Source organism: Rhodococcus sp. 05-2256-B1 (genome assembly GCF_002258465.1).
In the GTDB taxonomy this organism is placed as follows: domain Bacteria; phylum Actinomycetota; class Actinomycetes; order Mycobacteriales; family Mycobacteriaceae; genus Rhodococcoides; species Rhodococcoides fascians.
This window is the reverse complement of record NZ_NOZA01000034.1, coordinates 1-56519: the sequence shown is the minus strand read 5'-3', so window position 1 is coordinate 56519 and position 56519 is coordinate 1. Positions and strand designations below refer to the sequence as shown.

56 protein-coding genes, 1 pseudogene and 1 riboswitch (1 of these 58 running past the window's edge) are annotated in these 56519 nt (G+C 64.5%); of the genes and pseudogenes, 27 read left to right on the top strand and 30 right to left on the bottom strand.

Annotated features, from left to right (window positions below):
- Together CH285_RS23580 and upp are read right to left on the bottom strand one after the other, a co-directional pair.
- Window positions 1–691 carry the 5' portion of a DUF2797 domain-containing protein gene (locus tag CH285_RS23580; RefSeq protein WP_230591189.1) on the bottom strand. The gene continues 200 nt to the left of window position 1, outside the view, so 691 of the gene's 891 nt are visible here — the first part of the coding sequence; the start codon lies at window positions 689–691; its stop codon lies off the left edge, out of view.
- Window positions 692–723: 32 nt separating this feature from the next.
- Entirely contained in the window at window positions 724–1347 is a 624-nt protein-coding gene (gene upp, locus CH285_RS23575) for a uracil phosphoribosyltransferase (RefSeq protein WP_032370667.1), read from the bottom strand.
- A 177-nt stretch (window positions 1348–1524) separates the two neighbouring features.
- Here upp and CH285_RS23570 point away from each other — a divergent pair, with 177 nt between their 5' ends.
- The 5 genes from CH285_RS23570 to CH285_RS23555 are packed head-to-tail and all read left to right on the top strand — an operon-like array spanning window position 1525 to window position 4973.
- Window positions 1525–1857 carry a type VII secretion target gene (locus CH285_RS23570; RefSeq protein ID WP_032370666.1) on the top strand — a complete coding sequence of 111 codons (333 nt, stop codon included), beginning with the start codon at window positions 1525–1527 and terminating at the stop codon, window positions 1855–1857.
- Window positions 1858–1863: 6 nt separating this feature from the next.
- Window positions 1864–2985 carry a C40 family peptidase gene (locus CH285_RS23565; RefSeq protein WP_094642958.1) on the top strand — a complete coding sequence of 374 codons (1122 nt, stop codon included), beginning with the start codon at window positions 1864–1866 and terminating at the stop codon, window positions 2983–2985.
- A 42-nt stretch (window positions 2986–3027) separates the two neighbouring features.
- Window positions 3028–3366 carry a hypothetical protein gene (locus CH285_RS23560; RefSeq protein ID WP_032371007.1) on the top strand — a complete coding sequence of 113 codons (339 nt, stop codon included), beginning with the start codon at window positions 3028–3030 and terminating at the stop codon, window positions 3364–3366.
- Window positions 3363–3677: a YbaB/EbfC family nucleoid-associated protein gene (locus CH285_RS28075; protein ID WP_052057205.1), complete on the top strand. Its 315-nt coding sequence runs from the start codon at window positions 3363–3365 to the stop codon at window positions 3675–3677. Before CH285_RS23560 ends, CH285_RS28075 begins: the two co-directional genes overlap by 4 nt.
- A gap of 15 nt (window positions 3678–3692) precedes the next feature.
- On the top strand, window positions 3693–4973 hold the full coding sequence (locus tag CH285_RS23555) for a hypothetical protein (RefSeq protein WP_032371008.1): 1281 nt from the start codon (window positions 3693–3695) through the stop codon (window positions 4971–4973).
- A 30-nt stretch (window positions 4974–5003) separates the two neighbouring features.
- Here the strand turns inward: CH285_RS23555 and CH285_RS23550 are convergent, their stop codons facing one another.
- A complete protein-coding gene (locus tag CH285_RS23550; protein ID WP_094642957.1) occupies window positions 5004–6128 on the bottom strand; it encodes an adenosine deaminase in 1125 nt (374 codons plus the stop codon).
- A gap of 244 nt (window positions 6129–6372) precedes the next feature.
- Between CH285_RS23550 and CH285_RS23545 the strand changes: the two genes are divergently transcribed.
- Window positions 6373–7875 (top strand): APC family permease, encoded by a 1503-nt coding sequence (locus tag CH285_RS23545; RefSeq protein WP_032371009.1) that lies wholly within the window; start codon window positions 6373–6375, stop codon window positions 7873–7875.
- A gap of 19 nt (window positions 7876–7894) precedes the next feature.
- A complete protein-coding gene (locus CH285_RS23540) occupies window positions 7895–8749 on the top strand; it encodes a universal stress protein (protein WP_032387041.1) in 855 nt (284 codons plus the stop codon).
- 72 nt (window positions 8750–8821) lie between these two features.
- Here CH285_RS23540 and CH285_RS23535 read toward each other — a convergent pair whose 3' ends face one another.
- Together CH285_RS23535 and CH285_RS23530 are read right to left on the bottom strand one after the other, a co-directional pair.
- Complete coding sequence (locus tag CH285_RS23535) at window positions 8822–10243, bottom strand: NAD(P)/FAD-dependent oxidoreductase (RefSeq protein ID WP_094642956.1); 1422 nt, start codon at window positions 10241–10243, stop codon at window positions 8822–8824.
- Complete coding sequence (locus CH285_RS23530; RefSeq protein WP_032366673.1) at window positions 10240–11742, bottom strand: gamma-aminobutyraldehyde dehydrogenase; 1503 nt, start codon at window positions 11740–11742, stop codon at window positions 10240–10242. The genes CH285_RS23535 and CH285_RS23530 overlap by 4 nt, the downstream gene beginning before the upstream one ends.
- 142 nt (window positions 11743–11884) lie before the next feature.
- Between CH285_RS23530 and CH285_RS23525 the strand changes: the two genes are divergently transcribed.
- Window positions 11885–12349 carry an Lrp/AsnC family transcriptional regulator gene (locus CH285_RS23525; protein WP_032366674.1) on the top strand — a complete coding sequence of 155 codons (465 nt, stop codon included), beginning with the start codon at window positions 11885–11887 and terminating at the stop codon, window positions 12347–12349.
- Window positions 12346–13713, top strand: coding sequence for an aspartate aminotransferase family protein (locus CH285_RS23520; protein WP_027496423.1), 1368 nt, complete (start codon window positions 12346–12348; stop codon window positions 13711–13713). Before CH285_RS23525 ends, CH285_RS23520 begins: the two co-directional genes overlap by 4 nt.
- 9 nt (window positions 13714–13722) lie before the next feature.
- Here the strand turns inward: CH285_RS23520 and CH285_RS23515 are convergent, their stop codons facing one another.
- Together CH285_RS23515 and CH285_RS23510 are read right to left on the bottom strand one after the other, a co-directional pair.
- Window positions 13723–15006: a thymidine phosphorylase gene (locus CH285_RS23515; protein WP_032408072.1), complete on the bottom strand. Its 1284-nt coding sequence runs from the start codon at window positions 15004–15006 to the stop codon at window positions 13723–13725.
- The gene (locus tag CH285_RS23510) at window positions 14999–15412 is read right to left on the bottom strand and encodes a cytidine deaminase (protein WP_027496421.1); all 414 of its coding nucleotides are present in this window, start codon (window positions 15410–15412) and stop codon (window positions 14999–15001) included. Before CH285_RS23510 ends, CH285_RS23515 begins: the two co-directional genes overlap by 8 nt.
- A 334-nt stretch (window positions 15413–15746) precedes the next feature.
- Between CH285_RS23510 and sdhC the strand changes: the two genes are divergently transcribed.
- Genes sdhC through CH285_RS23490 form a run of 4 tightly spaced genes read left to right on the top strand, consistent with a single transcriptional unit; the run spans window position 15747 to window position 19092 of the window.
- A complete protein-coding gene (sdhC, locus tag CH285_RS23505) occupies window positions 15747–16088 on the top strand; it encodes a succinate dehydrogenase, cytochrome b556 subunit (RefSeq protein WP_027496420.1) in 342 nt (113 codons plus the stop codon).
- Window positions 16088–16540 (top strand): succinate dehydrogenase hydrophobic membrane anchor subunit, encoded by a 453-nt coding sequence (locus CH285_RS23500; protein ID WP_027496419.1) that lies wholly within the window; start codon window positions 16088–16090, stop codon window positions 16538–16540. Before sdhC ends, CH285_RS23500 begins: the two co-directional genes overlap by 1 nt.
- Before the next feature lie 16 nt (window positions 16541–16556).
- Window positions 16557–18308 carry a succinate dehydrogenase flavoprotein subunit gene (gene sdhA, locus CH285_RS23495; protein WP_027496418.1) on the top strand — a complete coding sequence of 584 codons (1752 nt, stop codon included), beginning with the start codon at window positions 16557–16559 and terminating at the stop codon, window positions 18306–18308.
- Window position 18309: 1 nt separating this feature from the next.
- Window positions 18310–19092: a succinate dehydrogenase iron-sulfur subunit gene (locus CH285_RS23490; RefSeq protein ID WP_027496417.1), complete on the top strand. Its 783-nt coding sequence runs from the start codon at window positions 18310–18312 to the stop codon at window positions 19090–19092.
- 61 nt (window positions 19093–19153) lie between these two features.
- On the opposite strand, the gene CH285_RS23485 is transcribed toward CH285_RS23490, so the two are convergent.
- From CH285_RS23485 to CH285_RS23470, 4 genes are all read right to left on the bottom strand, one after another.
- The gene (locus CH285_RS23485) at window positions 19154–20359 is read right to left on the bottom strand and encodes an acyl-CoA dehydrogenase family protein (RefSeq protein ID WP_094642955.1); all 1206 of its coding nucleotides are present in this window, start codon (window positions 20357–20359) and stop codon (window positions 19154–19156) included.
- A gap of 85 nt (window positions 20360–20444) precedes the next feature.
- Window positions 20445–21248, bottom strand: coding sequence for an ATP-binding cassette domain-containing protein (locus CH285_RS23480; RefSeq protein ID WP_032371015.1), 804 nt, complete (start codon window positions 21246–21248; stop codon window positions 20445–20447).
- Between the two features lie 2 nt (window positions 21249–21250).
- Entirely contained in the window at window positions 21251–22309 is a 1059-nt protein-coding gene (locus CH285_RS23475) for an ABC transporter permease (protein WP_032366677.1), read from the bottom strand.
- A 27-nt stretch (window positions 22310–22336) separates the two neighbouring features.
- Window positions 22337–23287 carry a substrate-binding domain-containing protein gene (locus CH285_RS23470; protein ID WP_032367238.1) on the bottom strand — a complete coding sequence of 317 codons (951 nt, stop codon included), beginning with the start codon at window positions 23285–23287 and terminating at the stop codon, window positions 22337–22339.
- 260 nt (window positions 23288–23547) lie between these two features.
- On the opposite strand from CH285_RS23470, the gene CH285_RS23465 reads away from it, so the two are divergent.
- Entirely contained in the window at window positions 23548–24864 is a 1317-nt protein-coding gene (locus tag CH285_RS23465; protein WP_094642954.1) for a D-alanyl-D-alanine carboxypeptidase family protein, read from the top strand.
- Between the two features lie 43 nt (window positions 24865–24907).
- On the opposite strand, the gene yhjD is transcribed toward CH285_RS23465, so the two are convergent.
- The 9 genes from yhjD to CH285_RS23420 form a co-directional block, all read right to left on the bottom strand.
- Window positions 24908–25927, bottom strand: a complete 1020-nt coding sequence (gene yhjD, locus CH285_RS23460; protein ID WP_032383966.1) for an inner membrane protein YhjD — start codon at window positions 25925–25927, stop codon at window positions 24908–24910.
- Window positions 25928–26013: 86 nt separating this feature from the next.
- Complete coding sequence (gene trpS / locus CH285_RS23455) at window positions 26014–27054, bottom strand: tryptophan--tRNA ligase (protein ID WP_032383967.1); 1041 nt, start codon at window positions 27052–27054, stop codon at window positions 26014–26016.
- A 139-nt stretch (window positions 27055–27193) separates the two neighbouring features.
- Window positions 27194–28000: an exodeoxyribonuclease III gene (locus tag CH285_RS23450; protein WP_027496409.1), complete on the bottom strand. Its 807-nt coding sequence runs from the start codon at window positions 27998–28000 to the stop codon at window positions 27194–27196.
- Between the two features lie 52 nt (window positions 28001–28052).
- Window positions 28053–28955: a membrane protein insertase YidC gene (gene yidC / locus CH285_RS23445; protein WP_094642952.1), complete on the bottom strand. Its 903-nt coding sequence runs from the start codon at window positions 28953–28955 to the stop codon at window positions 28053–28055.
- Window positions 28956–29018: 63 nt separating this feature from the next.
- A complete protein-coding gene (locus CH285_RS23440; protein WP_052053778.1) occupies window positions 29019–29408 on the bottom strand; it encodes a DUF6412 domain-containing protein in 390 nt (129 codons plus the stop codon).
- Window positions 29409–29469: 61 nt separating this feature from the next.
- Window positions 29470–29754: a DUF6412 domain-containing protein gene (locus CH285_RS23435; protein ID WP_032371020.1), complete on the bottom strand. Its 285-nt coding sequence runs from the start codon at window positions 29752–29754 to the stop codon at window positions 29470–29472.
- 42 nt (window positions 29755–29796) lie between these two features.
- Window positions 29797–31152 carry a DUF4153 domain-containing protein gene (locus CH285_RS23430; protein ID WP_255032434.1) on the bottom strand — a complete coding sequence of 452 codons (1356 nt, stop codon included), beginning with the start codon at window positions 31150–31152 and terminating at the stop codon, window positions 29797–29799.
- Between the two features lie 173 nt (window positions 31153–31325).
- Window positions 31326–32300: a HAMP domain-containing sensor histidine kinase gene (locus CH285_RS23425; protein ID WP_032371021.1), complete on the bottom strand. Its 975-nt coding sequence runs from the start codon at window positions 32298–32300 to the stop codon at window positions 31326–31328.
- Window positions 32297–32971 (bottom strand): response regulator transcription factor, encoded by a 675-nt coding sequence (locus tag CH285_RS23420; RefSeq protein WP_032371022.1) that lies wholly within the window; start codon window positions 32969–32971, stop codon window positions 32297–32299. The genes CH285_RS23425 and CH285_RS23420 overlap by 4 nt, the downstream gene beginning before the upstream one ends.
- 135 nt (window positions 32972–33106) lie before the next feature.
- Between CH285_RS23420 and CH285_RS23415 the strand changes: the two genes are divergently transcribed.
- A complete protein-coding gene (locus CH285_RS23415; RefSeq protein ID WP_032371023.1) occupies window positions 33107–34162 on the top strand; it encodes an ABC transporter substrate-binding protein in 1056 nt (351 codons plus the stop codon).
- 3 nt (window positions 34163–34165) lie between these two features.
- Here CH285_RS23415 and CH285_RS23410 read toward each other — a convergent pair whose 3' ends face one another.
- Window positions 34166–35305, bottom strand: a complete 1140-nt coding sequence (locus CH285_RS23410) for an MFS transporter (protein WP_032367243.1) — start codon at window positions 35303–35305, stop codon at window positions 34166–34168.
- 371 nt (window positions 35306–35676) lie between these two features.
- A riboswitch (SAM riboswitch) is annotated at window positions 35677–35799 on the top strand.
- Window positions 35800–35953: 154 nt separating this feature from the next.
- Here CH285_RS23410 and CH285_RS23405 point away from each other — a divergent pair.
- Both CH285_RS23405 and metX read left to right on the top strand, forming a co-directional pair.
- Complete coding sequence (locus CH285_RS23405; RefSeq protein WP_080729313.1) at window positions 35954–37303, top strand: bifunctional o-acetylhomoserine/o-acetylserine sulfhydrylase; 1350 nt, start codon at window positions 35954–35956, stop codon at window positions 37301–37303.
- 8 nt (window positions 37304–37311) lie between these two features.
- Window positions 37312–38445, top strand: coding sequence for a homoserine O-acetyltransferase MetX (metX, locus tag CH285_RS23400; protein ID WP_027496400.1), 1134 nt, complete (start codon window positions 37312–37314; stop codon window positions 38443–38445).
- Window positions 38446–38465: 20 nt separating this feature from the next.
- Here the strand turns inward: metX and CH285_RS23395 are convergent, their stop codons facing one another.
- The 3 genes from CH285_RS23395 to CH285_RS23385 form a co-directional block, all read right to left on the bottom strand.
- Complete coding sequence (locus tag CH285_RS23395) at window positions 38466–38711, bottom strand: DUF3017 domain-containing protein (protein WP_045842095.1); 246 nt, start codon at window positions 38709–38711, stop codon at window positions 38466–38468.
- Between the two features lie 82 nt (window positions 38712–38793).
- Window positions 38794–39651 (bottom strand): bifunctional methylenetetrahydrofolate dehydrogenase/methenyltetrahydrofolate cyclohydrolase, encoded by an 858-nt coding sequence (locus CH285_RS23390; RefSeq protein ID WP_032400121.1) that lies wholly within the window; start codon window positions 39649–39651, stop codon window positions 38794–38796.
- A 56-nt stretch (window positions 39652–39707) separates the two neighbouring features.
- Window positions 39708–40316, bottom strand: coding sequence for a pentapeptide repeat-containing protein (locus CH285_RS23385; protein WP_032366683.1), 609 nt, complete (start codon window positions 40314–40316; stop codon window positions 39708–39710).
- 33 nt (window positions 40317–40349) lie between these two features.
- On the opposite strand from CH285_RS23385, the gene CH285_RS23380 reads away from it, so the two are divergent.
- The 4 genes from CH285_RS23380 to CH285_RS23365 all read left to right on the top strand — a co-directional run bounded on the left by CH285_RS23380 (window position 40350) and on the right by CH285_RS23365 (window position 43270).
- The gene (locus CH285_RS23380) at window positions 40350–40814 is read left to right on the top strand and encodes a tRNA (cytidine(34)-2'-O)-methyltransferase (protein ID WP_179271319.1); all 465 of its coding nucleotides are present in this window, start codon (window positions 40350–40352) and stop codon (window positions 40812–40814) included.
- A gap of 43 nt (window positions 40815–40857) precedes the next feature.
- Window positions 40858–41730, top strand: coding sequence for an SDR family oxidoreductase (locus tag CH285_RS23375; RefSeq protein ID WP_057474257.1), 873 nt, complete (start codon window positions 40858–40860; stop codon window positions 41728–41730).
- A gap of 28 nt (window positions 41731–41758) precedes the next feature.
- Window positions 41759–42226: a MerR family transcriptional regulator gene (locus tag CH285_RS23370; protein ID WP_032390007.1), complete on the top strand. Its 468-nt coding sequence runs from the start codon at window positions 41759–41761 to the stop codon at window positions 42224–42226.
- A gap of 489 nt (window positions 42227–42715) precedes the next feature.
- Window positions 42716–43270 (top strand): DUF6764 family protein, encoded by a 555-nt coding sequence (locus CH285_RS23365; RefSeq protein WP_176458500.1) that lies wholly within the window; start codon window positions 42716–42718, stop codon window positions 43268–43270.
- A gap of 26 nt (window positions 43271–43296) precedes the next feature.
- On the opposite strand, the gene CH285_RS23360 is transcribed toward CH285_RS23365, so the two are convergent.
- Entirely contained in the window at window positions 43297–44055 is a 759-nt protein-coding gene (locus tag CH285_RS23360; protein WP_094642950.1) for an SDR family oxidoreductase, read from the bottom strand.
- A gap of 71 nt (window positions 44056–44126) precedes the next feature.
- Between CH285_RS23360 and CH285_RS23355 the strand changes: the two genes are divergently transcribed.
- The 4 genes from CH285_RS23355 to CH285_RS23340 all read left to right on the top strand — a co-directional run bounded on the left by CH285_RS23355 (window position 44127) and on the right by CH285_RS23340 (window position 47610).
- Entirely contained in the window at window positions 44127–44450 is a 324-nt protein-coding gene (locus tag CH285_RS23355) for a winged helix-turn-helix transcriptional regulator (protein WP_032393319.1), read from the top strand.
- Between the two features lie 114 nt (window positions 44451–44564).
- Entirely contained in the window at window positions 44565–44816 is a 252-nt protein-coding gene (locus CH285_RS23350; RefSeq protein WP_094642949.1) for a hypothetical protein, read from the top strand.
- A 159-nt stretch (window positions 44817–44975) separates the two neighbouring features.
- Window positions 44976–46580, top strand: a complete 1605-nt coding sequence (locus CH285_RS28495; protein WP_141214956.1) for an HNH endonuclease signature motif containing protein — start codon at window positions 44976–44978, stop codon at window positions 46578–46580.
- A 76-nt stretch (window positions 46581–46656) separates the two neighbouring features.
- The gene (locus CH285_RS23340; RefSeq protein ID WP_032365671.1) at window positions 46657–47610 is read left to right on the top strand and encodes a methyl-accepting chemotaxis protein; all 954 of its coding nucleotides are present in this window, start codon (window positions 46657–46659) and stop codon (window positions 47608–47610) included.
- Window positions 47611–47645: 35 nt separating this feature from the next.
- Here CH285_RS23340 and CH285_RS23335 read toward each other — a convergent pair whose 3' ends face one another.
- Both CH285_RS23335 and CH285_RS23330 read right to left on the bottom strand, forming a co-directional pair.
- The gene (locus tag CH285_RS23335; RefSeq protein WP_094642947.1) at window positions 47646–48575 is read right to left on the bottom strand and encodes an SDR family oxidoreductase; all 930 of its coding nucleotides are present in this window, start codon (window positions 48573–48575) and stop codon (window positions 47646–47648) included.
- Window positions 48576–48686: 111 nt separating this feature from the next.
- Window positions 48687–49526 (bottom strand): helix-turn-helix transcriptional regulator, encoded by an 840-nt coding sequence (locus tag CH285_RS23330; RefSeq protein ID WP_032384021.1) that lies wholly within the window; start codon window positions 49524–49526, stop codon window positions 48687–48689.
- A 65-nt stretch (window positions 49527–49591) separates the two neighbouring features.
- Here CH285_RS23330 and CH285_RS23325 point away from each other — a divergent pair, with 65 nt between their 5' ends.
- On the top strand, window positions 49592–50317 hold the full coding sequence (locus tag CH285_RS23325; protein ID WP_094642946.1) for an SDR family NAD(P)-dependent oxidoreductase: 726 nt from the start codon (window positions 49592–49594) through the stop codon (window positions 50315–50317).
- A gap of 19 nt (window positions 50318–50336) precedes the next feature.
- On the opposite strand, the gene CH285_RS23320 is transcribed toward CH285_RS23325, so the two are convergent.
- Window positions 50337–50837, bottom strand: coding sequence for a metallophosphoesterase family protein (locus CH285_RS23320; RefSeq protein ID WP_032374686.1), 501 nt, complete (start codon window positions 50835–50837; stop codon window positions 50337–50339).
- A gap of 54 nt (window positions 50838–50891) precedes the next feature.
- Entirely contained in the window at window positions 50892–54167 is a 3276-nt protein-coding gene (locus tag CH285_RS23315; RefSeq protein ID WP_094642975.1) for an error-prone DNA polymerase, read from the bottom strand.
- 127 nt (window positions 54168–54294) lie between these two features.
- On the opposite strand from CH285_RS23315, the gene CH285_RS23310 reads away from it, so the two are divergent.
- Window positions 54295–56424, top strand: a complete 2130-nt coding sequence (locus CH285_RS23310; protein WP_032387027.1) for an MMPL family transporter — start codon at window positions 54295–54297, stop codon at window positions 56422–56424.
- On the opposite strand, the pseudogene CH285_RS23305 reads toward CH285_RS23310, so the two are convergent.
- Window positions 56421–56519 (bottom strand): annotated as a pseudogene (locus CH285_RS23305) (IS481 family transposase); the annotation flags it as partial. The gene CH285_RS23310 and the pseudogene CH285_RS23305 sit on opposite strands and share 4 nt — an antisense overlap.

Here is a 56519-nt window from a genome sequence, read left to right as displayed (position 1 = left end):
TTTCGCTCAATGTTTCCCGCCCCGCAGGCGGAGTCCACCGCTCCGCGATCGGCCGACATCCGCCGATCGCGGCGTCTGTCAACAGCTGACGGACCAGCTCCGCACGCGCGGCAGTGCCTGCCTCCAACCGGTCGAGATCGAGTGGCACGCACAGCGATGCTGCCTTCGTCGCCGACCGTACGGCCTGCCGTAGTCCGAGCCTTTCGGTCACCAGGTCCTCGGCGACACGCACGGCCTTGCCGTCGTCCGCGTATGCGACGTACTGCGCACAGATAGCCCCCTGCTCGGCCAGCCGACCCCATTTGCGAGTCTGCGCGGCCGTCCCGATCTTGAAAGTGCCGTTGGCAAACGCCGCCAGGTAGAGCCAATGCGGTGCCATGACATGCTTTTCCAAATCGCGGGAGACGAATCCGCTGCGGTGCACGGTATGAACGAAACGAAACACGTCCTTTTCCGAGCACCGTGCGCACTGGCTCGACCCGACGGCCGGCTCTCGGCCCGGGCACGGAACGTACCGCGGCGGCCCGTCCGCAGTGAATGCCGTTCGGCCCGTGCAGTATCGGTCTGCTGCACCGCCGAGAGCGCGGTAGCTCAGTGTGTTACCCACCAGCTCCTGGAACTCGACCTGCTCGGTCTCGATGTCGAGCAGTCGCAACCGCGGGGTGTCAGGACCGGCGGAGGGCCAGGACACCCCGAGCGCGAGCAGGGTTGCACCGGAGCGAATCAGCGGGGTCCGAACTGACGGTCGCCCGCGTCGCCGAGGCCCGGGACGATGAAGGCATTCTCGTTGAGTCCGTCGTCGATGCTCGCGGCAACGAGTCGCACCGGGAGTCCCGATGCTTCGAGCGCTGCAACGCCTTCGGGGGCGGCCACGACGCAGATGGCAGTGACATCGGTTGCGCCGCGTCCGACGAGCAGCTCGATCGTGTGCACCATCGATCCGCCGGTCGCCAGCATGGGGTCGAGCACGTAGACCGGAGTCTGGGACAGGTCGTCGGGCAGGGACTCCATGTAGGGCACCGGCTGATGCGTCTGCTCGTCCCTGGCCATCCCGACGAACCCGACGCGAGACTGTGGAATCAGACCGCTCGCCTTCTCCACCATGCCGAGACCGGCACGCAGTACGGGCACGAGCAGCGGCGGACGAGCCAACCGGGTGCCCTGGGTGACTGCGACGGGAGTACGTACCTCGAACGTGTCGATGTCGGCGTCCCTGGTGGCCTCGTACACCAGCATGTGGGTGAGCTGGCGGAGCGCAGTTCGGAACGTGGCGTTGTCGCTCCGCTCGTCCCGCATGGTGGTGAGCAGGGCGGCGGCCAGTGGGTGGTCGACCACGTGTGTATCCATGTCTCACAGGATAAGGCCCAGCACCATGAGGCCCCACACGATGAGCCCCACCGGAGGAGATCGCCGAGACGCACGGCGAACGGCAAGTCGTGGGAACCGATGTGCCCGCACTCGCGTCGAACCAGTTGGGCGTCGCATTCGGCGACTGCGCGAACGCACGCGATTTCAGGGGGACTCATGGACGAACTCGTCGTCGAGACCGAGGGGGTGCTCGCCTACGGTGCGGCGGCGTCGACCATGGCCGAGCAGATCGCGGCGGCCGGTGCTGCCGCCGCTGCCTGCGGGCCCGCAGTGTTGGCACCGGTGTTCGGCCTGATCGGGCAGGAATTTCTGGCCACCGTGACCGGAACCCATCTGGCGCATACCGATGCGGTCGTTCGCCTGGCGGGAGCTGTGGCGAGCCTCGGTTCTGCGGCCACCGATGCTGCGGTGTCGTATGCCCGCACCGACGACGCAACCGGGGCGGCCGTCACGGCCCACTCTGCCGGTCGCGCGTCGGACGCTCGGTAAGCGGCGATGATCGATCTACTCTCTCGCCCCATCGTCGAGCTGCTCGGTGCCTTCGGCGGCGGTACCGTTCCCTCCGGAGGCCCGGCCGACGTGTTGCGACTGTCGTCGGCTGCGATCGAGGCCGCCCAAGGAATCGGCCGGATCGCGATCACCGAACTTGCTTCGAACTGGAACGGCGAGGCCGCGGACGCAGCACTTCGGTACGCCGAGAACGCTCATGCGAGTGCCCTGGCCCTTGCCGATCACGCGGCCGACATCGCCGCCGTCGTCGATCGGGCATGTCGGGATACCGAGCAGGGTTTCGTCGAACTACAAGCAGTAGTGCAGTCGTTCGTGGGCATCGCCCTCTCCGCAGGACCGATCATTGCCACCCCGATGGGGCAGACGATGCTGATCTCGGCCGCGATCGAGCACCTCGAGCGCGCCCTGGCGGTGGTTGCGCGCGTGCGCGCCGAACTGGCCGTGCACGCTGCGACAGCCGGCGAGATGGCCTCCCCACCCGCGGTCCCCGCACCCATCGACTCCGGCCCGGCAGCGGTGCCGGGCTCGCCCTCGAACCTGATGACCTCACCTGCAACGGCTCAGGTGATCGAGGCCGGCGAGAAGCTGGCGAAGACGTTCGCGCAGTCGCTCTCACCGGCCGGCGGCACGCCGGAGGCCCCCGGAGCCGGTGGAGCACAGCATTTCTTGGGCAATTCGGCGATGGATTCACCCCGCGCCGGGGACGCCGGCCGAGGAGTAGAGGTGCGATTGCCCGACGGGAGCACCGTCACTGCCCCCAACGCCGAAGCCGCAGGTGCCGTTCGCAGCGCGCTGACGCAGCAGGGCGTCCCCTACGCCTGGGGCGGTACGACGCCGGGCACCGGACTGGACTGCAGTGGGTTGACGCAATGGGCGTACGCACAGCAGGGCGTCGACATCCCCCGGCTGGCGCAGGAACAGGACATCGGCACATCGGTGGCGGCCGGTGACGTGCAGCCCGGCGATCTCGCGGTGTGGGACGGCCACGTAGCGATGGTCATCGGCAACGGCCAGCTCGTCGAGGCGGGAGACCCGGTGCAGGTAGGACCGATCAGAACGACCAACAGCGACATGGCATTCAAGGGCTTCTACCGCCCGACCCAGTAACGGTCGGACCGAACGAGAGGCAGACCGAATGAGAGGAAGTCGATGACGGACGCGAACACCACCGTCGTCAGCGCGGTATCGGCAACTCGATCCGGCTCGGTATCCGTTCGCGCCACCGAGCATGGAGTGCCGATCGCAATCGCTGTCGACCCACGCGAATTACGCTACGGAGGAACAGCATTGGCGTCGACGATCCTGGATCGATGCACGCGGGCGACCACAGCCGCTCGGGCACAGCGCCGAATCCGGTTGGCCGAGGACGGGGTTCCCGCCGACATCCTCGATCGCCTGGGTCTGCCGACCCACGCCCGAGTGGCCGCCGACGCGAACGACGATCTGGCCCAGGAACCGGCACCCACGAGTTGGTTGCGACCGGTATGACCCATTCTCACCCCACCGATCTCGACACCGTGATCGACAAAGCCCGACACCGGCTCGATGGATTGCGTGAGACACAGGAGCGCGTCGACCACATCAGGATTCGAGTGGCCTCGCGCAACGGGCTCGTGACCGTCGTCGCGGACGGTACCGGGGCCATGGTCGGGCTCGATCTCGCGGAAGATCTCGGATCGGTGACTGCCCGCGAACTCGCGTCGACCATCGTTCTCACAGCCGCCGAGGCGGCGTCCGCAGCGTTGGACCAGCGCGAGACCATCCTGCAAAGTCTGCAGGCTTCGTTCACAGACTCCTGAGATAGGCTTCGCGCCATGGCTGGAGACATCATCCCGATCGAACTCGGTCTGACCGCCGGTGACTTCTCGACACTGTGGGCACCGGAGTGGCGAGAAGGCGACGACGAATGGGAGGCATTCCTCGGACACGAGGAAGATCTCTACGGATTCGCCACGGTTGCCGAGCTCGCCGCATTCGTCCGATCCGACGACGACAACGACCTCGTCGACCACCCGTCGTGGCCGGTGGTGTCCGCTCTCGCGGCCTACGAACTCGAGCCCGACGAGCTGCATCGGTTCGACCTCGTCGCAGTGCCCGAGTTGGTGGCTGCAGACCCCGAAGCCGACGTTCTCGCCGAACTGCAGGCCACCTTCGACATTGTCTCGTCCATCGGTGATGTCTGCGAACTACGGCCTGTCACAAGCTTTTTCGGAACAAATCCGTTCGTCGGAGCGGTGGCCGGTGGCGTCGAGAACTTTCTCGGCCGTGAAGGTGCCGAGCTGTGGGACCGCATCGGCGCAGCAGTGGCGAAGCATTGGGACGAAGTCCTCGACGCAGTCGATTCCATCGTGACCTCCCCCGACGTCGACAGCGCCGCCGTTGCCGTCGCCGACGCGGAGATCACCGCGGCTGCGGAGAACGCCGTCGATGCAGACGACGCAACGGACGACATCGACGACGACACCGAGGACGAAGAGTCCGACGACGACGCAGAGAGCGACGAGGACGACGCCGACCGAGATCCCATCGCCGCTGCCGCGGCGGAGGAGACGTTCTGGACCACCGTCGGTATCGATCCCATTCGCATCATCACGTCCGACGACACGCTGTACACCCTGCGGTGCTACCTCGGCGACAAGCCCGTCTTCCTCGGCCGCGGTGGCGCCATCAGCGTGTTCGGGTCCGAGCGGTCGCTGGCTCGCTATCTCGCCGACGATCACGATCACGATCTGGCGCAGGTCAGCACCTACTCCGATGTTCAGACCGCCGCGATCGACGGCTCACTGGACATCACGATCACCGACGACAACGTCTACGTCTTGCCCGGACTCGCCGACGACCTTGCCGACGGGCCCACCGCGGTGGACGTCGATCAGCTCGATCTTGCCGTCGAATTGTTCACCGATGCAGCCGATTTCGCCGGCGACAGCTCGGTGGACGAGGCCCTCGCCACGTCCACACCGTTGGGCTGGTACGTCTCGTACACCCTCGAGCCCAGTCCCGATCGGCTGGCCCCGAGCGCACCGTTCGACGTCGAGGCCGAGGCCTGGCGCGCCCTCGAGCGAGAGTTCGAGAGCCGTCTCCGCAAGAAGTAGGGCGTTCTCGCCCGGCCGCGCGCTCGCTCCTCAGCCGATCAGCACCGCGTAGCCGGGCTTGATGACGTCGTCGATCAACGCCAATCGCTCGTCGAACGGCAGGAATGCGGACTTCATCGCATTGATGGTGAATCGCTCGAGGTCACTCCACCCGTAGCCGAACGTATCCACCAGTTTGACCATCTCTCGGCTCATCGAGGTGTCGCTCATCAATCGGTTGTCGGTGTTCACGGTGACGCGAAACCGCAGTCGTGCGAGCAGATCGAAGGGGTGCGTCGCCAACGATTCGACGGCACCGGTCTGCACGTTGGAACTGGGGCACAACTCCAGGGGCATCCTGGTGTCGCGGACGTACGCGGCCAACAGACCGAGTGACGGCGCGCCGTCGGAGTTCGTGGTGATGTCGTCGGTGATGCGCACGCCGTGTCCGAGCCGGTCGGTTCCGCAGAACGCCACCGCTTCCTGGATGGACGGCAGACCGAAGGCCTCGCCCGCGTGAATGGTGAAGTGCGCGTTGCTGGCTCGCATGTATTCGAAGGCATCGAGATGGCGGCTGGGAGGGAAGCCCGCCTCGGCCCCGGCGATGTCGAAGCCCACCACTCCGCGGTCACGGAAACGCACCGTCAGTTCCGCGATCTCTCGTGAACGTGCGGCGTGCCGCATGGCCGTCAGCAGGGTGCCTATGGTGATGTTCTTGCCCCGCACCTTGGCTGCGGAGATGCCCGCCTCGAAACCGGCGAGGGTGTGGGTGACGACCTCGTCGAGGGTCAGCCCGCGTTCGAGGTGCTGTTCCGGCGCGAAGCGCACCTCGGCGTACACGACGCCGTCGTCGGCCAGATCCTCGGCGCATTCGCGCGCCACCCTGAACAACCCCTCGGGGGTTTGCATGACGGCCACGGTGTGCGCGAAGGTCTCGAGGTAGCGCTCGAGCGATCCACTGTCCGCTGCGTCGCGGAACCACTCCCCCAGAGCGGCACCGTCGGTCGCGGGTAACCCGTCGTATCCGCATTCGTCGGCCAGTTCGAGCACGGTCTGCGGTCGGAGTCCGCCGTCGAGATGATCGTGGAGCAACGCCTTCGGAGCCGACCTGATGGACGCGAGATCGAGTGGCGCACTGCCACCGATCGGGGACTGAGTGTTCTCCGCGGTGCTCATGTGTCGACGGTAGCGCGCGTCGTGCGCGGACGCGCGCCTGTCATCGCCACTCGGCGAGTCCGCGGATTCCCCCGACGTCCGCCACTTCCGCGACCTATTTCGTTGCATTGTTACTCCGATGAAAACTATTCCGTCGATACACAGCGAATCGGCGACGGAAATCGTAGTGTTCATCCATCACACGCGACCGATTCTGTCGGGTCCCCTTCCGACGCCTCGGTCGACTCGAACCTCGGAGAGACCTATGTCGATTGCGGAACCGCCCAACACCATTCCGGGCAAGGGACTCAACACCGGCGCGCTCGGGTTGGTCGGCAACATCGTCATCGGACTGTCGGCGGTGGCCCCGGCCTACAGTCTCGCCGCCACCCTCGGCTACGTCGTTCTGGCCGTCGGCGACAAAGCACCGTCGATGTTTCTCATCGCCTTCGTTCCGATGCTGCTCACCGCCTTCGCCTACCGCGAGCTCGGGCGCGACACACCGGACTGCGGTACGTCGTTCACCTGGGGCACCAAGGCCTTCGGGCCCTGGGTCGGTTGGATGGCCGGGTGGGGGCTGGCCGTCTCGGCGATCATCGTGCTGGCCAATGTTGCCGAGATCGCAGCCATCTACCTGTTCGAGTTCCTCGGCCTGTCGGACTTGGCGGAGTCCACCGCGGCCAAGGTCGCCCTCGGTTCGTTCTTCATCGTCGCGATGACCTACGTGAGTTTTCGCGGCATCCTCATCAGCGAACGCATGCAGAACGTGTTGCTGGTCGTCCAGTTCGGCGTACTCATCGGAGTGTCGGTGACGGCACTGGTCAAGGTGGGGACGGGTACGGCCGGTCCGCAGGCCATCACGCCGCAATGGAGCTGGTTGGTGCCCACCGGGGTGACGATGTCCGACGCGGCCCAGGCCATCATCCTGTGCATCTTCATCTACTGGGGATGGGATGCCTGCCTTGCCGTCGGCGAGGAAACGAAGGACTCGGAGAAGACGCCGGGACGAGCCGCAGTGATCACCACGCTGATTCTCGTCGCGACCTACGTGCTCGTCGGATACGCCGTGCAGTCGTTCGCCGGGTTCGGAGACACGGGTATCGGTCTGAACAACCCGGACAACGTCGACGATGTGCTCACCATTCTCGGCGATCCGGTCGCCGGCTCGATCGTCGCGTCGCTGCTGCTGTTGACGGTGTCCATCTCGGCGCTGTCCTCTACACAGACGACCATCCTGCCCACGGCCCGCGGAACACTGTCGATGGCTGTGTACGAGGCAATCCCCAAGCGGTTCGCCAGTGTGCACCCCAAGTACATGACGCCCGGCTTCGGCACGCTCGTCATGGGTGCCGCAGCCCTGATGTTCTACCTTGTGCTCACCTTCGTCAGCGCCAACGCGCTGCAGGATTCGGTGGCATCGCTCGGGCTCGCGGTCGCGTTCTACTACGGCATCACCGCCTACGCGTGCACCTGGTACTTCCGTCGGACACTGTTCTCGTCCGCCCGAAACCTGTTCATGCGCGGCATCTTTCCACTTCTCGGCGGGCTGTCCATGACGTGGGCGTTCGTACAGAGCGCAGTCGACATGATCAAGCCCGACTACGGTTACACCGTCTACGGTCCGATCGGCGGAGTGTTCGTCCTCGGTGTCGGCATGCTGGTACTCGGAATCCCACTGATGCTGCTCTGCTTCGTGGGTAACAAGGATTTCTTCCAGGGCAAGACACTCACCGCGTCCACCGAAGTCAAGGTTCCGGACACTTACTAGAAGAGAAGGACCGAAACTCATGAAGATCACCGTCGGCTACCTCGCCACCCCCAGCGGCGACGACGGCGTAGCCCTGGCCACCGCCCTCGCCCGCGCCCTCGACGCGTCCATCGACATCGTGCTGGTCATGGCCGTCGACGAACCTGTCATGGAAGGCAGCGGACCGTATCGAAAGATCCTCGAGGCCAAGGCGAAGGGCTGGGTGGACGACGCGGCCGCCCAGGTCCCGTCGGGTATCGAGGTGACCACGCACGTGCTCAGCCACGAGTCGTTCGCCCGCGCCCTGATCGACTTCGCCGTGAACTCCGATGCCGACATGATCGTTGTCGGCGGTGCCAGTGACGGCCTGCTGAACCGACATTCGATCGGCTCGGTCGCCGGTCAGCTTCTGCACGCCTCGGAAGTTCCGTTGGCACTTGCCCCTCGGGGTTACCGGCTCTCCAGCGCACCGATCACCGATCTCACCGTCGCCGTCCCAACCCGGTCATCCGCCCCGAACCCGTTGCCGTTCGCTTTCACTCTCGCCAGCGCTGCGCACGTGCCTCTTCGATTGGTCTCGCTGGTCTCTCTGGAATCGACCGGAACCCCGCGCGACGAGACTTCACTGGACACGCGTCGACGGCAAGTCGCTGCCGCACAGGAGAATCTGGAACTCGCGGCCCGCACTCTCCCCGGCATCGAGGGCCTCGAATCCGTGGTGGCCGACGGGTCGACACTGGACGAGGCCGTGGGCAACCTCGAATGGAAGCCGGGCGATGTGTTGTTGCTCGGCTCGAGTCGGCTGGCGACCCCCAAGCGAGTGTTCCTGGGCTCGAGTGCCGCCAAGATTCTGCGTGCTGCCCCGGTGCCGGTGGTCGTCGTTCCGCACGAGTAGAGCGGCTTCGCCGCATGTGAGTGGAAATGCGTAGCGGAGCCCGAGTTTCCACTCACGTGCGGCGCAGCCGCTCTAACTGTCGAAGCCCAGACCCAACGCGTCCATTCCCTTCAGCCACAATCCCCGCCGCCCCTCGTTGCGGTCTGCACGAGCGAATTGCGCACGAGTGATGTTGATCCCGATCGACTTGAGGGGCTCGGGTGGAAACGGCAACGGCTTGGTACGCACCATCTTCAGGCGCGTTCGTTCGGTATCGCGTCCGTCGAGCAGATCCAGTGCCGTTCGGGCCCCGAAGTGCGACGCGCCGACGCCGAGGCCGGTGAACCCGGCCACCGACGCCACTCGCCCGTTCATACCCAGATCCCAGAAGGCGCTGAACCGCGAGCACGTGTCGATCGATCCGCCCCACGCGTGGGTCGCACGGATTCCCTCGAGGGCTGGGAACATCTGCAGCAGATGTTCGGCGAGCAACGCGAACTCGTCTGGATGTTGGGTTCGGCGTGGGTCGGTGTCGCTACCGTAGAAGTAGTGCGCGTCCCACCCACCGAACAGGATGCGATCGTCCGCCGTCAACCGGAAGTAGTGGAATCGATTGCCGGAGTCGGCCAATCCTTCGCGGCCGGACCAGCCGATTGCGGCGAGCTGCGCAGACGTCAGCGGTTCGGTCATGATCACGTAGTCCCACACCGGGACTATCCAGTGACGGAGCTTGCGGCGCAACGATTTCGATGCCGAGGTGGCCAGCAGAACTTTGGCGGCCTCGATGGTGCCGTAGCCCGTCTTCACCCGAATACCGTTGCCGGACTTGTCGATCGACAAGGCCCGAGTGTTCTCGTGGATGCGTACGCCAAGCGACTCCACCGCGTCGGCCAGGCCCCAGGCCAATTTGGCAGGATCGATCATCGCGACGTCGGGGTCGAACAGGGCACCGCGCGCCATCGGTGAGGTGATTCTGGCTCTCACTGCAGCGGCGTCGAAGTATTCCATCGGTTGCGACAGTCGTCTCCCCTCGTCGCCGAGCTCACGGAGGTCGTCGACCTGCCAGTCGAAATTGGCGATGTCGAGCTCGCCCGTGCGTTCGATGTCGGCGTCGATTCCGTACTTCTTCGCAGTCGCGCAGATCGCGTCGAGCGTCTCGGTTCCCATTCGCAGCAACTCGGGTAGTTCGTCGGCATACCGGTCGAGTCCGTTGCCCAGTCCGTGCGTCAGGCTGGCCGCGCAGAAGCCGCCGTTGCGTCCGGTGGCACCCTCGGCAATGCGGTCGCCTTCGAGCAAGACAATCGATCGGTGCGGGTTCTCCTCTGCCGCGTGCAGAGCCGCCCACAATCCGGTGAACCCGCCGCCGACGATCACCAGATCCGCAGACGTCGAACCGGAGTGCCGCGGCCTGGGCGTCGGTCGTTCCGGTCGGTCGAGCCAGAAGGGCTGCGGCGCTGCTCCGAGAACCATCGCCACGCCGCGATCGGTGGGTTCGGTAGCCCAGGATGCGCTCATCGTCGTAGCTCCTGATCCTCGGGTCCTGCGCTAGCGAAAACGGTGCGATGCCAGGACTTTCGGGCCACACCGGTGATGTCGGTCATCACGTGTTTGACGGTGAGGTACTCGTCGAGCGAGTAGCTCGACATGTCCTTGCCGAACCCCGAGGCTCCGAATCCGCCGTGCGGCATCTCGCTGATGATCGGGATGTGGTCGTTGATCCACACACAACCGGCCGCAATCTCCCGCGACGCTCGGCCCGCGCGGTACACGTCGCGGGTCCACGCCGAGGCCGCCAGTCCGAACGCGGTGTCGTTGGCCCGCCGAATCGCATCGTCGTCGCCGTAGTGCCGCGACACCGTGAGCACCGGTCCGAACACCTCGTCGCGGTAGATCTCGTCCTGCTCACCCACATCGGCGATCAACGTCGGCGGGTAGAAAGCACCCCTACCGTCCGGGACACGGCCTCCGGTGACGATCCTCGCTCCGGTATCGCGAGCCCGATCCACCATGGCCGCAACCCGATCCCGATGCGCGATCGAGATCAGCGATCCCATGTCGGTCGCCGGATCCGTCGGATCTCCCATGACGACGCGTTCCATCACCTCGGCAACTCCGGCGACGAAATCGTCGTACAGCGAGTCCGCGACGATGGCGCGGGTTGCTGCCGTGCAGTCTTGTCCGCCGTTGATCAACGAACCGGCGACGGCACCGTGAATCGCAGCCTCGAGGTCGGCATCGTCGAACACCACGAAGGGGGCCTTGCCGCCGAGTTCGAGCTGCACCCGGGTGCCGTGCACGGCTGCCTGCGACATCACCTGCCTCCCGACGGGAGTGGAACCGGTGAAAGTCATCAGGTCCAGGCCCGCATGCGAGGACAACGCGACTCCGGCCTCCGCTCCGGTTCCGGTGACCACGTTGAACACCCCGTCGGGCAGGCCGGCCTCCGAGGCGAGACGCGCCAGACGCAGCGTGGTCAGAGGCGTGAGTTCACTGGGCTTGAGCACGATGGAACACCCGGCCGCCAACGCCGGGATCGCCTTCCAGACGGCCATCTGCAGCGGATAGTTCCACGGCGTGATCGATCCGACCACGCCGACCGGGTCCCGTCGGATGGCCGAGGTGTGTTCGCCCGAGTACTCGGCCGCTGCCTTGCCGTCCAGATGTCGGGCAGCTCCGGCGAAGAACTCGATGTTGTCGACGCTGCCCGGAACGTCGAACTCCGTTGCCAGACGCACGCTTTTGCCGGTCTGGGCCACCTCTTCGGTGGCGAATTCGGCGTCGGCCGCCACCGATCGCGCCAACTCGGCAAGCACCGCGCCGCGCTGGGCCGGAGTTGCGGTGGCCCACTGCGGTAGCGCCGAGCGCGCTCGAACGAGAGCCGCTTCGACGTCCGCTGCCGTGGCGAGACCGAACTCGGACACCACGGTTCCGGTCGCCGGGTTCTCGACGCCGCAGCGGTCGCCGCTGCCGTCCACTGCGCGTCCGTCGATCCAACAACCAGGAATGTTCGCCATGACTGCACGATACCGACCGATCCACGGATTCGCCCGATTTCCGATCCCGCAACAACCGATTCTGTCGTCGAAACAGGTATTTATTGCGAATTTCATCGCCTATCGCTTGTGTCGGCGGCGGTGTCGGTGACAAGATCGACCGATGCCGGATCAGTCACCCATCGCACTCGACGACGTCTCCAAGGCGATCATCGAACAACTTCAGGAGGACGGGCGACGCTCCTACGCCGCGATCGGCAAAGCCGTCGGGTTGTCGGAAGCTGCCGTGCGGCAACGTGTTCAACGCTTGACGGACTCCGGTGTCATGCAGATCGTCGCCGTCACCGATCCGGTACAGGTCGGATTCAAGCGGCAGGCCATGATCGGCATCAAGTGCACCGGAGACAGTCATGCACTGGCCGAGCAACTCTCGGCGATCGACGCGATCGACTACGTGGTCCTCACGGCAGGCTCCTTCGACATCGTTGTCGAAGTGGTGTGCGAGGACGACGAACAACTACTACGGATTCTCAACAAGCAGATCCGCAGCCTCGACTCGGTCACCAGTACCGAAACCCTGGTCTATCTGAAACTCGTCAAGCAGCAATACAATTGGGGAACACGATGACGCGAACCACATCCGAGCTCGACGCCTCCGCGGCAAAGCATCTGTGGGGCCACTTCACCCGTCACGGCGGCGGGGTCACTCCCCCGATCATCACCCGCGGCGAGGGTTCGACCATCTGGGACTCGAACGGCAAGAGCTACATCGACGGTCTGTCGGGCCTGTTCGTGGTTCAGGTGGGGCACGGCCGCGAAGAACTGGCCGAGGCCGCGGCCAAGCAGGCCAAGGAATTGGCGTTCTTCCCACTGTGGTCGTATGCCACCGAGCCTGCCATCGAACTCGCCGAACGGCTCGCCGGATACGCCCCTGGGGACCTCAATCGAGTTTTCTTCACCACCGGCGGTGGCGAAGCAGTCGAGAGCGCGTGGAAGCTGGCCAAGCAGTATTTCAAGAAGGTCGGCAAACCAGGTAAGCACAAGGTGATCTCGCGTGCCATCGCGTACCACGGCACCCCGCAGGGCGCTCTGGCCATCACCGGTATCCCGGCACTCAAGGAACCGTTCGAACCGTTGACCCCGGGCGCATTTCGGGTGCCGAACACCAATATCTATCGGGCTGCGGCCCCCATGGACACCGATCCCAAGGCGTTCGGAATCTGGGCGGCCGACCGCATCGCCGAGGCCATCGAATTCGAGGGCCCCGACTCGGTGGCAGCCGTGTTCCTCGAACCGGTCCAGAATGCGGGTGGCTGCTTCCCTCCTCCACCCGGATACTTCGAGCGGGTCCGCGAGATCTGCGATCGCTACGACGTCCTGTTGGTCTCGGACGAGGTCATCTGCGCGTTCGGGCGCATCGGATCGATGTTCGCCTGCAACGACTTCGGCTACGTGCCCGACATCATCACCTGCGCCAAGGGAATGACCTCGGGCTACTCCCCCATCGGCGCGATGATCGCCTCCGACAAGCTCTTCGAGCCGTTCGACGACGGCACGTCGAGCTTCGCCCACGGCTACACCTTCGGCGGGCACCCCGTCTCCGCAGCCGTCGCGATGGCCAATCTCGACATCTTCGAACGCGAGGGGCTCAACGCCCACGTTGCGGACAACGCACCCGCGTTCCGCGCGACGCTCGAAAAACTGCACGATCTGCCCATCGTCGGCGATGTGCGGGGCGAGGGGTACTTCTACGGCATCGAGTTGGTGAAGGACAAGGCCACGAAGGAAACGTTCAGCGACGCCGAAGCAGAACGCATCCTCCGCGGGTTCCTGTCCACCGCCTTGTTCGACGCCGGGCTGTACTGCCGGGCCGACGATCGCGGCGACCCGGTGGTACAGCTGGCTCCGCCACTGATCTGCGGGCAGAAGGAGTTCGACGAGATGGAACAGATTCTGCGCAGCGTGCTGACCGAGGCGGGCAACCTGATCTGATCGCCGGTGCTACTGCCCGATACGGTCGATGACGAGGGGGGTCGGCTGCGCGGCGGTGGTGCCGATCTCCCAACTGCCCTCGAGGGCCTGCTGCGCGTAGTCGAACTTCTCCGGGGTGTCGGTGTACAGGGTCGCGAGCCGATCCCCGGCCCGCACCCGATCGCCCGGCTTGGCGTGCAGACGCACGCCGGCTGCGCTCTGTACCGGCTCGCCCTGCCGCTCCCGGCCCGCGCCGAGCCGCCACGCCGCGAGGCCGACGCCCATCGCATCCAAGCCGGTAACGACGCCGTCCTGCGTCGCAGTGAATTCCTGGCTCTCACGGGCGACCGGCAGCGCGGCGTCGGGGTCGCCGCCCTGCGCCGCGATCATCGTGCGCCACCGGTCCATGGCGGACCCGTCGGCAAGCTTGTCTGCCGGATCGATGCCCTCGATCCCGGCCGCGGCGAGCATGGTGCGTGCCAGGGTGATCGTGAGTTCCACGATGTCCGCCGGCCCGCCGCCGGCCAGAACCTCCACCGACTCCTGCACTTCGAGCGCGTTGCCCGCGGTGAGGCCGAGCGGTGTGTCCATCGCCGTCAGCACCGCCAGGGTCCGTACGCCCGCATCCGTTCCGAGTTCGACCATCGCCGTTGCCAGTTCGCGTGCATCGTCGACGTTCTTCATGAACGCGCCCGCCCCGACCTTCACGTCGAGCACCAACGCGCCCGTGCCCTCGGCGATCTTCTTGCTCATGATCGAACTGGCGATCAACGGAATCGACTCGACGGTTCCGGTGACGTCGCGCAGGGCGTAGAGCTTCTTGTCGGCCGGAGCCAGGTCTGCGCCTGCCGCGCAGACCACCGCGCCCACGGCGGGGTCGGCAAGAATCCGGTGCATCTCGTCGCCGCTGAGATCAGCTCGCCATCCGGGGATGGACTCGAGCTTGTCCAAGGTGCCCCCGGTATGCCCCAGCCCGCGGCCCGACAGTTGCGGCACCGCCGCTCCGCACGCAGCGACCAAGGGTGCGAGCGGCAGCGTGATCTTGTCTCCGACGCCACCGGTCGAGTGCTTGTCCACGGTAGGGAGCGGCAACGCGGAGAAGTCCATTCGCGTGCCCGACGCGATCATGGCGTTCGTCCATGTGCTCAACTCCCGGCGCGACAATCCGCGCAGCAGAATTGCCATCGCCAACGCCGACATCTGTTCCGGCGCGACGCTTCCGCGGGTGAACTCGGCGATCACCCACTCGATCTGCTCGTCGTCGAGAACGCGTCCGTCGCGTTTGGCGCTGATGATCGATACGGCGTCAGGCATGGTTGTTCACGCGTCCTTCGTCGAGGTTGTCGGGGCCGAATGCGTCCGGGAGCAACTCTGCCAGTCGACGCGGCCCGGTGGCGGTATCGACGAGCAGATCCGCGCCGCCGAACTCGTACAGCAACTGCCTGCACCGCCCGCACGGCATGAGGATCTCGCGTCGGGAATCGCAACAGGAAAAGGCAACGAGCCTGCCCCCGCCGGTCGAGTGCAGGTTCGACACCAACCCGCACTCGGCGCACAGGCCCAAACCGTATGAGACATTTTCCACATTGCACCCGGTGACAATGCGATTGTCGTCCACCAGAGCTGCCGCGCCCACCGGAAAATTGGAGTACGGGGCGTATGCGTGCCTCATGGCCCCATGGGCATTGTCGCGCAACGCATTCCAGTCGATTTCGTTCATGGTCACCCATCCAATCACGCTGTCTGAATTGATGCAGAAATCTACCCGAAACCGCCCGATTGAATTGGGAAGGCAAACCTAACACGGGATTTCGGCACCATACGAACCTCGAGTCGAATTAGTTCCGTGTTTCGAATGGGTTTACAGTTTCTATCAAGCGGCTAGTACAACCAGCACTAGGGCCGAATCGCGACAAATCGAGCCAGGTTAAGCCCGGCCACCGGGCTCGACGCGTCCACCAACGACGTTGGAGGCATTGCACTCGATGAGTAGCACGACGGAAGCCGCTCCGGTCAAGGAGCGCAAGCGGTCTCTGTACCGCGGGGACCCGGGAATGTGGTCCTGGGTTCTGCACCGCATCACAGGCGTGTTGACGTTCTTCTTCTTGTTCGTCCACGTTCTCGACACGGCGATGGTTCGGGTCAATCCCGAGACGTACGACGCCATCATCGAAACCTACAAGACCCCGCTCGTCGGACTCATGGAACTCGGCCTCGTCGCGGCAGTGCTGTACCACGCGTTGAACGGCATCCGAGTCATGCTGATCGACTTCTGGGCCAAGGGACCGCAGTACCAGAAGCTGATGCTCTGGGTCATCGCAGTCGTCTGGCTCGTCGTCATGATCCCGGGCGCGGGACGAATCTTCTACAACATGTTCACGGCGGGTGGTCACTGATGTCGACGCAGGGTCCCGAGGCGAAGGTCCTCGGCACGAACTACGACCGTCCGGCCAGCCTGGCCAACCCGCGTTCGCCGCGGCGTCAGAGCAAGGGCAACTTCGAGCTCTACGCGTGGCTGTTCATGCGGTTCTCCGGCCTGGCACTCGTCGTGCTGGTCCTGGGCCACATGTTCATCATGCTGATGCTCGACGACGGCGTACACCGCATCAACTTCGCCTTCGTCGCCGGCCGTTGGGCCAGCCCGTTCTGGCAGTTCTGGGATCTGACGATGCTGTGGCTGGCACAGCTGCACGGCGGCAACGGTCTGCGCACCATCATCGCCGACTACTCCCGCAAGGACTCGACGCGATTCTGGCTGACGACCTTGCTGGTGCTGTCGATGATCCTCATCATGGGCGTCGGCACCTACGTCATCTTCACCTTCGATCCCAACATCTCGGCGAGCTAAGGACACTGACGCTTACATGCAGGAACATCGTTACGACGTACTGATCGTCGGCGCAGGCGGTGCCGGAATGCGTGCTGCGATCGAAGCCGGACCCCGTGCTCGGACAGCCGTATTGACCAAGCTCTACCCCACCCGCTCCCACACCGGAGCAGCTCAGGGCGGCATGTGTGCCGCCCTGGCCAACGTGGAGGAAGACAACTGGGAGTGGCACACGTTCGACACCGTCAAGGGCGGCGACTACCTCGCCGACCAGGACGCGGTGGAGATCATGGCCAAGGAGGCCATCGACGCCGTCCTCGACCTCGAGAAGATGGGTCTTCCGTTCAACCGGACGCCCGAAGGAAAGATCGACCAGCGACGCTTCGGCGGCCACACCCGTGACCACGGCAAGGCACCCGTTCGTCGCGCGTGCTACGCAGCCGACCGCACCGGTCACATGATTCTGCAGACGCTCTACCAGAACTGCGTCAAGCACGACGTCGAGTTCTACAACGAGTTCTACGCGCTCGATCTCTGCCTGACCGAGACGGACGACGGGCCGGTTGCCACCGGCATCATCGCCTACGAACTCGCCACCGGCGAACTGCACATCTTCCACGCCAAGTCGATCATCTTCGCGACCGGCGGCTCGGGACGTATCTACAAGACGACCTCCAACGCGCACACTCTGACCGGCGACGGCATGAGCATCGTGTTCCGCAAGGGACTTCCCTTGGAGGACATGGAGTTCCACCAGTTCCATCCGACCGGACTCGCAGGCCTGGGCATCCTCATCTCCGAGGCCGTCCGCGGCGAAGGCGGCATTCTGCGCAACGAGTCGGGTGAACGCTTCATGGAGCGGTACGCCCCGACCATCAAGGACCTCGCTCCGCGCGACATCGTGGCGCGGTCGATGGTGCTCGAGGTTCTCGAGGGACGCGGCGGTGGTCCCAACAAGGATTACGTCTACATCGACGTCACCCACATTCCCGAGGAAGTTCTCGACGAGAAGCTCCCCGACATCATGGAGTTCTCGCGCACCTACCTCGGTGTCGACCCCGTCAAGGAGCCGGTGCCGGTCTACCCGACCTGTCACTACGTCATGGGCGGTATCCCCACCAAGATTCGCGGTGAGGTGCTGCGCAACAACGAGGACATCGTCCCCGGCCTGTACGCGGCAGGTGAGTGCGCCTGTGTGTCGGTGCACGGCGCGAACCGTCTGGGAACCAACTCGCTGCTCGACATCAACGTCTTCGGTCGTCGTGCGGGCATCGCCGCGGCCGAGTACGCCAACTCGGTGGACTTCACCCCGCTCCCCGAGGAGCCGGCGAAGATGGTGCAGGACTGGCTCGAGCTGATCCTGTCCGACCACGGTCACGAGCGGGTGGCCGACATCCGTTCCGAGATGCAGCAGTCGATGGACAACAACGCGTCGGTCTTCCGCACGCAGGAACGCCTCGAGACGGCGCTGAAGGATGTGCGCGCCCTCAAGGAGCGCTACAACCACATCACCGTCGCGGACAAGGGCAAGCGCTACAACAGCGACCTGCTCGAGGCCATCGAACTCGGCTTCCTGCTCGAGATGGCCGAGGTGACCGTCGTCGGAGCGCTCAATCGCAAGGAATCACGCGGCGGACACGCTCGCGAGGACTTCCCCGATCGCAACGACGCCGAGTACATGAAGCACACCATGGCCTACAAGGAGGGCGAAGGTTTGCTCACCGAGATCCGCCTGGACTACAAGCCGGTAATCCAGACCCGCTACGAGCCGATGGAGCGGAAGTACTGACATGAGCGCACCCACACTGGACAAGAAGTCCGAACAGAACGATCTGCCTCCCGTGCCCGACGGCGCGGTCATGGTCACGCTCAAGATCGCTCGTTTCAACCCCGAGAGCGGCGACGGCCAGTACTGGGACACCTTCCAGGTCCCCACGCTGCCCACCGACCGTCTGCTCAACCTGCTGCACTACGTCAAGGGCTACCTCGACGGAACTCTGACGTTTCGTCGCTCGTGCGCCCACGGCGTCTGTGGCAGTGACGCGATGCGCATCAACGGCGTCAACCGTCTCGCCTGCAAGGTGCTGATGCGCGACATGCTGCCGAAGGATTCGTCGAAGACCCTCAACATCACCATCGAGCCCATCCGTGGCTTGCCGGTGGAGAAGGATCTCATCGTCAACATGGAGCCCTTCTTCGACGCGTTCCGCGCCGTGAAGCCGTTCCTCATGACGACGGGCAACGAGCCGACCCGCGAGCGCATTCAGTCGGCTGCGGACCGCGCCCGTTTCGACGACACCACCAAGTGCATCCTGTGTGCGTGCTGCACCACCTCGTGCCCGGTGTTCTGGAGCGACGGAAGCTACTTCGGTCCGGCGGCCATCGTCAACGCGCACCGGTTCATCTTCGACAGCCGTGACGAGGGTGCCACCGAGCGTCTGGACATCCTCAACGACGTCGAGGGTGTGTGGCGCTGCCGCACCACGTTCAACTGCACCGACGCATGCCCTCGTGGCATCCAGGTGACCAAGGCCATCCAGGAAGTCAAGCGCGCACTGCTGTTCGCTCGCTGATCTCCACGGCTACGACGAAAGCGCCCCTTCGCAGACGCGAAGGGGCGCTTTCGTCTGTCCGTCACACGAACGCGCTGTAACCCGTCACGCCGCGGCCGACGATGAGGTTGTTGATCTGAGCGGTGCCCTCGTACGAGTACAACGCCTCGGCATCGGAGAAGAACCTGATGACTTCGTGCTCGATGAGAATTCCGTTGCCGCCCATGATCTCTCGGGCCCATCCGACCACCTCGCGCAGACGCGTCGTGCAGAACGTCTTCGCGAGCGCCGCATGCTCGTCGTGATGAACTCCGTTGCCCTGCAGTTGTGCGACGCGAACGGCCATCCCCAGAGACGCGGTGATGTTCGCCGTCATCCGCGCGATGAGATCGGCAATGAGCTGGAACGAGGCGATCGGAGACCCGAACTGCTCCCGTTCGCGCGCGTAGGCGACGGCTCGCTCGTAAGCGCCCATCATGACGCCGACGGCTTGGAACGCCACTCCTCCGCGGGTCAGCCGAAGCACCTTGGCGGTGTCGGCGAACGAGTTGGCCTCGGCCAGCTTGTTGGCGACCGGGACGCGGCAGTTCTCGAGATGAACGTCGGCGTTCTCCACTGCGCGAAGCGAGTACTTCCCCTCGATCTTCTCGGCCCGGAACCCCTCGAATTCCTTCTCGACCACGAAGCCCTTGACCTCGCCGTCCGCCTCGTCCTTGGCGAAGACGATCGTCAGGTCCGCGAAGGTCGCATTACCGATCCATCGCTTGCTTCCGTTGAGAATCCAATGGTCTCCATCGAGGCGAGCCGTGGTCTCCAACCCGCCGGCGACGTCCGATCCGCCGTGCGGTTCGGAGAGTCCGAACGCGCCGATCGTCTCCATTCGGCGCATGGCGGGCAACCACCGCTCGCGCTGTTCCTCGGACCCCAGAATCGAGATACTGCTCATCGCCAGCGAACTGTGCACGCTGAACATCGTTCCGGTGGACGGATCGACCCGCGCGAATTCCATCTCGAGCCAGCCGGTGAGTAGTTTGCGGGAGGCCTTGCGGTCGTCAAAGGTGTATCCCAGACCCGCGATTTCGAGTTCGGCGATGGCCGGCATCAGGTGTACCGGTGACACGGCCTTCTCCCAGAACTCGTTGGCTCGCGGCGCAACCTGCTCCTGGAGGAACCGGCGGGTACGCAGCACCACGTCGACTTCGGCCTCGTCGAGCAAGCCCTGATACCCGTAGAAATCCGATTCGAGGAAGTCCGGCGACAGTGGCCCGAGGGGCTCGTGCTTGCTCATGGTCGACTCCTTCGTCCGGTGCCGCGCTCGGGCACCACTACTGCTCTTCTACCCGCCGCGCCCCTGTCTCACCCATCGCGGGTCGTCAGCGACCGAGTTCGTGGGTGAGGGTTGCGAGCTCCTGGCCCCCGGCCATTTCGGTCGTGAGCTCGTCGAGCGAGATGTCGTCGTAGGTGCAGTCCAATTTCTGGCGGCCGCGGTCGAGCAGGACGAAATGATCGCCCACCAGGTATGCGTGGTGAGGATTGTGGGTGATGAACACGACGCCCAGTCCCTGCTCTTTGGCGGCGGAGATGTAGCGCAGCACCATCCCGGATTGTTTGACTCCCAGCGCCGCGGTCGGCTCGTCGAGAATCAACACACGGGCTCCGAAGAAGATCGCGCGCGCAATTGCCACGCATTGCCGCTGACCGCCGGACAGCGCCCCGATGGGGGCATCGACGTCGGGCAGATCGATGCCCATCTTGCGCAGCTCTTCGATGGTCGTCGCGCGCATGGCGTTCGTGTCCAGAGTCTTGAAGAATCTGCCCTTCGTGAGCTCCTGGCCGAGAAAGAAGTTGCGCCACACCGGCATCAGCGCGACCACGGCAAGATCCTGGTAGACCGTCGCGATACCCAGGTCGAGAGCATCCCTCGGCGAGTCGAACGTCCTCGGTGTGCCGTCGACGAACAGCTCCCCCTCGGACTGCTTGTGCAGGCCCGCCATGATCTTGATCAACGTGGACTTGCCTGCGCCGTTGTCACCGAGAACTCCGGTGACCTCACCGGCACCGACGCGTAGGTCGATTCCGTGCAGCGCAACGATGTTGCCGTAGTTCTTGCCGACGTTCTTCAGCTCGATGAGCGGCGCCGACGGCGACTGGACGGGCTGGTCCGAGGAGGTAGTCATGCTCACCTTTTCGCCGCGTAGTTACGGAAGGAGTTGTTGGCGATCACGGCGAAGAGGAGCATCGCGCCGAGAAAGAACTTGAACCAGTCGGGATTCCATCCGGCATACACGATGCCCTGGTTGGTCATTCCGAAGATGAACGCACCGATGAAGGCTCCGACGGCGGTGCCGTACCCACCCGTGAGCAGACACCCTCCGATGACTGCCGCGATGATGTAGAGGAATTCGTTGCCGACGCCTTGGCCGGACTGCACGGTGTCGAACGCGAACAGCAGGTGCATCCCGACGAACCACGCGCAGAACCCTACGAACACGAACAGGCCGATCTTGACCTTGGTCACCGGAACACCGACGGCCCTGGCCGATTCCTGATCGCCGCCGACGGCGAAGATCCAGTTACCGATGCGAGTTCTCATGAGCACCCACGTGGCCACGAGTGTGAACACGACCCACCACACGACGGTGATACGGATGGAGACCCCGAACAGCGAGAACGACGAAGAGAACACGGCCTTCGCCGAGTCGAAGCCCTGCATGTCCGAGATCGACGGGGTCGCAACCTGTCCGGTGACGAGTTTGGTGACGGCCAGATTGATGCCGGTGAGCATCAGGAACGATGCCAGCGTGATCAGGAACGACGGAATTCTCGTCTTCGTCACCAGATACCCGTTGACGAAGCCGACCGCCGATGCCAGGCCCAGCGCCAGCACAGCTCCGGTCCACACGTTGAGATGCAGGTTGTAGGCGAGCATCGACGCCATGATCGAGGAGAACGTGACCGCGACCCCGGTGGACAGGTCGAACTCGCCGCCGATCATCAGCAGCGCGACACCGATCGCCATGATTCCGATCGTCGACGACGCGTACAGCACGGTGGCCAGTGCTTCGGGAGACCGAAACGGCGGCGCGACGATGCAGAAGAAGACGAAGATGGCGATCGCACCGAACAGGGCACCCATCTCTGGGCGAATCAGCAAGCGCTGCAACGGTTTCTGTTTCTTCACCCGCTCGTCCAGGATCACGGCGTGCGTTCCCGAAGCCGGGTCGGCCTGTGTTGGCATGATGTTCCTTCCGCGTCCGGACGACGCTCAGCGAGTTCCGTTGCGGGCGTACTCGGCGATGGCCTCGATGTTGGTCGAGTCGACGAAGGCCGGGCCGGTGAGCACCGGGGTGCCGCCGCCGATGGTGTTGCCGTTGTTGAGGTAGAGCCACAGGGAGTCGATGGCGAGATAACCCTGCAGATAGGGCTGCTGATCGATGGCCCAGGCGACGTCACCTGACTCGATCGCGTCGACGAGGGCCGCGTTGGTGTCGAACGTGACGACGGTGGCGTCGCTACCGGCATTGGTCTTCGATTGCACCGCGGTCAGTGCGATCGGGGCTGCGAGCGCTACCACGTGATCGATGCTCGGGTCCTGCTGGAGCTTCGCGGTGATCGTCGCCTCGACCGACGGCATGTCCTTGCTGTTGACGTTCAGAATTTCGGTGCTGCCCCCGGTGAAGCCCTGTCGAACTCCTGCGCAGCGCGCTTCGAGCGCTACTGCACCCTGCTCCTGGATGATGCACAAGGTCTTTCGCGCACCGTCTTCGGTGAGCCGCGCCCCGGCAGCCCTACCCGCGATGGTTTCGTCCTGACCGAAGTACTGCTGCACCCCCATTGCGCTCCACGCGTCGTAGCCGGAATTGAAGGCGACGACCGGGATGCCCGCTGCGGTTGCCGCCTCGACAGCCGGAGCCATGGCCTCGGGCTTGGCCAGTGTCAGAGCGATGCCGTCCACCTTCGAGTCGATCGCGCTCTGAACGAGATTGGCTTGATTGGGTGCCTCCGGATCGGCCGAGTAGCGGAGCTCGATGTTGTCCTTGGCGGCTGCGGCCTCGGCTCCCTTTCGGATGAGATCCCAGAACGTGTCGCCCGGTACCTCGTGCGTGATCATCGCTACCGTCGCCGCAGGCGTGTTCGCCACTCCCGCATTGCTGCCGTTGTCGGTGGATCGTGGAGCCCCACCGGTGCTCGAACAGGCCGTCAGCGTCAGCACCATCACCAACCCGAGTGCGACACCCGCCCCACCGGCGCGGCGTCGAACCGAGCGGAGCGAGCCGGTACGGGCCGCCTGTCGAAATGTCATCCGGGTTCCTCTCGGGCGACCGAGCTGTCGGTAGTACAGCTCGGCGGATCACTGTCTGTACAACGTAATGCCGATCACAGACGATGGACGTAGTTTGGCAGGGCCTTCGAACCGGCCCGCTCCCCGGTGGGTCGCGGCCTCGGTGACCTTTGCAGCGCCTATGGTAATTCGCGATGAAAAGGACTCGAAAGTTCGTAGCCGTGTGGGCGACAGCTCTCGCTCTCGCCGGCGTCGGCAGCGGCCCGGCATCGGCGCAGCCGGCAGTCGAGCCACCCGTCGCATCGACGACGCCACCGTTCACGACGCCGAACACCGACGCGTGCCCGTTCGCGGCCTCTCCGCCCCCGGCGATCGATTCCTCGGAAGTTCCGGCTCCGGGTAGCGCTGCGCCACAACCGGTTCCGATCCCGGCGGACCCGGTGGGCGGATCCCGACTGGCCGAGTGCGGCGCGATCGTGCCGGACGGCGCGCCCCCACTGCCCGCGGACATCTCGGCAACCGGGTTCGTGGTGGCAGATCTCGATTCCGGATCGGTCGTGGCCGCCAAGGATCCACACGGTCGGCACCGACCGGCGAGCACGATCAAAATACTGCTCGCCCTCGTCGCTCTGGACGAGCTGGACCTCGGCAAACAGATCACCGCAACGGCCGAGGACGCCGACGCGGAAGGCAGCGCCGTCGGCATCGGCAAGAACGGTGTCTACACCAATCTGCAACTGTTGCAGGGCCTGGTCATGGCGTCGGGAAACGATGCCGCGCATGCCTTGTCGGCTCAGCTGGGAGGTGACACCGCGACCGTCGAGAAGATGAATGCCAAGGCAGCAGAGTTGGGCGCGCTCGACACACGGACCGCGACTCCCTCCGGCCTGGACGGGCCCGGCATGGCCAGCTCGGCCTACGACCTGGCACTGTTCTACCGGGAGGCCATGCGCAATTCGACCTTCGCGCAACTGATTTCGACCGAGAACGTGCAATTTCCCGGCTATCCGAAGGATCCCACGATCCCCGACGACCAGGACCGCCCCGGTTTCACGCTGTCCAACGACAACCAGCTGCTCTACAACTATCCGGGCGCTCTCGGCGGCAAGACCGGCTACACCGACGATGCCCGGCAGACCTTCGTGGCGGGTGCCGAACGCAACGGTCGCCGTCTGGTCGTGACGCTCATGAAGGGTGACGTGCTACCGATCCGGCCGTGGGAACAGGCCGCTCGGCTGCTCGACTACGGGTTCGCCCTGGATACGAGCAGCAGCGTCGGCGATCTGGTCGAACCGGATTCCACGTCGCCGGTGACGAGTACACGTGCGACCGGCGCGGTGCCGACCCTTGCTCGACCCCCTGCGTCGGCGTCGAGTGCCGAATCGGGTACCCGACAATCCGATCTGCAGGCGCAGGGCGACACGGTCGTGCGCATCGCAATCGGGGTCATCGGTGCACTGGTCGTGGCCGGTTTGCTGTGGGGCGCACGCACACTGTCTCGCCGCCCCTGAACTCCCCCGCCGCCTCTCACATTCGCAAGTAGGTTGCCTCGGATCAGCGTCGCCGATTGCGAAGTCCAGCGATACCCAGAGCGGCCAGAGCGCCCGCGCCCACCAAGGCCAGACCACCCTTGACACCCGGGCCGTCGCTCACCTCGACCCGGGTGTTGATCACCGCGGGGTCCGGTGCCGGCACATGAGCGTCAGCAAGGCTCTCCCGAGTGGTGGCTGCGAACGCAGTCGAGAACAGCACCAACCGCGACGTCGTGAACACGAACACCAACAGACCGATGATGGGACCGAACACGACTCCGGCGGGCCCGCTCGTGACGGACGCGAGGTAGATCGCGCCGAGTTGCTTGAAGATCTCGAAACCGACTGCGGCCAACAGTGCACCTTTGGCCGCACTGCGCCACGACACCGGTTCGCGCGGCAGACGTGAGATCACCCAGGTGAACAGCGCCCAGGTTCCGGCAAGCGCGAGCAGTATCGAGAAGACCCGCAGCGCCACTCCGACGCCGGGAACGGAATCGAGGTTCAACCATTCGAGAATGCCACGCATGACGCCGCCCCCGGCCAACGCGGACAGCCCGAGAGATAGCACCAGTGCTGCTCCCAGGCCGAGCAGAGCCGCGAGGTCCTTGGCCTTGGTCGCAAGGAATCCGCCCGCCTCGTGCTGGCTTTCCCACATCGCGGTCAGGGCCTCACGCAGATTGGCCACCCATCCGAGCCCCGCGTACAGCGCGCCGAGCAGGCCGATGACACCGACACCGGTACGGGACTCGATTGCGGTATCGATCAGCGAGCTGATCGTCTCACCGAAGCTGCCCGGGACATTCTCCGCGATCTGCGACTGAATCTCGGCAAGCCATTCGGGCTGATTCACCAGTACGAACCCGGCAACGGCGAATGCAACCATCAGCAGCGGAAACAACGCCAGCACACTGAAATACGTCATCCCCGCGGCGTAGTAATCGCCCTTCTGCCCCTGATACCGCTGGGCGGCAACAACAGTGTGATCCAGCCACGGCCACCGAGCACGCCGATCGTCGAGCATGGCCTTGAAATCGGGCATGGCACTCACCTTTTCGCTGTCGTCGGCGGCTGTTCGGGCCGTGTCCTCGAAATGTCGTGTAGCGCGAATATCGTGTACTGACAGGGCTATGCGCCGGGAGGAAGGAACCCCACCCTGTCGTACACCTGAGCCAGCGTTCTGCTCGCGACCTCCCTGGCTCGATCCGCACCGACAGCGAGGAGGCGATCCAATTCGGCTACGTCGGACATGAATCCGTCCATTCGTTCGCGCAGCGGAACCACGAACTCGGTCAGCACGTCGGCAGTGTCGGACTTGAGATCGCCGTAGCCCTTGCCTGCGTAACCGGCGACCAGATCATCGATGCTCTTCCCGGACAGAGCGGACTGAATCACCAGAAGATTGCTGACGCCTGCCTTGTTCTCCGGATCGAAGACGATATCGCGTTCGTTGTCCGTCACTGCCGAACGAATCTTCTTCGCGGACACCTTCGGATCGTCCAGGATGTTGACGATGCCCGCCGGATTCGACGACGACTTGCTCATCTTCGCCGTCGGATCCTGCAGGTCGAAGATCTTGGCCGTGCCCTTGATGATGTGTGCATCGGGAACCACGAAGGTCTTCTTGAACCGCGAGTTGAACCTCTGCGCCAGATCGCGAGTCAACTCCAGATGCTGACGCTGATCCTCGCCCACCGGAACGAGATTCGGCCGGTACAGCAGGATGTCCGCGGCCTGCAGAATGGGATAGGTGAACAACCCGACGCTGGTGTGATCGCGACCCTGCTTGGCGGACTTGTCCTTGAACTGCGTCATCCGGCCGGCTTCGCCGAACCCGGTGATGCAGTTGAGAACCCACGCCAACTGCGCATGCTCGGGAACCTGGCTCTGCACGAACAACGTCGACTTCTCGGGATCGATACCCACCGCCAACAGTTGTGCGGCCGCTATCCGGGTGCGCCGGCGCAATTCCTTCGGGTCCTGCGGAACCGTGATCGCATGGAGATCGGGAACGAAGTAGAACGCATCGAACTCCTCCTGCAACTCCACCCAGTTCCGCACAGCACCCAGGTAGTTACCGAGATGGAACGAATCCGCCGTCGGTTGGATGCCCGAGAGCACCCGACGACGCGGACCCTGCGACGTGTCGATCGAGTCAGGAGAAGACATGCGGCAATCTTTTCACGCCGTCCCCGACCCGTACCCGTTGCCTTGCCACACCAGTCACTCCGCAGGCTCCGCTCCTAGCAACCCGGTCACTCCGCAGGCTCCGCTCCTCACCACACCGGTCACTCCGCAGGCTCCGCTCCTAGCGGTAGCGCACCGTCACCGGCGCGTGATCGGACCACCGCTGGTCGTACGCCTCCGCTCTCTCGGTGACGGCTTCTTTCGCACGCTCGGCCAGATCACTGGTGGCGAGTTGGTAGTCGATGCGCCACCCGGCGTCGTTGTCGAACGCCTTGCCGCGGTAGGACCACCAGCTGTACGGCCCCTCGACGCCGGGGTGCAGCTCACGCACGACGTCGGTCCACGGTGACTTCTCGGCGAGCAATCGCGATACCCACTCACGTTCTTCGGGCAGGAATCCCGACTTCTTGCGGTTGGTCTTCCACGACTTCAGATCCGCTTCGGTATGGGCGATATTCCAGTCGCCGCAGACCACGACGTCGCGCTCGGCGGACGTCGTTGCCTTGGCGGTCTTGGCGAGATACTTCGCGAACGCAGCCATGAAGCGTTCCTTCTCGTCCTGTCGGTCGGTCCCCACCTCGCCCGACGGCAGGTACAGGCTCGCCACGGTGACGTCACCGTAGTCTCCTTCGATGTAGCGACCCGCGTCGGCGAATTCCGCGACTCCGATGCCGGTTCTGATCGCCTCCGGCGCTGCCCTCGACAGCAGGGCCACACCGTTGCGTCCCTTCGCCGACGGTTCCGCCGACGCCAGATGCCATCCCGCATCGAGGGCCGGGGCCAGTGCTGTGGTCAGCTCGCCGTCGTTGGCGCGCGTCTCCTGAAGACAGATGACGTCGGCATCGGTGGCCTCGAGCCACGGAAGCATGCCCTTGCGAACAGCCGCGCGGATCCCGTTGACGTTGACAGTGGAAATAGTGATCGGCACGCCGACGACCGTAGCGGAGGCCACCGACAACCGGCAGGTGGCCTCCGCAGGCTCACCTTCTCTTCGGTTTGGCTCCTGGCTTCGGAGCCGTCACCACCGATGCCACCTTCGGCACCGCGACCGGCTCCCGGTCGATCCGTCGGTAGACGATGTGCTGCTGGGCGTAGGTCCAGATGTTGTTGCTCACCCAATAGAGCAGCACCGCAACGGGCAGCACCGGGCCACCGATCAGCACCCCGGCCGGAAAGACCCACAGCGCGAGTTTGTTCATGATCGCGGTCTGCGGGTTCGCCGCGGCGGCCGCATCCTGACGCGCGATCGATGCCCGGGAGTTCAGGTGGGTAGCCACCGCGGCAACGATCATCAACGGCACCGCGACGACCGCGATGCTCCAGACCGACGGCACCCCACCGAACGGACCGAACGCTTCGAGAACATCTCGAGAGCTACTGACGGCAGCGGAGATCGGTGCGCCGAACAGCCGCGCGTCGAGAAACGACTGCACATCGCCCGCACCGAACACGTAGTTGGCTGTACTCGCATTCTCCTGCGCCGACATACCGAGATGCCCGAACCCGGTTCCCGTCCGGTTGAACGAGCGCAACACGTGCAGCAGACCGATGAACACCGGTGCTTGCGCGAGCAGCGGGAGGCAACCCATCAGTGGGTTCACACCGTGTTCCTTTTGCACTGTGCGGATTTCCGTGGCCTGTCGAGCCCGGTCACCGGAGTACTTCTTCCGTACCTCCTCGAGCCTGGGTTGGAGTTTCTTCATGGCGAGCTGTGAACGAATCTGACCCACGAACGGCTTGATCAACAGCGTTCGTAGCGTGAAGACCAAAAATACGACGGCCAAGGCCCAGGCGACGCCGTTGTCGGGGCCGAGCACGAAACCGAAGACCCGGTGCCAGAACCACAGCACCGCGGAGACGGGGTAATAGACGAAATCGAGCATGATGGAGTGCCTCACTGAGAGAGAAATCGGTCGGATGACGTCTCGACCGGATCTCGCAGTGACTCAGCGGAACTGGAGCCACCGATCCGGTCCGTGAACCGATCCGGGTGCTCTCGGCATAGGGCGACCTGGCGCGTCGGGTTGCTCTTGTCTGCGGTAGGCCCCACGGAGTCTGCCGCCGTCGGATCCGGCGGTTGTGGACGCGGGCGGCACCACGACGAGGATGTCGGCCGATGCACCCGTCACCAGCAGTGCCGCAGCCACCAGCGCACCGAACATCGCTATCTGGGCCGCGGGCTGGGCATCGACGACGGCGAAGACGACCAGCAGAACTGCCGTCACTCCGACGAGGGTGACCACTGCGGCTCGCCACGGCGACACCGCACGCCTGGAAATTACGTCGAATGCAGCCGTCGAATCGAGACGGCGGGTGGCGTTGTCGATGGACAACATAGTGATTCTCCCGATGAACCTCGTGGACCAGGGGCACGTGAGGTGTGGGAGAGCTGTCGAACTACAGCGCTCCCACCAGGAGACCGGGTGCTCGCGGCTGCGGGCGACCGGGTGCGTCGGGGCGATGTTGACGTCGGAACGAGCCACGAAGGTGGCGCTCCTCCGCATTCGGTCCGACGTTCGACGGACGGTACAGAAGGCTCAGCGCCCCGGCACGATGCGCGTAGAACACCGCCGCCGCCAGAGCAGCGACGATGATCAGCGCGAGATCGGCCGGTCCGGCCGGAGTAGTCAGCAGCAGCGTGAAGAGCAGCACCGACGTGACGACGAGGTTCTGATAGCCCATCGTGCACCTCCGTCCTTACGTCACCGATCGTCGAGTCGTTGCTCAGGGTACAGATACCGTCGGGTCTGTGCACTGGTACCAGCTGTCTCCCCAGGAGACCGGGCCTCGGGCCTGAACACACTTACGCACACGTTCGGGCAGGCGATCGAGTTCGGAATCTGCGTCCGCCGACAACCCGCCGAGGTAGAACACGTCGATCCGCCCCGTCTCCTCGAACCGTTCGACGTTCTGCCGCGCGATGTATGCGTCCGGGTTCACGGCCGCGAGGGCGAGAACGGTCAGCACTGCTCCCACACCGACTGCTCGCGGAAGCCAGCGACCCGACATACGTACGCCCGCGACGAGCAGCAATACGAACACCGAACCCAACCACCATTCGACGGCGGTGACGAACAGCCGCAGGGTGGTGTAGCCGTACTGCTCCTCGTACAACGACATTCGATGCAACGCCGACGCCACGATCACCACCGACAGTGCGCACAGCGCGCCGAGCAGAACCCGCAATGCAAGTCGGTCGCGTAGGTCCGTTCGTTCGGCCTTGGTCACGGTGACCGCGATGACGAGCAAGGTCAATACCGTCACCGTCAGCAACTGCCAGAATCCCTGCCGTGCGTACTCGGCGTTGGTCAAACCTTCGGTGCTCAGAACGTGTCCCTGGCCGCCGAACAAGCTCGGAATCTGAAAGGCGACGAACACGCCGAACAGGCCGACGACAGCGCCGAGCGGTATTGCCCACTCCCACAACCGAAGTGTGCGACGCGGTGTTGCCGCCAGGCGGTCGAAGCGCGGCGGATGCACGGCCACGTATGCGGCGGCGAGCGCACCTGCGGCCGTCAGTACGAATACGACCACTCGCCCGAAAATCGATCCGAGATCGAACTGCGGAGTGACCGAGCCCAGAGCATCCGCGAAACGTCGATCCGCCGCCCCGAACAGCGCGGCGAACACCACACAGAGCGCGACGGTGACGGCGGCGACCACGCCGATTCGGATCGGCTTGGGCCCGTCGAGATCGATGGTTCCCGCCCCTCGTAGCGTCCACCGCACGACCCGCAAGGGCAGCAGCAGCGGCAGCACGGCGCCGAGAGCGATGCCCGTCCAAGTCCAGGCCCGCGAGAGAACCACCGACCCGACGACGACAGCAAGGGCAACGGACAGAGCGACGATCCACTCCGCCTCTCGTAGCGCCGCGACGCTGGACAAGGCGAGGACCCCCGCCACACCCACCCACTCCCACGGCGACAACGACGCGCGTCGTACCGCTACGACGACAGCCATGATGCTTGCGGCAGTGATGGGTACGCCGAAGTTGTTGTAGCCCAATACCACTGCACTGACGAGGCCGGCAGCGAGCGCTCCGACAAGTGCCGCGCGGGGTGCCTTAGAGTGTCGCAGCACCGGCCAGGTTCGAGGGCTCCACAGCGATCGACGAGGCCGCGTTCTGGGGTGCATGGGTATTCCGATCGTGGTCATGGCTGTCATCCATTTCTGTGTTCGAGGCATGCCGAACCGCGGCTGCGGTCCAGGGACGAGCAGTCGAGGTGAGTGGGTGTGTGAGAGAAGGTGGGTCGTCAGCGCCCGGGGATGGCCACTCGGATGTGGCAGCCCGATTCACTGTCGAGAACGTCGATGGTCCCGCCGTGCAGTTCGGTGGCCCACCGCGCGATTCCGAGTCCGAGACCTGTTCCGCCGTCGGTGGATCCGCCGCGTGTGAACCGGTCGAACACCGCGTGACGGTCGGCCGGTGCGATGCCGGGACCCTCGTCGCGAACATCGAACGCGAACCGGTCCCCGGTTCGATGCGCCCGGATACTCACCGTGCCCGACTGCGGCGAATGCCGTACGGCGTTGTCGACGAGATTGGTGATCACCTGCGTCATTCGAGCGCGATCGGCGACGACCGTCCCGGCACCGGGTGAGACGACGATCGATACTCGTTCTCGGTGAACGCCGGTCGCCTCCTCGAGGAAGGGGCGCACCGGGAATTCCGTCGGGGCGATGCTCAGCACTCCGCCCTCGACCCTCGACAGATCGAGCAGTTCGGTCACCAGGTTTCCCAGTCTCTCGGTCTGGCCGAGAGCCACCGACAACGTAGCCGGGTCGGGTTCGGTCACCCCGTCGACCATGTTCTCGAGCACTGCCCGCAAGGCAGCGATCGGAGTCTTCAATTCGTGGGAGACGTTTCCGATCAGCTCGCGGCGGTACTTCTCGGCGGCTTCCAAGTCGCTCGCCATGGTGTTGAATGCGGTGGCGAGCTCGCCCACCTCGTCGCGGGACGTGGCACGCACCCGGGTCGAATAGTCGCCTCGCGCCATCGCTTTGGCTGCCGAGGTCATCTCTCGCAGGGGCGACGTCATGCCGTGCGCGACGAATTGTGTTGCGGCCAAGGACACGATCAATGCGGCGAGAAGTGTGTAGCGAAACTGCCAGCCGGCCCCGATCCAGAAGACGACACTCGCCAGCACGAGCACGATGCCCACCACGAGCGAGACCTTGAGTTTGAACGACCGCAAGGGATCGAGCGGACGCGGCAGCATCGGCCTCATCGTGGTGCCTCCACTGCATAACCGACGCCGTGGACAGTACGAATCAGGTCGCCACCGAGCTTGCGCCGCAACGCTTTCACGTGACTGTCGACGGTACGACTGCTGGCCGAATCGTCCCAGCCCCACAGTTCCGACAGCAGGGTCTCCCTGGACACCGCCGTGCGAGGCCGAGCGGCCAGATATGCCAGGATGTCGAATTCGGTTCTGGTGACGTGGATGTCGCCCGCGTCGGTGGAGACGCGTCGCTCCCGGTGATCGATGTGCACGTCGCCGATTCGAGTGGTGTACTGCTCGGGAGTGACGACGCGTTCGGCACGCCGGATGAGAGCATGCACACGTGCAACCAGTTCGCGCATGCTGAACGGCTTGCCCAGATAGTCGTCCGCACCGACGCCCAGCCCGACGAGCATGTCGGTCTCGTCGGACTTGGCCGTCAACATCAGTACCGGTACCGGCCGGGACGCCTGGATGCGTCGACATACTTCGAGTCCGTCGAAACCGGGAAGCATCAGATCCAGCACCACCACGTCGGGGTCGATCCGGCCACACACCTCCACCGCGGACGGGCCGTCTGCGGCGGTGACCACGTCGTACCCTTCGCCTCGCAGTCGAGCGGCCACGGCGTCGGAGATCGTGGGTTCGTCGTCGACTACGAGAACTGTGCGGCTCATGAGAATTGACCCTAGAGGTCGGACATGGAGGACTTCGTCGGGAAATGTGGAGGTTCGGTGAAGGTTGACGTGAATGTCTGACTAAGGGTGGGCTACCCTTCCTTTCGATACCCGCCCTGACGAAAGGCCCATTCGATGCGTATCCGACCACTTCGGAGAACTTCGGCGGTGTGCGCGATCGCGCTGACCACGGCGGGACTACTGAGCGCCTGCTCGAACTCCGACGGCGCATCCGACGGTGCCGACTCCCCCACAACCGGAACGTCCGCCTCCGGCGTCTTCCCCGTCTCGGTCGAGCATGCGTTCGGCGAGACCGTCGTTCCCGAGGAACCCACCCGCATCGTGGTGGCGGGATACACCGAACAGGACACGGTGTTGGCCCTCGGCGTAATCCCCGTCGGAGTGACGGAGTGGTACGGCGACCAGCCGTACGCGACCTGGCCCTGGGCTCGGGACGCGCTGGGAGATGCCCAGCCCGAGGTGCTGACCAACAACGGCGACGGCTTCGAGACCGAGAAGATCGCCGCCCTCGAGCCCGATCTGATCATCGCCACCAACGCCGGTCTCACCGCGGACAGCTACCGGACTCTGAGCAACATCGCACCCACGCTCGCCCAGTCCGACGCGTCGACCGCCTACTTCGAGCCCTGGGACGTACAGGCGGAGAAGATCGGCCGGGCAATGGGCAAGAAAGCCGAAGTGGACGGACTCATCGACGGTGTGAATCAGAAGTTCGGCGATGCCGCGGCGGCTCACCCCGAATTCGCAGGCAAGAAGGCGATCTTCCTGCAGAACGCGTTCTACGAGGGCAAGGCCATCGCGTACCAGGACGGTTTGAGCACCGACTTCCTGACGAAGCTCGGTTTTGTGATCCCCGACGACATCGACGCGTTCGTGCCGGCCGACGGCAGTGCGCAGGCGAGCATCCCGCTGGAGAACCTGTCGGTCCTCGACACTGCAGATGTGCTGATCTGGGGAACGGAGAACCCGGGCGATCGCGGCCAGTTGGAGAAGGAACCGGTGTACAACGCTCTGCAGCCGGTGAAGGACGGCAACCTCGTCTTCACCGATGGGGTGACGGCGGGGGCGATCTACTTCACGAGTGTGCTGAGCCTGCCGTACGTGATCGACAAGGTGGCTCCGGCAATGTCCGAGGCGCTCGGCGGAACCGCCACCACCATCACGTCCTGACTCTCATGCCGCCGAGCGCTTCTCCATCCACATGGCGACGGACAGAACGCCCAGGCCGGCAACAGCGAGTCCCGAGCCGACGGCGGCCGGTGCCGTGTAGCCGAGACCTGCGGCGATCACCGCACCGCCCACCGCGGCTCCGATGGCATTGGCCAGGTTGAACGCCGCGTGGTTGAGTGACGCGGCGAGAGTCTGCGCGTCCTCCGCCACGTCCATCAGACGGGTCTGAAGTCCGGGGACGACGGACGAGCCGGACGCACCGATCAAGAACACCAGAAGCAGCGCGGTCACCGGGTTGTGAGCCGCGACGACGAAGACGGCCAGGGACACTGCGGTCGCGGCCAGCCCGATGAAGGTGCCCTTGAGCTTGTACTTGTCGGCCAACCAACCGCCCGCGTAGTTGCCGGCAACCATGCCGAGGCCGTAGATCATCAATGCCACCGGAACCAGTGCACGGGCAAGGCCTGCGACGTCGGTCAGGGTCGACGCGATGTACGTGTACACCGCGAACATGCCGCCGAATCCGACGATGCCGACGAACAGGGTCATCCAGACCTGGCCACGGCGGAGGGCACCGAGCTCGGTGATCGGGCTGGTGGTCGGCATGGCGTCGAGTCGCGGCATCCACAGGACCAGCGCACTGACTGTGAGCAACCCGATCACGGCGACGAGCGCGAATGCGCTTCGCCACCCGAGGGCCTGGCCGATCCAGGTCGCCACCGGTACACCGACGACGTTCGCCACCGACAGACCCATCATCACCATCGCGACGGCTTTGGCTCGTTTGCCCGGCTCAGCGAGGTGCGCAGCCACCAGTGCGGCAACGCCGAAATACGCGCCGTGCGGCAGACCGGCCACGAACCGGGAGGCCACCAACTCGTTGAAACTCGGCGCGAAGACCGTCCCGAGATTGCCGAGCGTGAACGCCACCATCAGCGCCAGCAACAACATGCGCCGAGGAACACGCGCCGCAAGAGCAGCAATTGTCGGCGCACCGACGACGACGCCGAGTGCGTAGGCAGAGATCATGTGACCGGCCGACGGCTCCGAGATTCCCATCGTCGTCGCGATGTCCGGGAGCAGACCCATCGACGCGAATTCGGTGGTGCCGATACCGAAGCCGCCGATGGACAGGGCCAGCATGGCGAGCCTGCGGCGGGTCGAGTGCGGTCGATGGCCGACACTCAAGCCACTCGACACCTTGCCGCGCACGGCGCTGACGTTTCTGGCGAGAGCGGAATCGGTGACAGTCACAGCAGAACAACCTTCGTAAGCAATCGGATTACAGAGCGGGCCAGGGGCTGGTGGATCGACGACCTGGTAAATCGACGACCTGGTGGATCGATTCAGTACAGCCCGACCGGACGGCACAACGTTCGTCGTGTTCATTCTCTTCCCCGAGGCGACCGGTTTTCGAGTCGCCGGGCGGTGATTGTCCTCACCAGAGCATCTGCTCGAGGGTCGTGAGCGCCCTCGTTCCCCCGAGACACCCGTACCCGCTAAGATTCCTGCCAGGTCATGAGTGCCAGCATCGAGCCCCGGCTTGCTGGCCGGCAACCCTCCAACCGCGGTGGGGTGCCCCGGGTGAACGACCAGGCCGATGCAACACATCCGTGTCGTATCGACAAGCGCGGGTCCGCTCCGAAGCGGACCCACTGATCTTCGGTCCCCACGGGCCGAGGCATGTCAGGAGGTTCTCATGTGTTGCTGTACCGATACGCCCCGTAACGCTCGAGTTCTCGAGCTTCATTCGACAGAAAACACGTCTGAGAAAACGGAGTATCACCAGCCATGACCGATTCGACCCCCGACGTCGTCGACGCCACCGGAGCACCTACCGAGGATCCGTTCACCGATCCCGCAGCCGACTGGAGCTTCGAGACCAAGCAGATCCATTCGGGTCAGACACCGGACGGCACCACCAGGGCTCGTGCGTTGCCCATCTACCAGACCACCTCGTACACCTTCGACAACACCGATCACGCGGCCGCACTGTTCGGCCTGGCGGAACCGGGCAACATCTACACCCGCATCATCAACCCCACACAGGATGTCGTCGAGCAGCGCATCGCCGCTCTCGAAGGGGGCGTCGCAGCACTTCTGCTCGCGTCGGGCCAGGCGGCAGAAACGTTCGCCATTCTCAATCTCGCCGAGGCGGGCGATCACATCGTCTCGAGCCCGCGGCTCTACGGCGGCACGTACAACCTTTTCCACTACACGCTTCCCAAGCTCGGGATCACCGTCTCGTTCGTCGACGATCCGGACGATCTCGAGCAGTGGCGCGCGGCCATCACACCGTCGACCAAAGCGTTCTACGGTGAGACGATCTCCAACCCGAAGAACGACGTTCTCGATATCCCCGGCATTTCGGCGATCGCCCACGAGAACGGCATTCCGCTGATCGTCGACAACACCGTCGCGACGCCGTACCTGCTGCAGCCGCTGAAGCACGGTGCCGACATCGTGGTGCACTCGGCGACGAAGTACCTCGGCGGTCACGGCACGGCGATCGCGGGCGTCATCGTCGACGGCGGAACGTTCGACTGGACGCAGGGCCGTCACCCCAACTTCACCACCCCGGATCCGAGTTACCACGGTGTCGTCTTCGCCGATCTCGGCGCTCCGGCCTTCGCGCTGAAGGCGCGGGTGCAGTTGTTGCGCGACATCGGGGCTGCGGTGTCACCCTTCAATGCGTTCCTGATCAGCCAGGGCCTCGAGACGTTGAGTCTTCGAATCGAGCGGCACGTGGCGAACGCGCAGAAGGTGGCCACCTTCTTGGCCGGTCGCGACGACGTCGTCTCGATCAACTACGCCGGACTCGAGTCCTCGCCCTGGTACGAGCGCGGGCAGCAGCTGCTCCCGAAGGGGCAGGGCGCGATCATCGCGTTCGAGCTGAAGGGAGGAGTGGACGCGGGCAAGAAGTTCGTCAACGCTCTCACTCTGCACAGTCATGTGGCTAACATCGGAGACGTGCGTTCTCTCGTCATCCATCCCGCGTCCACCACGCATTCGCAGTTGACCCCGGAAGAGCAGTTGGCCTCCGGCGTCACTCCCGGCCTCGTGCGTCTGGCCGTCGGTATAGAAGGAATCGACGACATCATCGCCGATCTCGAGGTCGGCTTCCGCGCGGCGGCGTCTTGAGCCACAGTTTGAACACAGGCGTTCGTCCGGAGGCGGTCCTTCCGTCTCCGGACGGGCGGTTGGGAACCATCGACATCGGTGGTCTCGATCTCGAGAACGGTTCTCACATTCCGCACGTGACCGTGGCGGTGCAGCGTTGGGGCGAGATGGCGGCCGATCGCAGCAACGTCGTGCTCGTCGAACACGCGTTGACCGGCGATTCCCACGTTTCGGGACCGCCGGATGCCGACCACGTACTGCCCGGTTGGTGGAACGGGATGGTCGGACCGGGCAGCCCCATCGACACCGACGAATGGTGTGTCGTCGCCACCAACGTGCTCGGCGGATGCGGAGGCACCACCGGGCCGAGCAGCATCTCCCCCGACGGCACCCCGTACGGTTCTCGCTTCCCGGAAATTTCGATTCGCGATCAGGTGGCGGCAGAGGTCGCGGTGGCCGACGTTCTGGGCATCGATCGGTTCGCCGCCGTCGTGGGCGGGTCGATGGGTGGCATGCGCACCCTCGAATGGATTGTGGGACATCCGGATCGGGTGGGTGCCGCGCTGGTGCTCGCCGTCGGTGCCCGCGCGACAGCGGACCAGATCGGGACGCAAACCACCCAGATCGCTGCGATCAAGGCCGATCCGGGTTGGCTCGGCGGCAATTACCACGACACCGGCACCGCCCCGACCGCCGGACTCGGGATCGCTCGTCGCATCGCGCATCTGACGTACCGAACCGAGAGCGAACTCGACATTCGGTTCGGAAACTCTCCGCAGAACGACGAGGACCCGTGGGCCGGCGGCAGGTACTCCGCGCAGAGCTACCTCGAGCATCAGGCCGCCAAACTGGTCAATCGATTCGACGCGGCGACGTACGTTCTTCTGAGCGAAGCGATGAACCGCCACGACGTGGGCCGAGGACGCGGCGGAGTCGCCGAAGCCCTTGCATCCGTGCCGGTTCCGACCATCGTCGGGGGCGTCGATTCCGATCGCCTCTACCCGCTTCGACTGCAGAAAGAAATTGCGCGTGAACTCCCACAGTGCCGGGGGCTCGAAGTGATCCAGTCGCGAGACGGCCACGACGGATTTCTCACCGAGGCCGATTCGGTGGCGAAGTTGCTGGCCGAGACGATGGAGCTCGCCCGCCTCGGACGGCGCTGACCCGAGTCGATCGGTCTACGTCAGTCCGTCCCCAGGGGATCGATCGACAGCGACAGAAAGACGATGGCGCCGCCGACGCCTCCCAGCGCCAATACGTCGAATCCCCTGCTGCGCACCTTCAGGGTGCCGACGCGTGACTCGGGTAGGCACAGTCGCAGCAACGCTGCCACCACCGCTGCGCACCCGAAGATGAACGAGCCGCGCCGCCAACGGTCGGCGAGAACCAGGACCAGCGCGGCGAGCACGATGATCGACACCACGACCATCGGTAGATTCCGAGCGAGCGCCGCTCGGAAACCCGGCACGTGATCGCCTCGCGCATCCTGTACGTCGTTCACCTCGGCTCGCTCAACTCTGGGCCGCAGTGCGTTCGGCTCGCTCCACGACATTGGACAGCAGAAACGCGCGCGTCAACGGCCCGACTCCACCGGGGTTGGGCGACAGGAAACCGGCCACCTCGGCGACGTCGTCCGCGACGTCTCCGCGCAATCCGTCCTCGGTGCGGGTGACCCCGACGTCGAGCACAGCCGCCCCGGGCTTGACCATGTCTGCGGTGATCAAGCCGGGAACCCCGGCGGCCGCGATGACGATGTCGGCGCGGGAGACCTCTGCGGCAAGATCACGAGTTCCGGTGTGGCACAACGTGACCGTCGCGTTCTCCGAACGGCGGGTCAGCAGCAGTCCGATCGGTCGGCCCACCGTCACACCGCGGCCGATGACCACAGCGCGCGCCCCGTCGAGTGCGACGTCGTAGCGCCGCAGCAAGTGGACGATGCCCCGCGGGGTGCACGGCAATGCGGCGTCCTTGCCCAGCACCAAGCGGCCGAGGTTGATCGGGTGCAGACCGTCGGCATCCTTGTCGGGATCGATGCGCTCGAGCGCGGCGTTCTCGTCCAGATGCTTGGGCAACGGAAGCTGCACGATGTACCCGGTGCAGTCGGGGTTGGCGTTGAGCTCGTCGATGACCGCTTCGAGTTCGGACTGAGTGATATCCGCGGGAAGATCGCGTCGGATGGAAGTGATGCCCACCTTCGCGCAGTCGTTGTGCTTGCCCCGCACGTATGCGGCAGAACCCGGATCATCTCCGACGAGCACCGTCGCCAGGCCGGGAGTGATGCCCTGCTCCCGCAGACGTGCCACACGGGCGGTGAGGTCGACGAAAATCTCGTCACGAGTCGCTTTGCCATCGAGGATCGTTGCAGTCACCGGGCCATTGTTTCAGGTTCTGTCGGCCCGGCGGCGCGCCGGGCCGATCACCGCGGTCAGCTCTCGACGATCAGACCCTGCGCAGCCGCGAAGGCCACTGCTTGCATCAGTTCGATCTTGGCCCCGCGCACCCCTGCGCCGACCCACAGCGACGCATCGACGACGGCTCCGCGCAGGTCCGACTCCTCCATTTTGGCACCGACGGTTCGTGCGCCCGCGAGATCGACGGACCGCAGCACCGCTTTGCGAAGATCGGTCGAGGTCAGGTTCGCCTCCCGCATCCGACATCCGGTCAGATCGACGCCGCGCAGGTCGGCATTACCCAGCGAGGCCAACGTGAAATCGACTTCGTCGTAGGTGGCCGGACGCATGCGAGTGTCCACGAACACCGATCCCATCAACGTCGAGTGACGGAAGACGCTGTGCTGCAGGTTGGTTCGAGTGAACGTGCACGATCGAAAGGCCGAGTTGGTGTGCACCGAATCCGTGAGGTCGGTACCGGTGAAGTCGCATTCGGTGAAGACGACCGAGTCGGTCCGCACATTGCTCATGTCCGCGTCACGGAAGGTGCACCGGACGAACTGCCTGCCCGACCACTCCCGCCCGTCGAGTCGAGAATCCGAGAAATCTTCGCCGATGGTCTGTTCGTCGTCCACCTGCCCCATCCTCCCCGGGCTCGTGGTGGCAGAGTGATCCGGGTGTTTCGACTCATGTTCTTCGAGCCCCGGATTCCGCAGAACACCGGCAATGCGATTCGCCTCGTCGCCGGCACCGGATGCGAACTGCATCTCGTGGGCCCCCTCGGGTTCGACATGTCCGAACCCAAGCTCAAACGTGCGGGATTGGACTACCACGACCTCGCGTCGGTCACCGTGCACCAGAACCTGCCGTCGGCGTGGTCCGCACTGGCCCCGGAACGGGTCTTCGCCTTCACCGCGCACGCAACACGCTCCTACGCCGACGTCGCCTACCAACCCGGTGACGTCCTACTGTTCGGACCGGAACCCACCGGACTCCCCGACGACGTCTTGAACGACCCCCATGTGACCGATCAGCTGCGCATCCCGATGATCCCCGGACGCCGATCACTCAACCTGGCGAACGCCGCAGCAGTGACAATGTACGAGGCCTGGCGCCAACACGACTATCAGGGCAGCGTCTGAACGATTTGCGTTCGAGTGCGCTCGAAGCCATAGCTTTCCGTTCATGACACAACCGCTCGGACAACGGCATTGGCTCATCACCGGAGCATCCTCCGGCCTGGGTCGGGCGCTCACCGTCGCCGCCCTGGAGGCAGGCGACACCGTCGTCGCAGCGATGCGGCGACCCGAACGTCTCGACGACCTGGTTGCCGAGAACCCGGAATCCCTACTGACCATCGCCTTCGACGTCAGAAACACCGAATCCGCGCCGACCGTCGTCGAGGCCGCGATCGGCCGGTTCGGACGCGTCGACGTACTGGTGAACAACGGAGGCGTCGGGCAGATCGGTGCGGCGGAGGAGATAGACGACACGCGATTGCGCGACATGCTCGAACAACACGTGGTCGGGCCTGCTGCTCTGGACCGCGCAGTCCTGCCTCACATGCGAGAACGGAGCGCGGGAACAATCGTGCAGATCAGCAGCCAGGGCGGCCGCGTCTCGTTCCCGGGTGCTGGCTCGTACTCTGCAGGTAAATTCGCGCTCGAAGGCTGGTCGGAAGCCCTTGCCGGCGAGGTTGCTCCGTTCGGCATTCGAGTTCTTATCGTCGAACCGAGTCGGTTCAGGACCGGGTTCAACAATGCCGATGTACTCGAGATCGCAGACCCCATCGATGCCTACACCGCAGTGTTGGGCGCGCTCAGAGTCGACATGCTCGACGTCGACGGATGGCAAGAAGGCGATCCGGCCCGCGCCGCGCACATCATCCGCCGACTGGTCGACGCTGAATCCGCTCCCTTGCGCATCCCACTGGGGCGAGAAGCGGTTCGACGGCTACGCGAGTCGTACCATCGGGAACTCGACTCCTTGAACACACATGCCGAATTGTCCGCAAGCGCGGATTTCCCCGGTGTGCCCGAATCCGTCCGTCCGGTATGACTGCCCAGGTAGGACTATCTTCCCTCTCATGTCGACGAACGAATTGATGAACAGGGCGCTGTCGGCGGCCGTGGACTCGGCTGCGCCCCTGAAGGTGGAGCTGCTGCACGACCTGATCGAGCCGTCGGAACTGCCCGAACCGCTCGGTATCGCCGAGGTAGCCGAACTACTCGGCATCTCCACACACACGCTGCGGTACTACGAGCGATGCGGCCTCATCGACGTCGATCGCGACGGACTCGAGCACAGACGATACGATTCCGCGGCCGTCCGTCGATTGGTGTTCCTGACAAGGATGCGGCTCTCGGGTATGCCCATGCGCGACCTCCGGAGATACGTCGCGCTGGTCGACAGCGGCGACCAGACTGTCCCGGAACGACTCGAGATGCTCGTCGCGCATCGCGACGCTGTTCACAAGCGCATCCGAGAACTGCAACTGTCTCTCGTGGCAACCGAGTACAAGATCGCAACATACGGCGGCGCCACGGGTCCGTGATCCGGGTGAAACAACCGTTCGGCCCGGTGGGCATGTCTGCGTCCTCGCACGTCAAATCGATTGTGAGCGTCGACAAATCGATCTGGTCGGAACGGCACCTGCGCTGTGAGACCCAACTATCGAGCCGCGTCCGACGGCTCGCCAGCCCTCCGATAACAATTTCCTTTCGTTCGGCGGTCGCCCGGGCATGCCGACTCGGAGCATCGCCACCCGCTTCGGACACCGGCACCGAGCCGACAAACAAGCCCCAATCATGAACTGACGGAACGGAATCGACCGGACTGCGCGCGTAGAACCTGGGCAGTACAAAGGCGGTAAGAACCGGCTCGACCGATACCGCAGGGGTCCGAGAAATCGGACTTCTACGACGATTCATCTCGCGATGCCATCGGCACCGTTACACAATCTGTGTCTGCTTGCTGTCACGGACCCCCGGAGCGGGGTACCGTGTGCCGCACCGACCCGTTTCGCTCGTGAAGGAGCTTTCTGTTGTTCTCTGTTTCCCTGCCCCGTACGGTTTCTTCCAACTCCTCCTCCGCGCGAACGTTCAGTCGGTTCGGTAGTCGAATCGCCCGCACCGCAGCTATTTTCGCCATCGGATCGGGCCTGACGGCGGCCGCCTTCGCCGGCACCGCCACCGCGTCGGCGGCACCGGTCACATGCGTGTCGCCGCCCTCGGCCAACGACATCCAGGTGAGTGACACAGCGAGCTGCGGAGCCACCTCGAACGGACCCGGAACCGCCACCGCCGGTGCCGCTGACAGCGGAACTGCCGTCAGTGTCAACGACGGGCCGGGCGCAACCAACACCTACGCCAACGGTTACGGTGTCGCGCTCGGAGCAAGCAAGAACGCGGGCACGGCATACGCGCTCGCACTCGGCGGCGGAATCGCGCACTCGTGGGCAGATGCCGGCCAGATGACCCTCGCGGTCGCAGGATGGGGATCCGGTGCCACATCCGAGGCACGAGGCGTCGACTGCGTAGGGCCGCTGTCGTTGGCACTGAACCTCACGAGCGGTCAGTTCTGCGTTCTCGGTAGCTGATTCTTCATCCGATCGAGCGGAGCCGACTACCCCGACACGGACCCGTCGAGGTAGTCGGCTCCACCGACGTAGACAGTCCGGCCGGACTTCTCGATGGGTCCGATTGCAGCCTCAGTCACAGCCGACGCGAACTCCGCAATGGTCGGGAGCGCACCCTGCGCGGTTCGCGCAGCGACTGAGTCCGGATTACGGCGTTCGAGCAGGGTGACCACGATCGTGCCCTCGATCATGTCCCCGGACACCACGACCAATTCGATTCCCCGAGAATCCAATTCAGGAATCATCCCACGCAGTGCATCCTCCCCCGCCCGTTTGCTCGCAGCAACGGGTTCGTATTCGACGGGGACCGGTTTCTTGCCGTGAAAATGCGCCTGGTGGCTGGTGAGGAAGACGATCCGCGAGCCCGGCTCCATATGGGCGATACTCGCGCGAGCCAACGCCACCTGCGCGTCGCGATTGATACTCATCGCGTAGTCGGGTTCTGCACCGAACTCCAGGCCACCCGAGGCATTGAGAACCAGAACGTCGATTGCGCCGAACTCGGCAACGACAACGTTCAGCATGGCGTCGATCGCGTCAGCGTCGGTGACGTCGGCACCCACAGGAAGTGCTGTGCCGCCGCCCTCCTCGATCGCGCGCACCACGGCCTCGGCTCGACGCTTCTTCTCGCGGTAGTTCACCGCGACCGCAGCACCGAGAGCACCCAGCTGCAATGCAGTTTCTGCTCCGATTCCCCGAGATGCGCCGGTGATCAACACCGTCTTTCCATCCGCCCGCCCGGTCATTCGTTCTCCACTCCTCGCAGTGCTTCGAATTTCGAACTGCTTCGATTTTCGAACCACTATGATGAGTCGAGATGGAAAAGGCAAACGAACCGCGCCGTGCCATGATGGCCGCGCTCGACCTTCTGGGGCAGCGCTGGAACATGCGCATCCTGTTCGAGCTACGCAGCGGACCGCTCGGCTTCCTCGAACTGAGGCGACGCACCGACGACATATCCTCGAGCGTGCTCGCCACCCGGCTACGCACTCTCGTCGACGCACGAGTGCTGGCGAAGGGCCCTGATGGCTCTTACCGTCTCACCGAGATCGGTGACGAACTCGGACCCGCACTCGAACCGCTGTGGCAATGGGCACAGCGATGGAACGAGGACAGCGACCACACCGATCACCGCATGTAACCAGTCTCGGCAAGTGCTCAACGGGCACCTTTCCATTCTTGTCGGTGGGTCGAGATACTCTTTCTTCAGTTCGAACGCATGTTCTGAACTGGGGGTCACCGGGGGGGGTGAAAAATGGCTGCGCCAGTGGTGTCGTTGGATGCGTTGATCGCTGCCGCGCGGGAAGAGAATCGGCATGCGGCCCGAAAGATCGCTGCCTGCTACGACTTCCACCTCACCTGCATCGCGCAGGATGCGAAGCATCGGCGGTACAGCCGGTACGGACGCACCGAACTCGCTGTCGCGTTGGGATGCTCGGCGACGGTCGCCGAGGCCTACATCTCTGCCGGGGTTGCGCTGCACACCCGCATGCCGAAGCTCCGGTGAGAGTTCGAGGCCGGTGAGATCGACTTCGCGCGGGTTCGGGTCGCGTGCCGGATTCTCGACAATCTGTCCGACGCCCTCGTCGACCTCGTCGAAGGCGACGTCGTCGAGGCCGCACGTCGCTTCTCACCGGGGCCGTTGGAAAAGGAGATCTGGGAGATTTTGCTGCGCGTCGCACCGGAGGAAGCAGCAGCGTTGCGACAGTTCGCGAAGAAGTTCCGCAATGTTTCTTATGCCCCAGCTGGGGAGTTGGCGCGGATCCGAGCGGAGTTGACCGCCCCCGAAGCGGCGGCGGCATGGCAGTTGCTCGAGGAGATGGCCGACACGGTGTGTGTCAAGGATCCGCGCGGCAAACAGGAACGACTGTGCGATGCGTTCATGGCGCGAATGCACGGAGAACCCCGGCTGACATGCCTGTGCCAACGCGCGGGCTGCCCGAAGAAAGATGCAGAGCTGCCGGATCGTCGGGTGCCGTTGACGATGGTCACTGTCGACATCGCAACTCTCATCGGACTGTTGGCAAATCCTGCGTACTTGGCTGGGCAGGGATCCATCGACCCTGATCTGGCACGAGAGTTGGCGCGCAACAGTCAGTGGCAGATCCTGCTCACCGAAGCAGTCACCCTCGCCGAGACACTCGGACTGGCGGTGCAGAACCCGGAAACCGGGGAATGGGAACGACGCTCCGCTGAACCCACAGACACCACAGACACCACAGACGAGCCGAACAGGGCAGACCCCGAGCCTGCACAGCCGAACTCGGCAGAATCGAACGTAGCCGAATCGAACGCGACGGAATCGAATACACCTCCAGCGCATGCGGATACACGCACCGACACAGGCACCAGCACCGCAACACGCTCAGCAGCGCCGACGGACAACGCAACGGAGAAGTCAGCGCCAGCGGACACGGCAGCACCGACAACTCACACCGACAGCGCGACCAAGAATGCAACCGACAATGCAGAACGCGTGGACGATGCAGGGCCGGGTCCGGGTTCGGCTGCTGCACAGACCGATTCGACGACTGTTTCGACACCACCTGAGCCGACCGTTGATGACGACACCCGGCAACGACGTCGGAATGCCCTCGCCTCCGCAGCGGCACTGTTCTGTACTCACACCCCAATCGGCCGGGGCGCACGGCACAGCTCTGCCCTAGACCTACCCTCGATGATCCGGTCGAACCGCCGCATCATGCACACACCGGCAGGCATCTACCTCGGCAATGCGTCCCTCGCCGCAGCACTCGAAGCCGCCATCGCCGCCGACCCCACTCTCGGAACATCCGTCGGGCGCGACCCACTCACCGACCGAGCCCTGATCTACAGACCCGACGCCCTCACCATCGCCGCCGTCCGACTCCGCGACCGCCACTGCCGCTTCCCCGGCTGCCACCGACCCGCCGCACGCTGCCAACTCGACCACGTGATCCCGTTCGACCACGCCAACCCACTCGGCGGCGGCTGGACCACCGTCAACAACCTCCAATGCCTCTGCGAATACCACCACAGCGTCAAAACCGCAGGCTACTGGACCGCCGTCATGCTCCCCGGCGGCGCCATCCTGTGGACCTCCACCTCGAAGACCACCCGAATCACCCTGCCAGCCAACGGAACCACAGTACCCATCATCGGCAACGACCTCCGGCCACACATCCCCACCCAACCCAGACGATCAGGCGTCATCGCCTACCCCGACCCACCCGACAACCCGACCCCCGAGCCAGAACCGACCAACGAAGAAGACGAGGAGCCGCCCTTCTGAGTATCGGTGCGCTCTTCGGTGCCTACTCGTGGCAGCCTCGCGAATTCTGGTCGCTGCCGACCGGCATACTCGATCCATGAGGTATTCACGTGCGCACACCCGCCCGAGGGCGCTGTCGTTGCACGGACGGATTCGAGTGTTGACGATGAGCCTGGCCGCGCTCGCCGTTGCGGTCAGCGCTCTGGCGATCTACCTCGTCGCAGAGCAGTCGCTTCGCTCGCAGATCATCGACCGTGTCGGCCGAAACAGCGATGCGCTGATCGCCAGCGCAGCGTCGGGAGTGCCGGCCGATCTGTTCGGGTTCGGGATCGAGGACACAGAAGGAACCGCGGTCAAAGTTGCGTTGATGACCACCGATGGCACCTTGGTATCCTCGTCCAACGGCACCTACCCCTTCACCAACTCCGATGGTGGGCTCGACGATCCGGAGAAGGCGGTCACCGAGGGCCGCACCGATCGGTCACTGCGGGAGGTTCGCGGCTACTACATCTCCGCCGAGCGCACCGATTCCGGTGAGACCATCATGGTGGCCGAAGCCCTGAGCGGTACCTCACCACTGCTCGGAAAACTCACGCTTGCCCTGATCCTCGTCGGGGCGTTCCTCGTCGCCCTCGCTGGTGTGGCCGGCGCAGCCGTCGCTCGCACCGGCCTTCGTCCGGTCAGACGGTTGCGCGCCGGAACGGAACGAGTGGCCAGGACGGGTGCCTTCGAGCCCATCGACGTCAACGGAGACGACGAACTGGCCTCTCTCGCCAACAGTTTCAACGAGATGCTGGCTGCGCTCTCGCGGTCGCGGGCACGACAGGGACAGTTGATTGTCGACGCCGGTGCCGAACTGATGGAACCGTTGACCGCTCTGCGCACCAACATCGATCTGTTGATGTCCCTCGACGGCCCGAATGCCCCGGTCATGCCCGACGAGCAACAGGACCGACTGCGCGTGGAGGTCATCGAACAGATGGACGTCATCATCGGACTGGTGCACGACTTGGTCGACCATGCCAGAGAGCCCGCACCGACCCAGCAGTGAGAACCCAGCAGTGGGCACCGAGCAGGGCCCGCGACTCAGGATCCGAGTCGTACACCGGTGAGAACCTCGGATGCGTCCCACAGACGTCGCGCATCGTCCATGCTGCGCAACGGCTTCCACATGGAGACCTCGGCCGGCGGACCACCGATCAGGCGTCTGGGTCCTACGAACTGGTCGCCTCGCGACAATGTTCCCGCTGCTGCCACCACAGCCGGCTGCGCGGCGCTGTCCACGCTCCCCGCAATCCCGACGCGAGCCAGAACGCTGATCAGCCCGCGGCCGGCCGAATCCTTGGGTCGTCCCAGGCCCGGTTGAGCCGCAAGCAGATTCGTCGGGGAGATTCCGGGATGCGCCATGTTGCTGGTGATTCCCCACCCGCCGGCCCTACTGCGCGCCTCGAGCTCACGGGCGAACAGCCCCACAGCGATCTTGGATTGGCTGTAGGCCTTCATGACGTCGTAGGACTGCTCCCAATTCAAGTCGTTCCAGTTGATGGCCCCCACGCGTGCCGCGATGCTGGTCTGGTGAGTGACCCGTGCTGCGCCTTCTCGGAGCAGTGGGAGCAGGCCGAGGGTGAAGGCGAAGTGACCGAGGTGGTTCGTACCGAATTGCAGCTCGAACCCGTCCTGGGTGACCTGCCGCTGCGGCGGTTGCATGACACCGGCGTTGTTGACGAGAACGTCGATCGGTCGGCCTTCCGACAAGAACTCGTCGACCGATGCGCCAACGGAGGTCAGTGACGACAGATCGAGGAGCCGAGTGCTGACCTTCGCGTTCGGCACGGATGACCGAATCGATTCGACTACCCGCTCTCCCTTGGCGGCTGAGCGCACGGGCATGACGACCTCGGCTCCCGAACGAGCGAGAGAAGTCGCAATCACCGCGCCGAGACCGTCACTCGCTCCGGTGACGACGGCACGCTTTCCAGTGAGATTCCTGATCGATGTATCTGCGATGCGGGCCATTGTGAGCTCCTCGGCTGTAGTGATCGAGCGATTTGGATGCGCTGACATCCATGGTCGTGCCACACGCCGCTCTGATCCAGGACTTGCCGATCCACTGATGAGCAGACCTCGTCAGGTCAGTACGTCAGTACCGACAACCGAGAGCAGTTCCAATCTTGCATAGCTCTCGCTGCCCGGCACGGCTGTGTACACCAGCAGTCGATGCGATTGCTCGGGGTCGAGCAGCGTCTGACAATGCAGCTCGATCTGGCCGACCGCCGGATGGATGAAGGTCTTGAACTCGGGGGGACGAACACCCACTTCGCGCCGCTCCCACAACACTCGGAATTCCTCGCTGGACGCTTGGAGTCGAGCGGCCAGTCGAGCCGCCTGTGAGTCCGGGCCGCGCAGGGTCGCGACTTCCCGTAAACCCGAGGCGTATGCCCTCGACAGCAAGGCGCGATCTTCGAGCGGATAAGACTGCTGGACAGCAGGATCGGTGAACCAGCGATATCCGAGACTTCTATCCGGCCCGGTCCGGTGCGTTGCGTCTCCGGTCAAGGCTGCTGCCAGAGGCGTCTGTCGAAGGGTCTCTCCGATCTCGGAGATGATCTCGGCCGGCGTGTCGTGCAGGCGATCCATGATGCGCAACAGGCCAGGGCTGACGTGCTCGCTTGCCGCACCGCGTACCGGTGGACTCTGGCCGGCCAAGCGGAAGACGTGGTCGCGCTCGTCCAACGACAGGTGCAGACCCTGCGCTATCGACGCGATCATCTGCTCCGATGGAGCGGGGCCTGTTCCGCGCTCGAGGCGCGCGTAGTAATCGGTCGACATGTGGCACAGGCCGGCTACTTCTTCCCGGCGCAGACCCCGCGTTCGACGCCGTTGTCCACGCGGAAGTCCGACATCCTCGGGCTGTAGCGCCTCTCGGCGCTGCTTGAGAAAAGCGGCCAATTCCGGTCTGTCGATCAACAGAACCCTCCTCTGTCGTGCGTTGCCCGCCATTGTGCTCCTTCGGTACTCGCTATTGTCGAACGATGAATGCCCCTTTGACGATCGTGACCGGCGGCAGCCGCGGAATTGGAGCCGCAGTATCTCGGCGACTCGTGGCCGATGGGCACGACGTCGTGATCGCCTACCGCTCCGATTCTGCGGCCGCCGACGCAGTGGTGAACGAACTGTCGAGCGCCGACCGAACGGTCGTCGCGATACGTGCCGACACCACTGACGAGCGGTCGGTGATCGATCTGTTCGCTGCTGCTGCCGAGATCGGCACTGTCACCGGATTGGTGAACAACGCCGGATCGGCGCGTGCAGTAGGGACACTTTCGAACAACGACATCGAGACGATCAGGGCAGACTTGGACGTCAACCTGCTCGGCGTCCTGACCTGCTGCAAGTACGCCATACACGCGATGGCCGACCACGGCGGTGCCATCGTCAACATCTCCTCCGCGGCAGCCACCATCGGAAGTCCCGGTATGTACGTGCACTACGCCGCGGCCAAGGCAGCCGTCGACACCTTGACGGTCGGTCTGTCCAAAGAGCTTGCCGCGCAGAACATTCGTGTCAACGCCGTCGCGCCGGGAGTCATCGAGACCGAGTTTCACAAAGACCGTGAGCGACCACGGAAGATGGCGTCGAGCATCCCCCTCGGCCGCCCTGGAGTACCCGACGAGATCGCCGGCGCGGTGTCGTGGCTGTTGTCCGAGGATTCGCGCTACGCCACCGGAACGGTCGTCAGAGTCGCAGGCGGAATGTGACGGACACTCGGCATGCCGATCAGCGAGGCGGAAGTCGATGCAGCTCGACGTCTGTCAGCTCGCCGCCATCGGCAACGGCGGTGAGGTAGGTACAGAACGGCTGCCGACGCCGGTCCGTCGGAGATCCGGGGTTGAGCAGCCGTAGACCGTTGTCGGCCGTCGTATCCCACGGAATGTGACTGTGTCCGAACACGAGGACGTCGGTATCGGGGTATGCGGTCGCCATCCGGCGCTCGCGTCCTGTCGCGGCTCCGGTCTCGTGGACGACGGTGAAGCGCACGCCGCCGAGTACCACGTCGGCACGTTCGGGCATGACCGCACGCAGCTCGTCGCCGTCGTTGTTTCCCCAGCAGGCGACCAGCGAACGAGATCGCTGCGAGAGTGCCTCGAACGTCGCGAGATTCACCCAATCGCCGGCATGGATCACCACATCGGCGTCGTCGACGGCGGCCCACACCTGATCGGGCAGCACTTTCGCTCGGGTGGGCAAGTGAGTGTCCGCAATGATCAGTAGCTTCACGCCTCGATTCTGCACCGGCGTCCTGCTCGATGACGCGCGGGCAGGCCGAGTTCATCAGCGAAAGTCTCTGGATCGGGACGCAACTCGCAGATCCATCAATTGCAGATGGTCTGCCACCACGGTCACCGCCCCCTCGGCATTCTGCACTTTGCCTCGAATGAGCAACGCCGGAGCGGTGATTGCGAGTTTGCGGTACTTCGCCCACAACCCCACCGAGCACACGACGTTGACCATGCCGGTTTCGTCTTCGAGGTTGATGAACGTGACGCCTCCCGCGGTTGCCGGACGTTGACGATGCGTCACTGCACCGCCGACGAGGACCCGGTCGCCATCGGGGATCTTCAGCAGCCGATTCGCGGGCACCACGCCGAGGGAATCCAGCCGATCCCGGAAGAACTGAGTGGGGTAGGAATTGGGTGACACTCCCGTTGCCCAGACATCGGCCGACGCCAGATCGAGGTCCGTCATACCCGGCAGCGCAGGCGCTTTCGTCGATGCGCCGACGCCGGGGAGCAGACCGGGCCGCTCCCCCGCGGCCGCTCCGGCAGCCCACAACGCCTCTCGACGAGTGATGCCGAAACACCCCAGCGCGCCGGCCGTGGCCAGTGCTTCCGCTTGCGCCACCGACAGTTCGACGCGTCCCGTCAGATCCAGAAACGAGGTGTACGGCCCGTGTGCGTCTCGCGCATCGACGATCTTCTGGGCAAGTGTCGTCCCGATGAACTTCACGTCCGCCAAACCCATGCGGATCTCGAGACCGTCTGCCTCGAGATTTGCATGGCCGAGGCTGGCGTTGACGTCGGCACCGTGCACGACCACGCCGTGCCGTCTGGCATCGGCCACCAGAGACTGAGGTGAGTAGAAGCCCATCGGCTGAGCACGAAGGAGACCAGCACAGAACGCCGCCGGATGGTGCAGCTTGAACCACGACGAGTAGAAGACCAACGAGGCGAAGCTCTGCGAATGGCTCTCGGGAAAGCCGAAGTTGGCGAACGCCGAGAGCTTTTCGTAGATTCGATCCGCGGCTGCACCGGTGATGCCGTGCAGATCACGCATTCCGTCGTAGAACCGTCCACGAAGCAATTCCATCTTCTCCGGAGACCGTTTCGATCCCATGGCGCGACGCAGCTGATCGGCATCGGCGGCGCTGAAGCCCGCGACGTCGATGGCCATCTGCATCAGCTGTTCCTGGAACAGCGGCACGCCGAGAGTTCGATCGAGAGCTTTCTTCAGCGACGGATGATCGAAGGTGACCGGTTCGAGTCCGTTGCGCCGCTTGACGTACGGGTGCACCGAGCCACCTTGGATGGGACCGGGACGAATCAAGGCGACCTCGACGACGAGATCGTAGAAATTACGCGGCTTGAGCCGCGGAAGAGTGGCCATCTGGGCCCGCGACTCGACCTGGAACACACCGACCGAATCGGCCCGTTGCAGCATCTCGTACACCGCATGTTCGGACAGGTCGATCGAGGCGAGGTCGATCTCGATGCCCTTGTGTTCGGCGACCAGGTCGATCATGTAATGCAGAGCCGAGAGCATCCCGAGCCCGAGCATGTCGAACTTGACCAAACCCACTGCGGCACAATCGTCTTTGTCCCATTGCAGCACACTGCGATTCTCCATCGTCGCCCATTCCACCGGGCACACGTCGGCGATCGGTCGGTCGCAGATCACCATTCCTCCCGAATGGATGCCGAGGTGACGCGGAAAGCCCTCGATCTGACGCGCGAGGTCGAGAACGGAATCGGGGATCCCGTCGCCGTCCTGATCGCCGATTCCGGACCACCGGGTGATCTGCTTGCTCCACGCGTCCTGTTGCCCCTGGGAGAACCCGAGAGCGCGAGCCATGTCTCGTACCGAGGACTTCCCGCGATAGGTGATGACGTTGGCGACCTGAGCGGCATGGGTACGGCCGTACTTGGCGTACACATGCTGAATGGCCTCTTCCCGCCGATCCGACTCGATGTCGATGTCGATGTCGGGGGGTCCGTCGCGTTCGGGTGCGAGAAACCGCTCGAACAGCAACTTGTTGGCAACCGGATCGACGTTCGTGATTCCGATGGCGTAGCAGACGGCCGAGTTCGCCGCCGAACCTCGCCCCTGGCACAGAATGTCGTGGGTCTTGCAGAAATGAACGATGTCGTGCACCACCAGGAAGTAGCCAGGAAATTCGAGCCGCTCGATGATGTCGAGCTCGTACTCCAACTGCGAATATGCAGCCGGGTTCGCCGACTGCGGGCCGTACCGCCGGGCAGCACCCTCGAACGTGAGCCCCCGCAGGTAACTGATCTCGGTGTAACCGTCGGGCACCTCGAACGGTGGGAGACGAGGCGCAATCAGTTTCAGATCGAACGTGCATTCTCGACCCAGTTCGACGGCACCGCGCACTGCACCGGGATAGTGCTCGAACAGCTCCGCCATCTCCGCCCCCGACCGCAGATGTGCACCACCCGTCGGTGCCAGCCACCCTGCCGCCTCGTCCAGACTGCTCCGGGCACGTACCGCAGCCATCGCCATGGCCAACCTTCGGCTACGTGGACTGGCGTAGTGCGCCGCCGTGGTGGCGATCATCGGCAGACCGTACCGGCGAGCCAGCGCCGCGAGAGCGTCGTTGCGCTCATCGTCGTCGGCAGTACCGTGCCTGGTGAGCTCGACGGTGACGCGCTCGGCCCCGAACCGATCGACCAGATCACGCAGCGCGAGATCGGCCGCCTCCGGCCCACCCCGCGAGAGTGCTTGGCGAACATGCCCTTTGCGACAACCGGTCAGGATCTGCCAGTGCCCTCCCGCCGATTCGGTGAGTTCGTCCACGTCGTACCGCGGCTCACCCTTGACTCCGCCGGCCAGATGCGCGGCCGCGATCCGACGCGACAGCCGCCGATACCCTTCCTGTCCACGAGCGAGCACCAGAAGATGCGTACCGTCGGGATCGGTCGCTCCGGCCCTGGACCGGTGGGTGTCGAGTGACAGCTCGGCACCGAACACTGTTCCGATGCCGAGGGCTCGTGCTGCCTCGGCGAAACGTACGACGCCGTAGAAGCCGTCGTGGTCGGTGATCGCAATGGATTCGAGTCCCAGACGCACCGCTTCCTCGACCATTTCCTCCGGCTGCGATGCTCCGTCGAGAAAGCTGAACGCAGAATGCGCATGCAGTTCTGCGTACGGTGTCGACGGCCCCACCGAATCGAGCCGGCGACCCTGGTAGGCGTCGCGTTTGCGCGACCACGCCGGGCTGTCGCCCCCATCGCCTTCGACGACCGGCTTGGGGCGCCCGGAGAGGACTCGCTCCATTTCCGACCAGGTGGGCGGCCCGTCGTTCCATCCCATCGAGACCACCTCCTTCACACCGTCACGCAGATCGTCGAACACTTGTTCTAATGAGAACACGAGGGTCCGACACGATCAACTACAGTCGAATCGCTACTCACCCCTTCCACAGAGCCGGAGCACAGTTGTGACGCGTTGGGCATCGTTCGTCGTATCGCACAAGCGATGGGTGCTCGCCGTCGTCGTCGCGGTCGTAGCCGTCGGCGGCGTGCTGGGACTGGGCGTCTTCTCGAAACTGAGCGAGGGCGGATACGCCGACGCAGGCAGCGAATCGTCACAGGTCGCGCGGCTGGTCCAAGGCATCGGCCAACCGACCCCCGACATCGTCGCGATCTACACCGCACCCGACGGACGCACGATCGACGACATCGGACCACAGGTGCAGTCGACACTCGACGAATTCCGCAGCCGCTACACCCTCGGAAACGTGAACTCCTACTGGACCGCGGACCCGGTGACCAAGGAATTCCTGGTCTCGAAAGACCGAACCAAGGCGCTGGTGACCATCTCCCTGGGTGCGAAATCGGGAGTTACGTTCAACACGTTCGGTGAGCTACCTCCACAACTCGTCGTCCCCGGCATCGAGTCGCAATTCGCCGGCGCATCGGTCGTGGGAGTCTCGCTCAGCCAAACCCTCGAGCGAGACCTCGTGCGCTCGGAGATCATCGCCGTCCCCATCACACTTCTGCTTCTCGTCTTCATCTTCGGTGGCGTGATCGCCGCAGCGGTACCGGTGTTCGTCGGAATTCTCAGTGTGCTCAGCTCGCTGGCAATCCTGCGGGTGCTGACCGAATTCACCGAGGTGAGCTCGTTCTCGATCAACGTTGCGTCGTTGCTCGGCCTCGGCTTGGCCATTGATTACGGACTGTTCATCGTCAGTCGATTCCGCGAGGAACTCCGCACCGGGTCGTCGTCGATGGAGGCGACCGTACGTACCGTGTCCACTGCGGGCCGCACCGTCGTCTTCTCCGGACTGCTGCTGATCTGCGCGTTCGCGGGCATGCTGGTCTTCCCGCAGGCGGTGATTCGATCCCTCGGTTTCGGTGCCATGGCCGCGGTGGCCAGCGCCGCCCTGCTGTCCCTGACCGCGGTGCCCGCCCTGCTCGCCCTTCTCGGCACTCGCATCAACTCCTGGACCTGGTCGCGTACCGCCTCGGACCGCAGCGACGCACGCGCACACAAGTTCTGGGGTGGTGTCGTCACCCGAGTGATGAAGAATCCAGGAATCGTCGCCGCCGTCATCGTCGCGGGCCTGCTGATCGTCGCCACGCCGATTCTGAAGGTCTCCCTGGGGGAGGTCGACTACACGGCACTACCGAAGAACGACCCGGCACGGGCAGCCTTCGAAACCCTCGCCACCGACTTCGAGTCCACCGGCGACGGTGCCACCGTGGTGCTGCGGGGTCTCGACGGCGTCAAGCCTCAGGGCCCGCCCGTTGCGGAACTGACCGCAGCGATGAACGCCACCCCCGGCGTTGCCCGAGCCGAATTCCTCGGATCCAAGGACGATCTGGTGGCATTCCAGGCGTCCTACAGCGAACCCAGCGACGGAACGACCGAGGCTCGGTCCCAATCGAATGCGGTGACTGCCCTCCGCGCGATCACTCCACCGGACGGAACCGAAATCCTCGTCGGCGGCGGACGCGCGAACGTCGACGACGGTAATGCCGCGATAGCGAAATGGCTGCCGGTGATGATCGCGATCATGGTGATCTCGACGTTGGTCCTGCTCTTCCTGGCCTTCGGCTCGATAGTGCTGCCGATCAAAGCAGTTCTCATGGCCGGGCTGAGCCTGGCAGCGACCTTCGGAGCACTGACCTGGGTGTTCCAGGAAGGTCACGGTGCAAGCCTGCTGGGAGTGACGCCCGGTCCGCTCGAGTCGACCTTCGTCGTACTCATCCTCGCAGTCATCTTCGGCCTGTCGACCGACTACGAAGTGTTCTTGATGTCTCGGATGGTCGAAGCGCGCTCGGCAGGTGCTTCCACCGAGGAGGCCGTCATTTTCGGAGCCCAACGCACCGGACGCATCGTCACTGCCGCGGCCCTGATCCTGATCGTCGTCACCGGAGCATTCACGATCTCGGGCCTGTCGATCATGAAGTTCCTCGGCTTCGGCGTGATTCTGGCGCTGATCATCGACGCCACCATCATCCGCATGCTGCTGGTGCCCTCCTTGGTCAAGCTCATGGGCGAAGCCAACTGGTGGGCCCCGGCGTGGATGAAGAAAGTGCACGAGAAGGCCGGTATGGGGCACTAGCTGTTCTTCCCGGGGACGTTGTGGACGGTCAGTCGCTCGATGGGTGACTTGCCGCCGATGCCTGTGTGGGGTCGGTGGTGATTGTAGTGGTGGAT

Excerpts from the sequence above, each read along its gene's own strand:
- upp (WP_032370667.1), bottom strand. The coding sequence starts at position 1,347 with ATGGATACACACGTGGTCGACCACCCACTGGCCGCCGCCCTGCTCACC.
- CH285_RS23570 (WP_032370666.1), top strand. The coding sequence starts at position 1,525 with ATGGACGAACTCGTCGTCGAGACCGAGGGGGTGCTCGCCTACGGTGCG.
- CH285_RS23565 (WP_094642958.1), top strand. The coding sequence starts at position 1,864 with ATGATCGATCTACTCTCTCGCCCCATCGTCGAGCTGCTCGGTGCCTTC.
- CH285_RS23560 (WP_032371007.1), top strand. The coding sequence starts at position 3,028 with ATGACGGACGCGAACACCACCGTCGTCAGCGCGGTATCGGCAACTCGA.
- CH285_RS28075 (WP_052057205.1), top strand. The coding sequence starts at position 3,363 with ATGACCCATTCTCACCCCACCGATCTCGACACCGTGATCGACAAAGCC.
- CH285_RS23555 (WP_032371008.1), top strand. The coding sequence starts at position 3,693 with ATGGCTGGAGACATCATCCCGATCGAACTCGGTCTGACCGCCGGTGAC.
- CH285_RS23550 (WP_094642957.1), bottom strand. The coding sequence starts at position 6,128 with ATGAGCACCGCGGAGAACACTCAGTCCCCGATCGGTGGCAGTGCGCCA.
- CH285_RS23545 (WP_032371009.1), top strand. The coding sequence starts at position 6,373 with ATGTCGATTGCGGAACCGCCCAACACCATTCCGGGCAAGGGACTCAAC.
- CH285_RS23540 (WP_032387041.1), top strand. The coding sequence starts at position 7,895 with ATGAAGATCACCGTCGGCTACCTCGCCACCCCCAGCGGCGACGACGGC.
- CH285_RS23535 (WP_094642956.1), bottom strand. The coding sequence starts at position 10,243 with ATGAGCGCATCCTGGGCTACCGAACCCACCGATCGCGGCGTGGCGATG.
- CH285_RS23530 (WP_032366673.1), bottom strand. The coding sequence starts at position 11,742 with ATGGCGAACATTCCTGGTTGTTGGATCGACGGACGCGCAGTGGACGGC.
- CH285_RS23525 (WP_032366674.1), top strand. The coding sequence starts at position 11,885 with ATGCCGGATCAGTCACCCATCGCACTCGACGACGTCTCCAAGGCGATC.
- CH285_RS23520 (WP_027496423.1), top strand. The coding sequence starts at position 12,346 with ATGACGCGAACCACATCCGAGCTCGACGCCTCCGCGGCAAAGCATCTG.
- CH285_RS23515 (WP_032408072.1), bottom strand. The coding sequence starts at position 15,006 with ATGCCTGACGCCGTATCGATCATCAGCGCCAAACGCGACGGACGCGTT.
- CH285_RS23510 (WP_027496421.1), bottom strand. The coding sequence starts at position 15,412 with ATGAACGAAATCGACTGGAATGCGTTGCGCGACAATGCCCATGGGGCC.
- sdhC (WP_027496420.1), top strand. The coding sequence starts at position 15,747 with ATGTGGTCCTGGGTTCTGCACCGCATCACAGGCGTGTTGACGTTCTTC.
- CH285_RS23500 (WP_027496419.1), top strand. The coding sequence starts at position 16,088 with ATGTCGACGCAGGGTCCCGAGGCGAAGGTCCTCGGCACGAACTACGAC.
- sdhA (WP_027496418.1), top strand. The coding sequence starts at position 16,557 with ATGCAGGAACATCGTTACGACGTACTGATCGTCGGCGCAGGCGGTGCC.
- CH285_RS23490 (WP_027496417.1), top strand. The coding sequence starts at position 18,310 with ATGAGCGCACCCACACTGGACAAGAAGTCCGAACAGAACGATCTGCCT.
- CH285_RS23485 (WP_094642955.1), bottom strand. The coding sequence starts at position 20,359 with ATGAGCAAGCACGAGCCCCTCGGGCCACTGTCGCCGGACTTCCTCGAA.
- CH285_RS23480 (WP_032371015.1), bottom strand. The coding sequence starts at position 21,248 with ATGACTACCTCCTCGGACCAGCCCGTCCAGTCGCCGTCGGCGCCGCTC.
- CH285_RS23475 (WP_032366677.1), bottom strand. The coding sequence starts at position 22,309 with ATGCCAACACAGGCCGACCCGGCTTCGGGAACGCACGCCGTGATCCTG.
- CH285_RS23470 (WP_032367238.1), bottom strand. The coding sequence starts at position 23,287 with ATGGTGCTGACGCTGACGGCCTGTTCGAGCACCGGTGGGGCTCCACGA.
- CH285_RS23465 (WP_094642954.1), top strand. The coding sequence starts at position 23,548 with ATGAAAAGGACTCGAAAGTTCGTAGCCGTGTGGGCGACAGCTCTCGCT.
- yhjD (WP_032383966.1), bottom strand. The coding sequence starts at position 25,927 with ATGCCCGATTTCAAGGCCATGCTCGACGATCGGCGTGCTCGGTGGCCG.
- trpS (WP_032383967.1), bottom strand. The coding sequence starts at position 27,054 with ATGTCTTCTCCTGACTCGATCGACACGTCGCAGGGTCCGCGTCGTCGG.
- yidC (WP_094642952.1), bottom strand. The coding sequence starts at position 28,955 with ATGCTCGATTTCGTCTATTACCCCGTCTCCGCGGTGCTGTGGTTCTGG.
- CH285_RS23440 (WP_052053778.1), bottom strand. The coding sequence starts at position 29,408 with ATGTTGTCCATCGACAACGCCACCCGCCGTCTCGATTCGACGGCTGCA.
- CH285_RS23435 (WP_032371020.1), bottom strand. The coding sequence starts at position 29,754 with ATGGGCTATCAGAACCTCGTCGTCACGTCGGTGCTGCTCTTCACGCTG.
- CH285_RS23425 (WP_032371021.1), bottom strand. The coding sequence starts at position 32,300 with ATGAGGCCGATGCTGCCGCGTCCGCTCGATCCCTTGCGGTCGTTCAAA.
- CH285_RS23420 (WP_032371022.1), bottom strand. The coding sequence starts at position 32,971 with ATGAGCCGCACAGTTCTCGTAGTCGACGACGAACCCACGATCTCCGAC.
- CH285_RS23415 (WP_032371023.1), top strand. The coding sequence starts at position 33,107 with ATGCGTATCCGACCACTTCGGAGAACTTCGGCGGTGTGCGCGATCGCG.
- CH285_RS23410 (WP_032367243.1), bottom strand. The coding sequence starts at position 35,305 with ATGCTGGCCCTGTCCATCGGCGGCTTCGGTATCGGCACCACCGAATTC.
- CH285_RS23405 (WP_080729313.1), top strand. The coding sequence starts at position 35,954 with ATGACCGATTCGACCCCCGACGTCGTCGACGCCACCGGAGCACCTACC.
- CH285_RS23395 (WP_045842095.1), bottom strand. The coding sequence starts at position 38,711 with ATGGTCGTGGTGTCGATCATCGTGCTCGCCGCGCTGGTCCTGGTTCTC.
- CH285_RS23385 (WP_032366683.1), bottom strand. The coding sequence starts at position 40,316 with ATGGGGCAGGTGGACGACGAACAGACCATCGGCGAAGATTTCTCGGAT.
- CH285_RS23375 (WP_057474257.1), top strand. The coding sequence starts at position 40,858 with ATGACACAACCGCTCGGACAACGGCATTGGCTCATCACCGGAGCATCC.
- CH285_RS23370 (WP_032390007.1), top strand. The coding sequence starts at position 41,759 with ATGTCGACGAACGAATTGATGAACAGGGCGCTGTCGGCGGCCGTGGAC.
- CH285_RS23360 (WP_094642950.1), bottom strand. The coding sequence starts at position 44,055 with ATGACCGGGCGGGCGGATGGAAAGACGGTGTTGATCACCGGCGCATCT.
- CH285_RS23355 (WP_032393319.1), top strand. The coding sequence starts at position 44,127 with ATGGAAAAGGCAAACGAACCGCGCCGTGCCATGATGGCCGCGCTCGAC.
- CH285_RS23350 (WP_094642949.1), top strand. The coding sequence starts at position 44,565 with ATGGCTGCGCCAGTGGTGTCGTTGGATGCGTTGATCGCTGCCGCGCGG.
- CH285_RS23340 (WP_032365671.1), top strand. The coding sequence starts at position 46,657 with ATGAGGTATTCACGTGCGCACACCCGCCCGAGGGCGCTGTCGTTGCAC.
- CH285_RS23335 (WP_094642947.1), bottom strand. The coding sequence starts at position 48,575 with ATGGCCCGCATCGCAGATACATCGATCAGGAATCTCACTGGAAAGCGT.
- CH285_RS23325 (WP_094642946.1), top strand. The coding sequence starts at position 49,592 with ATGAATGCCCCTTTGACGATCGTGACCGGCGGCAGCCGCGGAATTGGA.
- CH285_RS23315 (WP_094642975.1), bottom strand. The coding sequence starts at position 54,167 with ATGGGATGGAACGACGGGCCGCCCACCTGGTCGGAAATGGAGCGAGTC.